At 57.2% G+C, this 55,961-nt stretch carries 63 protein-coding genes and 1 pseudogene (2 of these 64 only partly in view); 52 read left to right on the top strand and 12 right to left on the bottom strand.

All coding sequences use genetic code 11. The annotated features are described in order from the left end of the window. The 6 genes from GTU76_RS15165 to GTU76_RS15190 form a co-directional block, all read left to right on the top strand. A protein-coding gene (locus GTU76_RS15165; RefSeq protein ID WP_180698954.1) for a hypothetical protein crosses the window boundary here: on the top strand, window positions 1–189 show its 3' portion. It extends 183 nt beyond the left edge of the window; only the last 189 of its 372 coding nucleotides appear in the window; the start codon falls outside the window, past its left edge; its stop codon occupies window positions 187–189. A 165-nt stretch (window positions 190–354) separates the two neighbouring features. Further along, complete coding sequence (locus GTU76_RS15170; protein ID WP_180698955.1) at window positions 355–693, top strand: MFS transporter; 339 nt, start codon at window positions 355–357, stop codon at window positions 691–693. Continuing rightward, window positions 690–1,055, top strand: a complete 366-nt coding sequence (locus GTU76_RS15175) for a hypothetical protein (RefSeq protein WP_180698956.1) — start codon at window positions 690–692, stop codon at window positions 1,053–1,055. Before GTU76_RS15170 ends, GTU76_RS15175 begins: the two co-directional genes overlap by 4 nt. Then, window positions 1,052–1,552, top strand: a complete 501-nt coding sequence (locus GTU76_RS15180; RefSeq protein WP_180698957.1) for a DUF2514 family protein — start codon at window positions 1,052–1,054, stop codon at window positions 1,550–1,552. The genes GTU76_RS15175 and GTU76_RS15180 overlap by 4 nt, the downstream gene beginning before the upstream one ends. Before the next feature lie 57 nt (window positions 1,553–1,609). Then, window positions 1,610–1,885 carry a hypothetical protein gene (locus GTU76_RS15185; protein ID WP_246376044.1) on the top strand — a complete coding sequence of 92 codons (276 nt, stop codon included), beginning with the start codon at window positions 1,610–1,612 and terminating at the stop codon, window positions 1,883–1,885. Beyond that, the gene (locus GTU76_RS15190) at window positions 1,882–2,136 is read left to right on the top strand and encodes a hypothetical protein (RefSeq protein WP_180698958.1); all 255 of its coding nucleotides are present in this window, start codon (window positions 1,882–1,884) and stop codon (window positions 2,134–2,136) included. Before GTU76_RS15185 ends, GTU76_RS15190 begins: the two co-directional genes overlap by 4 nt. A 35-nt stretch (window positions 2,137–2,171) precedes the next feature. Here the strand turns inward: GTU76_RS15190 and GTU76_RS15195 are convergent, their stop codons facing one another. Next, the gene (locus tag GTU76_RS15195) at window positions 2,172–2,555 is read right to left on the bottom strand and encodes a hypothetical protein (protein ID WP_180698959.1); all 384 of its coding nucleotides are present in this window, start codon (window positions 2,553–2,555) and stop codon (window positions 2,172–2,174) included. Window positions 2,556–2,651: 96 nt separating this feature from the next. Between GTU76_RS15195 and GTU76_RS15200 the strand changes: the two genes are divergently transcribed. The 19 genes from GTU76_RS15200 (at window position 2,652) to GTU76_RS15290 (ending at window position 18,625) form a co-directional block, all read left to right on the top strand. Further along, window positions 2,652–3,176 (top strand): hypothetical protein, encoded by a 525-nt coding sequence (locus GTU76_RS15200; RefSeq protein ID WP_180698960.1) that lies wholly within the window; start codon window positions 2,652–2,654, stop codon window positions 3,174–3,176. Window position 3,177: 1 nt separating this feature from the next. Beyond that, window positions 3,178–4,665: a terminase large subunit gene (locus tag GTU76_RS15205; protein WP_180698961.1), complete on the top strand. Its 1,488-nt coding sequence runs from the start codon at window positions 3,178–3,180 to the stop codon at window positions 4,663–4,665. Continuing rightward, window positions 4,665–6,128 (top strand): DUF4055 domain-containing protein, encoded by a 1,464-nt coding sequence (locus tag GTU76_RS15210; protein ID WP_180698962.1) that lies wholly within the window; start codon window positions 4,665–4,667, stop codon window positions 6,126–6,128. Before GTU76_RS15205 ends, GTU76_RS15210 begins: the two co-directional genes overlap by 1 nt. Beyond that, window positions 6,103–7,197: a minor capsid protein gene (locus tag GTU76_RS15215; RefSeq protein ID WP_180698963.1), complete on the top strand. Its 1,095-nt coding sequence runs from the start codon at window positions 6,103–6,105 to the stop codon at window positions 7,195–7,197. The genes GTU76_RS15210 and GTU76_RS15215 overlap by 26 nt, the downstream gene beginning before the upstream one ends. Window positions 7,198–7,224: 27 nt before the next feature. After that, window positions 7,225–7,545, top strand: a complete 321-nt coding sequence (locus tag GTU76_RS15220; protein ID WP_180698964.1) for a hypothetical protein — start codon at window positions 7,225–7,227, stop codon at window positions 7,543–7,545. Window positions 7,546–7,631: 86 nt separating this feature from the next. Further along, the gene (locus GTU76_RS15225) at window positions 7,632–8,339 is read left to right on the top strand and encodes a hypothetical protein (protein ID WP_180698965.1); all 708 of its coding nucleotides are present in this window, start codon (window positions 7,632–7,634) and stop codon (window positions 8,337–8,339) included. An 11-nt stretch (window positions 8,340–8,350) separates the two neighbouring features. Beyond that, on the top strand, window positions 8,351–9,319 hold the full coding sequence (locus GTU76_RS15230; protein ID WP_008431834.1) for a major capsid protein: 969 nt from the start codon (window positions 8,351–8,353) through the stop codon (window positions 9,317–9,319). A gap of 50 nt (window positions 9,320–9,369) precedes the next feature. Next, window positions 9,370–9,954, top strand: coding sequence for a hypothetical protein (locus GTU76_RS15235; protein WP_180698966.1), 585 nt, complete (start codon window positions 9,370–9,372; stop codon window positions 9,952–9,954). Window positions 9,955–10,011: 57 nt separating this feature from the next. Further along, window positions 10,012–10,515 (top strand): DnaT-like ssDNA-binding protein, encoded by a 504-nt coding sequence (locus tag GTU76_RS15240; RefSeq protein WP_180698967.1) that lies wholly within the window; start codon window positions 10,012–10,014, stop codon window positions 10,513–10,515. Window positions 10,516–10,885: 370 nt separating this feature from the next. Further along, window positions 10,886–11,254 (top strand): hypothetical protein, encoded by a 369-nt coding sequence (locus tag GTU76_RS15245; RefSeq protein ID WP_180698968.1) that lies wholly within the window; start codon window positions 10,886–10,888, stop codon window positions 11,252–11,254. After that, window positions 11,251–11,847: a hypothetical protein gene (locus GTU76_RS15250; RefSeq protein WP_180698969.1), complete on the top strand. Its 597-nt coding sequence runs from the start codon at window positions 11,251–11,253 to the stop codon at window positions 11,845–11,847. The genes GTU76_RS15245 and GTU76_RS15250 overlap by 4 nt, the downstream gene beginning before the upstream one ends. Beyond that, the gene (locus GTU76_RS15255; protein ID WP_180698970.1) at window positions 11,844–12,272 is read left to right on the top strand and encodes a phage tail terminator-like protein; all 429 of its coding nucleotides are present in this window, start codon (window positions 11,844–11,846) and stop codon (window positions 12,270–12,272) included. Before GTU76_RS15250 ends, GTU76_RS15255 begins: the two co-directional genes overlap by 4 nt. Before the next feature lie 39 nt (window positions 12,273–12,311). Next, a complete protein-coding gene (locus GTU76_RS15260) occupies window positions 12,312–12,971 on the top strand; it encodes a phage tail protein (protein WP_180698971.1) in 660 nt (219 codons plus the stop codon). A 9-nt stretch (window positions 12,972–12,980) separates the two neighbouring features. Beyond that, a complete protein-coding gene (locus GTU76_RS15265) occupies window positions 12,981–13,361 on the top strand; it encodes a phage tail assembly chaperone (RefSeq protein WP_064116694.1) in 381 nt (126 codons plus the stop codon). A 53-nt stretch (window positions 13,362–13,414) separates the two neighbouring features. Beyond that, window positions 13,415–13,684 (top strand): DUF1799 domain-containing protein, encoded by a 270-nt coding sequence (locus GTU76_RS15270; protein WP_180699024.1) that lies wholly within the window; start codon window positions 13,415–13,417, stop codon window positions 13,682–13,684. A gap of 27 nt (window positions 13,685–13,711) precedes the next feature. Next, complete coding sequence (locus tag GTU76_RS15275; RefSeq protein WP_180698972.1) at window positions 13,712–16,762, top strand: phage tail tape measure protein; 3,051 nt, start codon at window positions 13,712–13,714, stop codon at window positions 16,760–16,762. Beyond that, window positions 16,762–17,100: a phage tail protein gene (locus tag GTU76_RS15280; RefSeq protein WP_095111675.1), complete on the top strand. Its 339-nt coding sequence runs from the start codon at window positions 16,762–16,764 to the stop codon at window positions 17,098–17,100. Before GTU76_RS15275 ends, GTU76_RS15280 begins: the two co-directional genes overlap by 1 nt. A gap of 9 nt (window positions 17,101–17,109) precedes the next feature. Next, the gene (locus tag GTU76_RS15285) at window positions 17,110–17,859 is read left to right on the top strand and encodes a phage minor tail protein L (RefSeq protein WP_180698973.1); all 750 of its coding nucleotides are present in this window, start codon (window positions 17,110–17,112) and stop codon (window positions 17,857–17,859) included. A gap of 1 nt (window position 17,860) precedes the next feature. Beyond that, window positions 17,861–18,625 (top strand): C40 family peptidase, encoded by a 765-nt coding sequence (locus GTU76_RS15290; protein ID WP_180698974.1) that lies wholly within the window; start codon window positions 17,861–17,863, stop codon window positions 18,623–18,625. Window positions 18,626–18,765: 140 nt separating this feature from the next. On the opposite strand, the gene GTU76_RS15295 is transcribed toward GTU76_RS15290, so the two are convergent. Further along, window positions 18,766–19,041, bottom strand: coding sequence for a hypothetical protein (locus GTU76_RS15295; protein ID WP_128614526.1), 276 nt, complete (start codon window positions 19,039–19,041; stop codon window positions 18,766–18,768). Window positions 19,042–19,459: 418 nt separating this feature from the next. Further along, a complete protein-coding gene (locus tag GTU76_RS15300) occupies window positions 19,460–20,074 on the bottom strand; it encodes a hypothetical protein (protein WP_180698975.1) in 615 nt (204 codons plus the stop codon). Window positions 20,075–20,256: 182 nt separating this feature from the next. Between GTU76_RS15300 and GTU76_RS15305 the strand changes: the two genes are divergently transcribed. The 9 genes from GTU76_RS15305 (at window position 20,257) to GTU76_RS15345 (ending at window position 28,460) form a co-directional block, all read left to right on the top strand. After that, on the top strand, window positions 20,257–20,583 hold the full coding sequence (locus GTU76_RS15305; protein WP_180698976.1) for a hypothetical protein: 327 nt from the start codon (window positions 20,257–20,259) through the stop codon (window positions 20,581–20,583). 2 nt (window positions 20,584–20,585) lie between these two features. After that, window positions 20,586–21,008, top strand: coding sequence for a hypothetical protein (locus tag GTU76_RS15310; RefSeq protein WP_180698977.1), 423 nt, complete (start codon window positions 20,586–20,588; stop codon window positions 21,006–21,008). 42 nt (window positions 21,009–21,050) lie between these two features. Further along, window positions 21,051–21,659, top strand: coding sequence for a tail assembly protein (locus GTU76_RS15315; protein WP_180698978.1), 609 nt, complete (start codon window positions 21,051–21,053; stop codon window positions 21,657–21,659). 202 nt (window positions 21,660–21,861) lie between these two features. Further along, on the top strand, window positions 21,862–25,425 hold the full coding sequence (locus GTU76_RS15320; protein WP_180699025.1) for a TipJ family phage tail tip protein: 3,564 nt from the start codon (window positions 21,862–21,864) through the stop codon (window positions 25,423–25,425). 51 nt (window positions 25,426–25,476) lie between these two features. Continuing rightward, window positions 25,477–25,785, top strand: coding sequence for a hypothetical protein (locus GTU76_RS15325; RefSeq protein WP_246376045.1), 309 nt, complete (start codon window positions 25,477–25,479; stop codon window positions 25,783–25,785). A gap of 242 nt (window positions 25,786–26,027) precedes the next feature. After that, window positions 26,028–26,444, top strand: coding sequence for a hypothetical protein (locus tag GTU76_RS30030; RefSeq protein WP_246376046.1), 417 nt, complete (start codon window positions 26,028–26,030; stop codon window positions 26,442–26,444). A gap of 25 nt (window positions 26,445–26,469) precedes the next feature. Then, window positions 26,470–27,657, top strand: coding sequence for a hypothetical protein (locus tag GTU76_RS30035; RefSeq protein ID WP_246376047.1), 1,188 nt, complete (start codon window positions 26,470–26,472; stop codon window positions 27,655–27,657). Beyond that, window positions 27,658–27,996 carry a tail fiber assembly protein gene (locus tag GTU76_RS15340; protein ID WP_180698981.1) on the top strand — a complete coding sequence of 113 codons (339 nt, stop codon included), beginning with the start codon at window positions 27,658–27,660 and terminating at the stop codon, window positions 27,994–27,996. 41 nt (window positions 27,997–28,037) lie between these two features. Next, on the top strand, window positions 28,038–28,460 hold the full coding sequence (locus tag GTU76_RS15345; RefSeq protein ID WP_180698982.1) for a cell wall hydrolase: 423 nt from the start codon (window positions 28,038–28,040) through the stop codon (window positions 28,458–28,460). Here GTU76_RS15345 and GTU76_RS15350 read toward each other — a convergent pair. Then, window positions 28,444–29,163 (bottom strand): hypothetical protein, encoded by a 720-nt coding sequence (locus tag GTU76_RS15350; protein ID WP_180698983.1) that lies wholly within the window; start codon window positions 29,161–29,163, stop codon window positions 28,444–28,446. The two genes, GTU76_RS15345 and GTU76_RS15350, sit on opposite strands and share 17 nt — an antisense overlap. 498 nt (window positions 29,164–29,661) lie before the next feature. Between GTU76_RS15350 and GTU76_RS15355 the strand changes: the two genes are divergently transcribed. From GTU76_RS15355 to GTU76_RS15365, 3 genes are all read left to right on the top strand, one after another. Then, window positions 29,662–29,946 (top strand): hypothetical protein, encoded by a 285-nt coding sequence (locus tag GTU76_RS15355; protein ID WP_246376048.1) that lies wholly within the window; start codon window positions 29,662–29,664, stop codon window positions 29,944–29,946. Between the two features lie 75 nt (window positions 29,947–30,021). After that, complete coding sequence (locus GTU76_RS15360; RefSeq protein ID WP_180698984.1) at window positions 30,022–30,417, top strand: hypothetical protein; 396 nt, start codon at window positions 30,022–30,024, stop codon at window positions 30,415–30,417. 99 nt (window positions 30,418–30,516) lie between these two features. After that, complete coding sequence (locus tag GTU76_RS15365) at window positions 30,517–31,200, top strand: hypothetical protein (RefSeq protein WP_180698985.1); 684 nt, start codon at window positions 30,517–30,519, stop codon at window positions 31,198–31,200. A gap of 178 nt (window positions 31,201–31,378) precedes the next feature. On the opposite strand, the gene GTU76_RS15370 is transcribed toward GTU76_RS15365, so the two are convergent. Further along, window positions 31,379–32,314, bottom strand: a complete 936-nt coding sequence (locus tag GTU76_RS15370; protein WP_180698986.1) for a 5'-nucleotidase — start codon at window positions 32,312–32,314, stop codon at window positions 31,379–31,381. Window positions 32,315–32,553: 239 nt separating this feature from the next. On the opposite strand from GTU76_RS15370, the gene GTU76_RS15375 reads away from it, so the two are divergent. The 3 genes from GTU76_RS15375 to GTU76_RS29900 all read left to right on the top strand — a co-directional run bounded on the left by GTU76_RS15375 (window position 32,554) and on the right by GTU76_RS29900 (window position 37,418). Next, a complete protein-coding gene (locus GTU76_RS15375) occupies window positions 32,554–35,946 on the top strand; it encodes a TM0106 family RecB-like putative nuclease (protein ID WP_180698987.1) in 3,393 nt (1,130 codons plus the stop codon). Window positions 35,947–36,407: 461 nt separating this feature from the next. Further along, on the top strand, window positions 36,408–37,178 hold the full coding sequence (locus tag GTU76_RS15380) for a hypothetical protein (protein WP_219342156.1): 771 nt from the start codon (window positions 36,408–36,410) through the stop codon (window positions 37,176–37,178). A gap of 90 nt (window positions 37,179–37,268) precedes the next feature. Further along, on the top strand, window positions 37,269–37,418 hold the full coding sequence (locus GTU76_RS29900) for a hypothetical protein (protein WP_219342157.1): 150 nt from the start codon (window positions 37,269–37,271) through the stop codon (window positions 37,416–37,418). Between the two features lie 100 nt (window positions 37,419–37,518). Here GTU76_RS29900 and GTU76_RS15385 read toward each other — a convergent pair whose 3' ends face one another. Continuing rightward, window positions 37,519–37,671: a UvrD-helicase domain-containing protein gene (locus GTU76_RS15385; RefSeq protein ID WP_180698988.1), complete on the bottom strand. Its 153-nt coding sequence runs from the start codon at window positions 37,669–37,671 to the stop codon at window positions 37,519–37,521. Between the two features lie 444 nt (window positions 37,672–38,115). On the opposite strand from GTU76_RS15385, the gene GTU76_RS15390 reads away from it, so the two are divergent. Beyond that, window positions 38,116–41,880, top strand: coding sequence for a hypothetical protein (locus GTU76_RS15390; RefSeq protein ID WP_180698989.1), 3,765 nt, complete (start codon window positions 38,116–38,118; stop codon window positions 41,878–41,880). A 538-nt stretch (window positions 41,881–42,418) separates the two neighbouring features. After that, window positions 42,419–44,293, top strand: coding sequence for a DUF4209 domain-containing protein (locus tag GTU76_RS15395; protein WP_180698990.1), 1,875 nt, complete (start codon window positions 42,419–42,421; stop codon window positions 44,291–44,293). 150 nt (window positions 44,294–44,443) lie between these two features. Here GTU76_RS15395 and GTU76_RS15400 read toward each other — a convergent pair. Further along, window positions 44,444–44,689: pseudogene (locus tag GTU76_RS15400) on the bottom strand (site-specific integrase); the annotation flags it as partial. Window positions 44,690–45,040: 351 nt separating this feature from the next. Continuing rightward, on the bottom strand, window positions 45,041–45,226 hold the full coding sequence (locus GTU76_RS15405; RefSeq protein WP_134174238.1) for a hypothetical protein: 186 nt from the start codon (window positions 45,224–45,226) through the stop codon (window positions 45,041–45,043). 258 nt (window positions 45,227–45,484) lie between these two features. On the opposite strand from GTU76_RS15405, the gene GTU76_RS15410 reads away from it, so the two are divergent. Both GTU76_RS15410 and GTU76_RS15415 read left to right on the top strand, forming a co-directional pair. After that, the gene (locus GTU76_RS15410; RefSeq protein WP_254846346.1) at window positions 45,485–45,625 is read left to right on the top strand and encodes a YceK/YidQ family lipoprotein; all 141 of its coding nucleotides are present in this window, start codon (window positions 45,485–45,487) and stop codon (window positions 45,623–45,625) included. A 98-nt stretch (window positions 45,626–45,723) separates the two neighbouring features. Further along, a complete protein-coding gene (locus GTU76_RS15415; RefSeq protein ID WP_016984952.1) occupies window positions 45,724–45,963 on the top strand; it encodes a YceK/YidQ family lipoprotein in 240 nt (79 codons plus the stop codon). Between the two features lie 98 nt (window positions 45,964–46,061). Here the strand turns inward: GTU76_RS15415 and ybiA are convergent, their stop codons facing one another. The 3 genes from ybiA to gspH form a co-directional block, all read right to left on the bottom strand. After that, the gene (ybiA, locus tag GTU76_RS15420; protein ID WP_016984953.1) at window positions 46,062–46,619 is read right to left on the bottom strand and encodes a riboflavin biosynthesis intermediates N-glycosidase; all 558 of its coding nucleotides are present in this window, start codon (window positions 46,617–46,619) and stop codon (window positions 46,062–46,064) included. A 77-nt stretch (window positions 46,620–46,696) separates the two neighbouring features. Then, entirely contained in the window at window positions 46,697–47,308 is a 612-nt protein-coding gene (locus GTU76_RS15425) for a PulJ/GspJ family protein (protein ID WP_180698992.1), read from the bottom strand. After that, complete coding sequence (gene gspH / locus GTU76_RS15430; protein ID WP_180698993.1) at window positions 47,305–47,766, bottom strand: type II secretion system minor pseudopilin GspH; 462 nt, start codon at window positions 47,764–47,766, stop codon at window positions 47,305–47,307. The genes GTU76_RS15425 and gspH overlap by 4 nt, the downstream gene beginning before the upstream one ends. A 114-nt stretch (window positions 47,767–47,880) precedes the next feature. Here gspH and GTU76_RS15435 point away from each other — a divergent pair, with 114 nt between their 5' ends. After that, window positions 47,881–48,312 (top strand): type II secretion system protein N, encoded by a 432-nt coding sequence (locus GTU76_RS15435; RefSeq protein WP_016984956.1) that lies wholly within the window; start codon window positions 47,881–47,883, stop codon window positions 48,310–48,312. A 6-nt stretch (window positions 48,313–48,318) separates the two neighbouring features. On the opposite strand, the gene gspI is transcribed toward GTU76_RS15435, so the two are convergent. Continuing rightward, window positions 48,319–48,705, bottom strand: coding sequence for a type II secretion system minor pseudopilin GspI (gspI, locus tag GTU76_RS15440; RefSeq protein ID WP_016984957.1), 387 nt, complete (start codon window positions 48,703–48,705; stop codon window positions 48,319–48,321). A 146-nt stretch (window positions 48,706–48,851) separates the two neighbouring features. Here gspI and gspG point away from each other — a divergent pair, with 146 nt between their 5' ends. The 7 genes from gspG to gspF form a co-directional block, all read left to right on the top strand. Next, entirely contained in the window at window positions 48,852–49,301 is a 450-nt protein-coding gene (gspG, locus tag GTU76_RS15445; RefSeq protein ID WP_016984958.1) for a type II secretion system major pseudopilin GspG, read from the top strand. Window positions 49,302–49,309: 8 nt separating this feature from the next. Continuing rightward, the gene (gene gspK / locus GTU76_RS15450; protein WP_180698994.1) at window positions 49,310–50,296 is read left to right on the top strand and encodes a type II secretion system minor pseudopilin GspK; all 987 of its coding nucleotides are present in this window, start codon (window positions 49,310–49,312) and stop codon (window positions 50,294–50,296) included. Next, the gene (gspL, locus tag GTU76_RS15455) at window positions 50,293–51,471 is read left to right on the top strand and encodes a type II secretion system protein GspL (RefSeq protein WP_180698995.1); all 1,179 of its coding nucleotides are present in this window, start codon (window positions 50,293–50,295) and stop codon (window positions 51,469–51,471) included. The genes gspK and gspL overlap by 4 nt, the downstream gene beginning before the upstream one ends. Further along, window positions 51,464–52,006: a type II secretion system protein GspM gene (gene gspM, locus GTU76_RS15460; protein ID WP_180698996.1), complete on the top strand. Its 543-nt coding sequence runs from the start codon at window positions 51,464–51,466 to the stop codon at window positions 52,004–52,006. The genes gspL and gspM overlap by 8 nt, the downstream gene beginning before the upstream one ends. Continuing rightward, window positions 52,003–54,375: a type II secretion system secretin GspD gene (gspD, locus tag GTU76_RS15465; RefSeq protein ID WP_180698997.1), complete on the top strand. Its 2,373-nt coding sequence runs from the start codon at window positions 52,003–52,005 to the stop codon at window positions 54,373–54,375. The genes gspM and gspD overlap by 4 nt, the downstream gene beginning before the upstream one ends. A 151-nt stretch (window positions 54,376–54,526) precedes the next feature. Continuing rightward, window positions 54,527–55,933 (top strand): type II secretion system ATPase GspE, encoded by a 1,407-nt coding sequence (gspE, locus tag GTU76_RS15470; protein ID WP_180698998.1) that lies wholly within the window; start codon window positions 54,527–54,529, stop codon window positions 55,931–55,933. Further along, window positions 55,933–55,961: the 5' end (the start) of a type II secretion system inner membrane protein GspF gene (gene gspF, locus GTU76_RS15475; RefSeq protein WP_016985711.1), read on the top strand. The gene runs 1,183 nt beyond the window's last position; only the first 29 of its 1,212 coding nucleotides appear in the window; the start codon lies at window positions 55,933–55,935; the stop codon falls past the right edge of the window. Before gspE ends, gspF begins: the two co-directional genes overlap by 1 nt.

Raw genomic sequence — 55,961 nt, forward strand, 5'->3', positions numbered from 1 at the left:
GCTGATCTAATTCGCCCCGCTGGTGTGCGAGGTGGCGCAATTGCGATTTTAGGCGCTATGGAGCGCACCGCCTTCGGAGAGGAGCTGTATCAGGCGCTTTGCCGTAGGGATGTCCTCGCCAAATTTGAGCATGGTGATGTGCCAATTGATATCAAGTCGATTCAGGAAGCCCTGTTGCAAGTCGCTTGAGTTTTAGAAGTCCCGACCGTTGAGTCGGGATTTTTGCTTTAAACACTTCTTTGAGCCTCGGCATTTGCCGGGGCTTTTTCGTTTTCGGCTCCCCACACCCATTGCCCCGAGCTGGGAGTGCAGCGGACGCCGATCTATTCAACATGCACCCACGGAGTCGAGCGCATGGAGTTATTGCAGCGCCTGCTCGACAAGTTCGACAGGCTTGAATTGCTGATTGCAGGACTGATCGGCGCTGTCGTCGCAAGTTGGTGGCACAAAGACGATCTTGCCGACTGGCGCGCCTGGCTGTTTTTTCTGGTTACTGGTCTGGCTTGTGCCGTGTATCTCACCGGAATGGTGACGGCATATCTCGGCGTAACAGAGCCAAATATCGTCATCGGCGTCGGCTTCCTTCTCGGCACCTTCGGCGGCTCACTACTGGCAGCCATCAACCGAGCCATCAAAGCCGCTGACCTCTGGGCGCTTATTCGCCAGCGGTTCGGGGGAGGCAATCCACCATGAATCTTGAACTGATCAACTCCATCGCCTGCGGCTTGATTGCCTTCTGGGCGAGCTGGTGTGTTCTTAGCGGACGAGTGCGGGACGGTGTCATTGGAAAGCTGATCTATTCGGCGATCGCCATCAGCGGTTTTGTCGTGATGAGCCGAGAGCAGAACATCTTCATGATGGGGCCGACCACCGCCGGGATTACGTTGCACGTATCGCTTGCGCTCGCAGGTCTGCGACACATCTTCATGGTCATCTGGTGGCTGAGGGTGAAAGCTTGGCTGTGCCGCACCATGAACTGCGAACACTGCATGGGCTGCGACCGCCCGATCGTGACAGGTAAATCTGGAGAGGCTCCAGATAGGAAGCACCCTTGAGCGGACTCATTCGGCTGATACCAATCTGGCTGTGGGTTGTTCTCGCCGCTGCGGGCTCAATCTGTTATCTCGCGATCCGTCTGGATAGCGTGAAGGACGATCGAGCAGCCATCACCGCCGAGCGCGACACTGCAACCGCCCGTGTGGATTCGCTCGCCAACACTCTCCGTCTTCAGCGCGAGATCACCAATGACATCAATCGAGTCTCCGACGATGCGAAAGCCAAGACTCAGCATGTATCGGCTGCCGTTGCTGTTGCTGATAACCGGGCTCGCAGCCTGCAGCAACAAATCACCGAACTCCTCGCCAAGCGAAAGTCTTGTGCTGCCGAGGTTGCCAGCGGAAGCCAGGCAAGAGCCGACCTTACCGTTCTGCTCGCCGACCTGCGTAGAAGCGCTGACGAAGAAGCGGGAAGGCTGGCAGAAGCGCTTGATCGAAGCCGAATAGCCGGATTTGTGTGTGAGGCCGCATACGCCGCCGCACAGAAGAGCAGGTAGGTCGCGACACGTTTCGCGAGTCTGCAAATTGTGTCGCGACACTAAAAGGAGAGAGCCATGAGTAACGGATATACCAGCCCAACCTGCCGCGGCGACATGAAACTCGGCACAGGCTGCGGGCACTGTGTGCGATGCGCAGTTTTCAAGCCGGCCGAGATTCACCATCTTGCGGACCAGCGCCCGCACCTGATGGTGGTATCCAGTGACGGGCCTCACGTCATCCCGCGCGCGCTGATCCAGTCAGTGATCGACGGTCAGCAGCCTTCCACCATCCTCACCGAGCCGGTAGTGCAGCGCATCATTGAAGAATGGCTGCAGAAGGTAAGCGCATGACCGCCAAGCTCATCGACTTCAAGCGGGAAGGATGGCGAGACGCTGCGAAGACACTGCGCAAGATCGCTGACGACCTTGATGCTGGCGTGCATCCGGAATGCACCGTAGGCGCGCTGACCCTTATAGGACCGAAAGGCGAAGTGACGGTGTTCGGGCTAGGGCCCAAGTGCGACGACCTGCAATGCCTGGGTGCGATGCGTCTGGGTGAGCAGAAGCTGATTGATGTGCTGCTCGACGGCGGGGAAGGGTAGGTGTGCCGCAGGTAAATGCGGCACACATTACATGCTCATCCGACGAGCCGGAACGCCTTTGCGAGGGCCTGATTCAGTTCGGAGCGCTCCCAGATTCCGGGCATAAACTGGGTTGAGTGCATCGTGATTGTGCCTATATCAATTTCAAACTGACTCCCGGGTGTCTCTGCAATGATCTTTGAGTAGCGCTCCCTGCCTCTAATGACATCATGGCTGGCCGGAAGCTGTACTTTTGATCCAGTCTCAGTGATGGCAAAAACGGCTATCTCGTGCTTCTTTAGGACGGTCCCGCATTTGGCTGCCAGCTCTCTTGCTAGCGGTAGGTCGCGGTTGTTAGGGGCTGTCATCCCTTCTTCCATTGAGAGGCTCGCTGCAGACAAAACCTGCGCTATGAGCCAAAGGGCGCCGTTGTTATCCATTACCTTTTCTCCTGTGATTGATTATGGCGTTTGCCGGGCTAGGTCTCGCTACGCCGGCGCGCAGATGATACTTGCACCAAAAGGGAATACACACTCATGACAACCAAGCAATCCGACTGGGAGGCGATCGAACGAGCCTACCGGGCTGGTCTGCTTTCCCTGCGTGCCATCGGTGACAAGTTCGACACCAACGAAGGCACGATACGCAGCAGAGCAAAGAAGCATGGCTGGTTGCGTGACCTCACTGAGCAGGTACGCACCGCAACGAAAGAAAAGCTTTCACGCAAAGCTTCACGCAGTGACGTCACGCAGCGTGATGTGCGTGAAGATGCGCAAATCGTCGAGGAGGCTGCAACAGAGGCGGCTTCCGTTGTGCTGGCTCACCGCGTGGATCTTGCGCAGTGGCGCTCCATCTCGAACAAGCTACGTGATGCGCTGCAAGACATCGAGGTGACCGAAGACAACATCGGCGACTTCTCCCGATCGCTCAACGCAGGCGTCGATGCTCAGCTCAAGGTCATCAAGGGCGAACGCCAGGCCTACAACCTCGACACGGAAGAGGGTGACAAGACAGTCGACACTCTGGCCGCAATGATGGATGAACTATCGAAGGACGCCTGACATGAAGCCCGAGCACATGAAGCTGCTCCGGGATAAGCGTTGGCGGTTGAACAATCTTTACTTCATCACCGACAAGCAGGGCAAGAAAGTCCGCTTCCGGATGACGGACGAGCAGATTGAATACTTCGATGGGATGCATACCCGCAACATCATCCTGAAGGCTCGGCAGCTCGGCTTCACGACTGAGTGCTGCATCATCCAGCTGGACGCCGCACTGTTCGAGTCGGCGAAGTGCGCGCTGATCGCCCACACCCTGAACGACGCCAAGCGCCTGTTCCGGGAGAAGGTCAAATATGCCTACGACAACCTGCCTAAAGAGATACGCGCCGCCAATCCTGCTTCTAACGATGCTGCTGGTGAGCTTGTGTTCAGCAAAGGCGGATCGCTCTACGTGTCCACGTCCTTCCGGGGCGGGACTCTACGGTATCTGCACGTATCCGAGTTCGGGAAGATCTGCGCCAAGTTTCCCCACAAGGCCAGAGAGATCGTCACCGGCGCCTTCGAGGCTGTCGCCACCGATTGCTTCGTCACGATTGAATCGACGGCAGAGGGCCGGGCGGGCTACTTCTTCGACTACTCACAGAGCGCCGAGAAGCAACTGCTGTCCGGTACGCCGCTCGGCAAGCTGGACTGGAAGTTTTTCTTCTTCAGCTGGTGGAAGAACAAGGCCTACTGGCTCGATCCGACTGAGGCGGTCATCCCGCAGCGCCTGACCGACTACTTCAACGAGTTGTTCGCGAAACACGGCATCGACACGAACCCGGGCCAGCGCGCCTGGTACGCCGCCAAGGAAAAGACCCTCGGCGACGACATGAAGCGGGAATACCCGTCGATCCCGGCCGAAGCCTTCCAGCAGTCGATTGAAGGCGCCTACTACGCCCAGCAGTTCACCAAGCTTTACGCCGCTCAGCGCATCGGCACGCTGCCAGACAACAGCCACCTGCCGGTGATGACCTTCTGGGACATCGGCGTCGGCGACTCCACGGCCATCTGGTTCGTGCGTCAGGTCGGCGAGCAATACCACATCATCGATTACTACGAGAACTCCGGCGAAGGCCTGCGGCATTACATGAAGGTGCTTAAGGACAAGGGCTACACCTACTCCGAGCACTGGGGGCCGCACGACATCGACAACCGCGAGTTTGGCAGCGATGCCAAAACCCGCCGCGAGCTGGCCCGCGAGGGCTACGAGATCGACGGGCAGAAGTACAGCATGACGTTCCAGGTCGTTCCCAAGCTCGGTATCAACGACGGCATTGAGCAGGCTCGCGAGATCCTTCCCAAGTGCGCCTTCGACGAATCCAAGTGCGAGGAGGGCATTGCGTGCCTTGAGAACTATCGCAAGGAGTGGGACGACAAGCGCGGCTGCTGGAAAGACAAACCGCTGCACGACTGGACGTCTCACGGCTCCGACGCCTTCCGGTACTTCGCTGTCTCCAAGAGCGCAAGGAAGCCGGTCAAATCAATCAAAATGGGATTCGCACGCTAATGGCAGACGTCACCTACACCCGCCCGGAATACGACGCGGCACAGTCCCGTTGGCGGCTGGTGCGCGACGTGTGCAAGGGTTCAGAGACTGTAAAGGCTCGCGGCGATGTGTATTTGCCGAAGCCCAACCATCACGACACCAGCCGGGAAAACGTCGAGCGGTACAAGTCCTACAAGCAGCGGGCCGTGTTTTACAACGCTACGGGGCGTACGAAACACAGCTTGGTCGGCGCGGTGTTCCGCACTTGGCCAACCCTCACTGTCCCCGGCGCGCTCGATTACGTGTCTGCGGATATCGACGGGCAGGGCGTAAGCGTTTACCAGCAATCACAATCGGTCATTGGGCACCTGCTCGAAGTTGGTCGACACGGATTGCTGGTGGATTACGTCGCTGTGCAGGCGGGCACGGTGAGCAAAGCGGACGAGCAGGCCGGACGCGCTCGAGCGAGTGTTGCAAGCTACCCAGCTGAGTCGATCAGGAACTGGAAAACCCGCAAAGTTGGCGGTCAGCACCTGCTGAGCTTGGTGGTGCTGCAGGAATCCGTGGATGTCGATACCGATGATGGCTTCGGTAGCGAAAAGATTACCCAATACCGAGTGCTTCGCCTGGATGAAACCGGCGTATACACGCAGGAGGTGTGGGAAGAGGGTTCAAGCCAAACGGCTATGATTACCCCCCCTTTCACTCCACTGAACGGCGCCGGCCAGCCTTGGCGGATCATCCCGTTTCACTTTCTCGGCAGCGAGAACAACGACACCAGCATCGACGACGCGCCGCTATACGACATGGCTGTGCTGAACATCGGCCATTACTGCAACAGTGCGGACTATGAGGATTCGGTATGGTTTTCCGGCCAGCCGCAGTTCTGGATCTCGGGGCTGGACGAAGCCTGGCGCGATCACCTTGAGGAGAACGGCATTTATGTCGGCTCCAGGGCGCCGCTTACATTGCCGGCCAATGGGTCGTGCGGCTTTGCTCAGCCTGAGCCGAACACGCTTGTGAAAGAGGCGATGGACGCCAAGAAACAGGACATGGTGTCCCTCGGTGCCCGGCTGATTGAGCGTGGAAGTGCGGTGAAGACGGCAACCCAGGCCGACAACGACAGCGCAGCAGAACACAGCGTTCTCTCGCTGGTGGTCAGCAACGTCAGCGAGGCTTACAGCCAGTGCCTGACATGGATGGCTGAGTTCGTGAATGCCACCGGTGAGGTGGTCTACAAACTCAATCAGGACTTCAGCCAGATCACTCTGGACGCGACGATCCTGGCAGCACTGTTCAACGCAGTGCAAGGCGGCAAGCTACCTGAAGGCGACTTCTGGCAGTACCTGCGTGATCGAGGCGTGATCAACCCAGAGAAAACGGATGATGAAATTCGGGGTGAACTCGAAGCGCAAAGCACCGGGCCGGATCTGGATGACGACGACGAGGCAAACCTAAATGGCGGCAAACCAAGCGATCCTTGATGCCACGATTCGGCACGCCGTCTTCCTTGAGCAACTGAAGTCGGGGGAGGTGGCGAAGTTCGCGCCATTCCTCAAGGAGATCGACCGCTCGATCCGTGAACGGCTGACCCGGGCGGATCTGACGGATTACACCGTCGCCCGCCTGGAGCGGCTGCTGAGCGAAGTCGATAGCCTGCTGCTGGGCATCTTCGATCGGTACAGCGAAAAGCTGAGCCTCGACCTGGTCGATATCGCCAACTACGAGGCCGAATTTGAAGCAACCAGCCTGACCCGGGCGGCACCGGTCGGAGTCTCGTTCGATGCGGCGGTGCCTGGTGCGGCGGCAATCAGGGCAGCAATCCTGACAAATCCACTCAGCGTGCGCGGCGCGGACGGCGGCAAGCTGCTCAAGTCGTTCATTGATGGCTTCACCGCTACCGAGCGGCAACGCCTCACTGGCGCGATTCGGCAGGGCTTCTTCGAAGGCCAAACCAACTTCCAGATCATCAAGAATATTCGTGGGACCAAGGCGCTCAAGTACAACGACGGCATCCTGGCCACGACCAATCGAAATGCCGGTGCGATCGTGCGGACGGCAGTGCAGCACGTCGCCACCCAGGCGCGCATGGAGACGCTGAAAGCGAACTCTGATGTCGTGCCGTCGGTGGAGTGGGTCAGCACACTGGATTCGAAGACGACCAGCCAGTGCCGGACGCTCGACAAGCGCCGTTTCAAGCTGACCGAAGGGCCGCGGCCGCCGATCCACATCAATTGCCGTTCGACGGTGGTAGCGGTGACTCGCTTCAGCGCGCTGTTCGCCGAGGGAGCCACTCGGGCATCCGTCGGCGATAGCGGCGCGCAACAGGTTAGAGCAGACCTCAGCTACTACGACTGGCTTAAGCAACAACCAGCAGCGTTTCAGGACAAGGCTATCGGCCCGGTTCGGGCGAAGTTGTTTCGCGAAGGTGGTTTGAGCGTAGAGCGTTTTGCCGAACTGCAGCTTGATCGAAACTTTGCACCGCTGTCGCTTGTGCAGATGAAGGCGCTTGAGCCTCTAGCATTCGAACGTGCGGGTTTGATAGGGTCATAAGATCTACCGTTCACTATGAAGTCAATCATGATTTACAGCCTGAAAGTCTCCGAAAAATATGACGTTGGACTCTGTATTTACTATTTCGAGTGCGCAATTGACGCAAATAATTGTCCGGCAGCTTTAAATCAATTGGCAATGCTTAGCGGGATTGTTCAGAAAGCAATTGCCGCCGGAAGACTGGATAATGAGTCCAAGGAAATTATTTTATTTGTTGCCGCATTTCCTGATCTTCTTGACAAAGCCAAAAAGCTTGGGGAAGGGCTGGATGACTTGGTTATAAAGGCTGACGGACAGAAACCGTATGGGGCTCGTATTGCTGAAGTTATACGAATGACATACATCTAATAACAGATGAAAAAGACAGACCCGCTTCGGCGGGTTTTTTTATGCCCGCAGGCAGGGCCTGCACCTAAGTCTCTGGGAGACAACCAATGCTGAAATTCCAACTGGATACCCTAGAAGGGGTAGATGAAGCCGTGCGCGCTCTTTACACCGAGAAGGACGGCAAGTTCGTACTCGGCATTGAAGGTCTGCCGCAGCAAGAAGATGTGTCGGGCCTGAAGGCCAAAAACGCAGAACTGCTGGCTGAAAAGAAAGAGATTGAACGGAAGGCACGCGAGGCCGAAGACACCGCACGCCAAGAGCGCGAAGAGGCCGCTCGCAAGTCCGGCAACGTCGAAGAGCTCGAACGGTCCTGGACTGAAAAATTCAACCGCCGCGAAGCTGAGCTAAACGGCATGCTGGAACAGGAGCGTGGAACGCTGAGCGGGCAGATCCGGGATCTGACTGTTGGCCGTACCGCTACTGATATCGCGTCTGCACTGGCAGTGCAAGGCAGCGCAAAAGCCCTGTTGCCGCACATCGAACGCCGTCTGAGCGTTGAGCAGCGCGACGGGAAGCCTGTTGTGGTCGTCCTCGACGCACAGGGCAAGCTCTCAGCGGCAACGCTGGATGAGCTGAAAGCAGAAATCGCGAATGACGCGGCGTTCGCGCCGCTGATCGCGGGCAGTAAGGCATCGGGCGGCGGGGCCGGCGGTGCAGGTGGTGGGGGCGGGGCCCCGAAAGGAAAAATCGGCGGTACCAAAGAGGAACGCACGGCTGCAATCGCAAGCCGGTTCCCAGATCTCCCTCAATCGTAAGGAAATAACTCATGTCCCTGTCGCAAATGCAGGTTTTCAACGAATACATCATGCCGGCGACTCTCGAGACGCTGGATCAATATCTCGCCGCGTTCAACGCTGCGAGCCGGGGCGCTATTGTGCTGTCCCCGGACGGCTTCACTGGTGACTTCCTCCAAGAGTCGTTTTTCCAGACTCTTGCTGCTGCCCAGCGCCGCGTAGACCGCTACAGCGCTAACGCCGCCGTTGCTGCCACCGACCTGACCGAGCTGAAGAACACTTCGGTGAAGGTCGCCGGCGGCTTCGGCCCGATTCGATATGAGCCATCGCAGATGACCTGGCTGGAGCGCCCAACCGCGCAAGGTATTGAAGTCGCGAGCCGCGCGTTCGCTGAAATCCTGCTGAAGGACCAGTTGAACACTGCGATCGCGGCACTGGTTGCAGCGATCACCGCCCAAGCCGCCGCAGTCAACGATGTGTCGGCGACCGCAGGCATCACCTACGCCGGCCTGAACAACGCTCATGCGAAGTTCGGTGACGCGAGTCAGAACTTGGTCACCCAGGTGATGCAGGGCACCAGCTACCACAAGTTGGTCGGCCAGAACCTGGCGAACCAGCAGCAGCTGTTCCAGGCGGGCAACGTTCGCGTGGTGGACATCCTCGGCAAGATCTCCGTTGTGACGGATGCCCCTGCGCTGATGCAGGCCGGCACCCCGAACAAGGAAATCATCCTCTCCTTGGTGCAAGGCGCTGCGCTGGTCCACGACGGCCGCGACATCATCAGCAACGTCCAGACCACCAACGGCAAGGAGCGCATCGAAACCACGCTCCAAACCGATTACACCTTCGGCTTGGGTCTGAAGGGTTACACCTGGGACACCACCACCGGCGGCAAGTCTCCGACCGACGCCGAGCTGGCGACCGGTACCAACTGGGACAAGACTGCTACCAGCATCAAGCACACCGCCGGTGTGGCTCTGATCGGTGATGCCTCCAAGTAACCCCTGAATGTTGAGCCGGGCGGTGTGCCCGGCTTGACGAGGTAATGATCATGAGCAACAAAAACATCTGGTACTTGCCCGGTCCATTCCATCAGTACCAGGAAGATGTGAAGGCGCTGGCCAAGCAAAACGGCCTGCGCATTGTTGACGCGAACGCCACTGAAAGCCGTGACGACGAGGCTGAGGATGTGCCAGAAGTGACGGTGCGACAGGTTGATTCGGCATCGGTGCTATTGATCGCCGATAGCGGTGATTTTGACGGCGCTGCGTTGCAAGAGCTGATTGGCAAGCTGAATGCGGAGCGCGACGGCATCGTGTTGCTGATCGAAGCCGCCGAAGGTCTGACTGAACTGGAACACCCTGGCGCCGGCGAGCTGCCTATCCGCCTGTTCCATGCACTCAAGGCCATTCACGAAGGTGTCGTCACCATCGAGGGCGAACGCGATGGTCTGGCGGGCGAGGTTGATTTGCTCCGCGCTGAAGTCGAACGCCTCAAGGCGACAGCGGAGCCGGTCGACAATGCTGAAAAGATCGCGAACCTCAAAGCGCAACTCGACGCTGCCAACGTGACGTATCGGGCAAATGCTTCGGTAGAATCGCTGGAAAAGGCAGTAGCTGATCTGCAGCAGGCGTAACAGTCCGGGTGCCCGGTGACGTGGCATCCGATCCAAAACATCACAGCGAGCTGATTCATGACTCTCATCATTGAGGACGGTACCAGTAAGCCTGACGCCGAAAGCTACGCATCCGCCGAGGACTTGGCCATGTACGCCGTGAAGTTCGGCGTGGTCATCCCAGCAAATGTGCCAGCACAGGAAGCGCTGCTGCGCCGGGCCGCGCTGGCAATGGATGGCATGACGTGGAAAGGGCGAAAGTCCAAAAGCGAACAGGCCCTGTCCTGGCCACGCCGCGGCGTTGAGTTGGACTACGAGATCAAGCCTGACAACTACCTGCCGGCGCGAATCCAGTACGGCCAGATGGCACTGGCTGCCGAGATCCACACCGACGACGTTGATCCGATCGAGAAGCGCAAAGGCGCGGTAACGCTTGAGCGTGTCGAGGGCGCGGTCACTCGCGAGTACGCGACGATCCCGAACACCAGTGGCCGACTGTTGCCGGCGGCGCCGGATCGACCGAGTGCAACACAGTTTGCTGACTACCTAAAGAAGCGCGGTCTGTTCGCTGTTCGCGCTTGACAATTTTCCTCGTAATTACAAAATGAGCCCGGCATCCAGAGCTCTTCTGGTAATAACGAGGGAGACGTTTAATGTTGAGACACCAGGAAGCAGTTGAATTTCTCGTCAGTTTACTGACAAAGCCGCATACAGATTTTCGGCAAAGAGAAGTTGCAATCGAAGGAAGGATTGTTGAAGACCATTTGGATGATTTTGAAAAGTGGTTCAAGACTCCTGATCTTGAGTACTCCGGGCTCGGGTATAGGACCGTGAACACTGGCGAAGCTCATCGAGAGAGAACGGTTCAATTTTTTATGTTTGCCCTAGGTCGTGAGTCGGAGCGTCTCAAGCTAGCCGCGAAATAGAGCATTATTTTAATTTTGGAGCCCTCATGGCCTTTTACGACGAAATGGCCGTGATGGCTCTGGAGATGATCACAGAGTTCGGCCAGCCCGTGACCATTAGCAAGGCGGAGCCGGGCGAGTATGACCCCGATATCGGCGGCGCAGCGCCTGACACACCCATCGAGCAAACCGCCCTGGGCATCCTGCTCGACTTCACCGGTATCGAATTCCAGAACAACAGCCTCATCAAGCAGGGCGACAAGAAACTGAAGATCGCCGCGCAGGGGCTGGAGTGGGTTCCGGATCTGCTGAACAAGGTGATCATTCAGGGGCGCACCTGGTCAATTGTGCCGCCGTTGAAAGAAGTGAATCCCGCCGGGACAGCGATCCTTTACGAGCTCCAGGTGAGGGCATGAGCCGCGCAGGCGCTGGTCAATCCGGCAGCTTCGCTCTGAGCCTTGCCGAGTTTGCCGCGCAGACAAGCGAAGCCATCGACGCCAGTGTGCGCGAGATCATCATCGAGGTCGGCAGCAGCCTGATCCGCATGTCTCCAGTGGGCAACCCGGAGATCTGGGCGCAGAACGCTGTCGCAGCCCAGTACAATAAGGCTGTAGACGACCACAATAGCGCTTTGCGCAGTGACCCGGCCAACCTCACGAAGGGCGGCAGACTGAAGAAGGGCCGCAAGCTCAACGACGGCATGGACATCAAGGCGCCCGAAGGCTACGTCGGCGGCCGGTTCCGCGCGAACTGGCATATTTCCCTCGGTGTGGTCGAAAGCGTCACCTTCGACGAGGTTGACCCGAGCGGCGCCGAGACTACCGCCGCGCTGGTTGCCGCGATGAGCGACTTCACTGCCGGCCAGATGGCATACATCATCAACAACTTGCCCTATGCGATCCCGCTTGAGTTCGGCCATTCCACCCAGGCACCCGGCGGCATGGTTCGGGTAACCGTGGCTCGCTTCCAGCAGATCGTGCAGGAGGCCATCAGGAATAATCAGGTATGAGTCACGCACGCGCCCGTCAGGCCATCGAAACGAAGCTGGCCGCATGGTCGGCTGCGCGTCCAGTACGAGTGGTCTACTCAAATCAGCCTTTCACGCCAAATCCATCTGAAACCTATCTGCGGGCCTTCCAGCTACCAGCCAGCACCACTTGCCGTTATCTCGGCGGGGACGCCTACGAGTACGCCGGCGTCTATCAGATCAGCATTGTTTGTCCGTCTGCCCAGGCCATGGCCACCGCAGAGACGCTTGTTGAAGAGCTGACACGACTCTTTCGCGTAGACACGCCACTGGCCCGCAACGGGTTCGATGGCCTCATCACGGAACCAGTAGATCAGGGGCCAACCATCACAGAGTCGGCGACCTATACGGTCCCGACCAGCTTCACCTATGCAGGTGTCGCAGACCAACCGCCCGCTGGGGCATAACCTACCGCCGTCAGGCGGGCACTCAAGAGGAAACACACCATGGCCGCACGCTTCCCGCTGCCGAACGGCGCTGTGCTGGAGATCGCCAGCGTTATGGGATCCGCCGTCTCTTTTACTGCTTTGACCAATGCGAAACCGCCGGTCGCTGCTTCTGTAGGGCATGACATCGAAAATGGCGACGTTTTGCTGATCAACTCCGGCTGGGCGCTGATCAATGACCGCGCAGTAAAAGCGTCCGGCGTTACCGCTGATGCATTTGCGCTGGCCGGTCTCAATACCACCAACACCGATAAATTCACTGTAGGTGCGGGTTCCGGCTCAGTGATCTCGGTGTCCGGATGGACGCAAATCTCGAAAGTTACGTCCTTCACATCCTCCGGCGGTGAGCAGCAATACCAAACTGTCGGCTACCTGGAGGATGACGACGACAAGCAGTTTCCAACCAACCGCAACCCGACCACGATCACTATCGTGGTGGAGGATCAGCCGACCGCTCAATACGTCGAGATTGTCGAAGGCTTCGATGACACCAAAGAGCTGGCCGTCGTGCGGATGAAGTTGCGTAACGGCGATCAGATCCTCTACCCGGGTTATGTGAGCATCACTCCTGATCCGACGATGGAGCGAAACAACGTCATGACGCGCACTATCAGCATCGGGCTTTCGGCTCGCTCGCTCCGTTACCTGGCCGGCGCATAAGGACTTCCCATGGCAAAGATCAGAATCGCTCAGAACCCTACGTTCAGGGCACTTGTGCACATCCCTGTCGTTGGGTGTGAGCCCGAGGCAATCGAGTTCACCTTCAAGTATCGCGATCGCCCGGCACTCGCCGCGCTGTTCGACGAATGGAACCTGAAGGCGAAGGAAATGCGCGAGGGATTCGGGGAGGGCACCACATTATCGGATGTCGTTGCTGCCGAAACCGAGTATCAGGTGCAGCAGATCAAGGATCTGGTAGCGGGCTGGGGCTTCGATGACAAGTTCGACGACAAGAGCATCCTCGCCCTTGTGAAGTCATGCCAGGGTACTGCCGAAGCGGTAGTGAATGCCTATCAGAGCGCATTCAATCAGGCCCGCTTGGGAAACTGAGGGCGGCCGCCGCGGCGTTGTACGAAAGCGGACCATCTGCTGAGCAGTTGGCAATCCTCGGGCTGACGGCTGCTGATTTGTCTGGTGACGATGTAGAGGTCTGGCCATGCAACTGGCCGGCCTTTCTCTTGTTCAACCGAATGTCCACACAGTGGCGGGTCGGCACCGGTGGCCCGATCGGTCTCGATTACAACTGCATTCGCGATGTCGCCGGCTTCCTCGAAATAAAGAAAAAGAAACTCGCTGAAATCTTTCCTGACCTGCAGGTGCTGGAAGGCGAAGCCCTGCGCGTCATGGCGGAGGAAAGGGAAAACAGCCCGTAACCACGGGCACTTATTCAAGGTGAGTCGATGAACATTGCAGAACTCGGCGTCAAGATCGACTCGGCCGATGCGATCGAGGCCAAAACGAGCCTGGATGAAATGGCGAAGGCCGGCGGCCGGGCCGAGCAGTCTGCCGTTTCGCTAATGAACGAAATGCAGGCGCTGGAGAAGTCGCTTTCCACCAGCGCCAAGACCACGCAGGACCTTGCCAAACAACGTGATGCGCTGGCGAAGCTGACCAAAACAGGCGCCTATGGCGAGGCGGAGGCCGCGAAGATCTCGGCGCAGCTCGACAAGCAGCAGGTAGCGCTGGCCAAGTCGACCATGGATGAGCAGAAGGCACTGAACAGCCTGTTGGGCGCCATTGACCCGGCCCGCGCCGCGCTGGCAAAGCTGGATACTCAGGTCGAGCAACTGGGCAAACATCTGGATGCCGGTCGGATCAGCCAGGACGAGTACAACACCGCCCTGAGCAAGATCGATAAGGACTACGACAAACTCAACAGAACCACCACCGGTTTCGACAAACTGCGACTTGGCACGCGCCAGGCACAGGAAAACGTCGTGCAACTGGGGAATGCGCTGTCTTCGGGAGACTGGGGTAGCGGCGTTCGCGCAGTCGCACAACTGGGCGCTGGTGCGGGCGAGGGGGCAGCAGGCTTGCTTGCGATCCTTGGCCCGCTTGCGCTGGCCACCGCCGCAGTGGGTGGGCTGGCATACGCTTTCTACAAGGGCAGCGAAGAGCAGGACAGCTACAACAAATCGCTAATCCTCACCGGCAATTACGCCGGTGTGAGCGCCGGGCAATTGGGCGATATGGCCCGTCAGGTGAGCGCAACCGTTGGCACCACTGGCCAAGCAGCAGCCGTGCTGGCTCTGCTGGCCGACAACGGAAAGATCGCCGGCGAGAGCTTCACCGGCATCACCCAAGCCGCCGTGTCGATGAAGGAAGCGACAGGCAAGGCCGTCAGCGAGACGGTGGCCGAGTTCGCCAAGATCGCCGACGACCCGGTCAAGGCGTCTGCGGCGCTGAATGAGCAGTACCACTATCTGACCGCTTCAGTTTACTCGCAGATCACTGCACTTGAGAAGCAGGGCGACCATGCAGGCGCCGTGAAGCTGGCCACCGAGTCATTCGCTGATGCAATCAACGAGCGCACGCCGCGAATCCTCGAGAATCTGAGTTTCTGGGAGAAGGGCTACAACGCCGTTGCTCGGGCTGCTGATGGATTGAAGAATATCGGGCGCAGCGATATCGGCGCCGATATCGAGCAAGCCCAGCGCGACTTGGCAGGTGCGCAGGCAGGCAATGTCGGCCTGTTCCAGAACAAGCAGGAGATGATTGATCTCTACCAGAATCGTCTCAACATGCTGGAGGATCAGAAAGCAGCAGAAGCCGATATCGCTAAGTGGCAGGGCGAGCAGGCGAAAGCTCAGGGCGATGCCGTCTCCTCAATGGCGAAGGTCGACGCTCTCACCAAGTCAGCGTGGACGAATGAGCAGAAGCGCACTGACGCGATCAAGGAATACAAGCGTCAGCTCGAAGACATCCGAACGGTCGCGCCGAACGATCCTCGCCTGAATCAGGCGGTGATTGATAAGAACATTGCGAACATCAACGACCAGTTCAAGGATCCGAAAGCAGCTGGCTCGCAGGTCGATCTGACCGGCTTCAATAACGCCAAGAACAACTTGACAGCCATCAGCGAAGAGTACAAAAACGCCCAGAAGGAACTGGACGCCGCGCAGAAGGCAGGACTCGTTTCTCAAGCTGACTACGCCTTGAAACGCGAAGCGCTGATCGGCAACGAGCGCGACGAGGCAACCGCAGCCTACGAGGCAGAGATTGCTGCACTGGAAGCCGCGAAGGCGAAGAAGACCACCTCTGCCGCGCAAAGCATCCAACTGGATCAGAAGATCGCCGACGCCCGCGCGGGCATGGTCAAAGCGCAGAAGGATGCGGACAGCCAGCTCGATGTCCTGGCCACGAACGAAACTGGCCGCCTCGCTCGACAAGAGCGTGCCATAACGACCTACGTTCAGGCCTTGGCTCAGCAGCAGCGTGCGCTGGAGCTGGCAGGGCAGCGCGCGGTTCTTGGCGTCGGGCAGGGCGATCGCCAGAACGCACTCAACAGTGAGTTGAACAGCCAGCAGGATCGGTTCGCACAGCAGTCGCTGGAACTGGCAAATCAGAAGTCCGACCCGTCGCGGAATATGTCGGAGGAGGAGTTCGCCCGTAAGTCGCAGGCTCTCGCCGATGCGAACCAGGCCGCAACCGATCAGATCCGGCAGAACTACGCGGATGTTGAGGCGGCGCAGGGTGATTGGACCAAGGGCGCGACATCGGCCTGGGCCAACTATCTGGACTCGGCGAGCAACATTGCCGGCCAGACGAAAACCCTGTTCGGCAATGCCTTCAGCTCGATGGAAGACGCGGTCGTCAACTTCGCCATGACGGGGAAGCTGTCGTTTGCTGACTTCACTAAATCGATTCTGGCGGACATGGCGCGGATCGCGACCCGTCAGGCCAGTTCTGCGTTGCTGAGCAGCCTCGTCGGTGCTGCCACCAGTTACTTCACTGGCGGAGGCGGCGGTAACGGGCTGGCGGCTGGATCTGCTGGTGCGACGTCTTCGAATCTCGGCGCGTCCTCGGCAGGGTACTCCAGCACCTACTTCCCGCAGGCGCTCGGCGGTGCCTGGTCGTCGGGTGTGCAGATGTTCGCCAACGGTGGCGCCTTCACCAACAACATCGTCAGCACGCCGACCGCCTTCGGGATGGCCGGTGGCGGGGCGGGCGTGATGGGCGAGGCGGGGCCGGAGGCGATCATGCCGCTGACCAGAACCGCAAGTGGAAAGCTGGGCGTTATCGCGGCCGGTGGCGGCTCCGGAACCTCGATCAGCATCAGCGCACCGGTGACAGTGATGACGCAAGATAGGAGCTCCGAAGGCATGCAGATTGACCAGCAAGCCCTGTCGAAAAACCTTCAGTCGCAAATGCAGGCCGTGGCCGAAAAAGCTGTGGCTGATTCTTGGCGCGCGGGCGGCACCAGCTTCCGAAATGCAAACGGGAGGGCCTAATGGCCATCGAGAAATTCACTTGGCCAACCGGGCGCGGGGAAACACCCGATATCAACTATCGGGTGCGCTCCTCGAAGTTCGGCAATGGCTACGCCCAAAACGTCGGCGACGGACCGAACAACAAAGAGGACTCCTATCCAATCACCTGCGTCGGGCACAAGGCCAAGGTGCAGCAGATCATGGCGTTCCTCGATAGGCACGCCGGGGCAAAAGCGTTTCTCTGGACAACGCCGCTCGGCGAACTCGGACTGTTCACCTGCAAAAATCCCGCTCCCACACCAATGGGCGGTGAGGTCTTCAAACTCACTGCCACGTTCGAGCGGGCATTCAAACCATAAGGGGCAATCATGCCGCTGATCAGTGACATCCAGGTGCTTGAACCTGGCAGCGAAGTGCTGCTCTTTGAATTGGACGGCACGGACTACGGTGCGGACGTTCTGCGCTTCCACGGGCACGCGATTCCGCACTCGGCGGCCGAACTGATCGCCGCCGGCGACAATGCCGATCAATTACCCGCGAAGGCCATCTACTGGCAGGGCAACGAATACAGCGCCTGGCCAATGCAGATCGATGGTATCGAGGCGAACGGGGACGGCACAGCGGTTCGGCCAACTCTGTCTGTGGGCAACGTCAACGGGCGTATCACAGCGCTTTGTTTGGCGTTCGAGGATCTACTCGAGTTCAAGCTGACGATGCGCCACACCTTGGGCACCTACCTCGACGCGGCGAACTTCCCGGCCGGCAATCCGACGGCCGACCCAACCCAAGAGACGATCGAGGTCTGGTACATCGACCAGAAGACGAACGAGGACGGGGAAAACGTCAGCTGGGAGCTTGCCAGCCCGGGCGACGTCGGCAACGAGTCGATTGGGCGGCAGGCCACGACGCTGTGCCACTGGTGCCTAACTGGCGGCTACCGCGGACCGAACTGCGGCTACACCGGCCCCTACGTGACCAAGGATGGCGTCGTCACAGATAACCCCGAACTGGACGAATGCGACGCCACCCTGGGCAAGGGCTGCATCCCGCGGTTCGGCGAGGGCAACCCGCTGCCGTTCGGTGGCTTCCCGGCCGTTTCCCTGATCGCACGGAGCTGACATGCGAAAGCACATCTTGAATGCGATCCAGGCGCACGCGGCGGCCGAGTACCCGAAAGAGTGCTGCGGTCTGCTGCTGGCGATCGGACGCAAGCAACAATACTTCCCCTGCATCAATGTCTCGACGGAGCCGAATGAAGAGTTCCGAATCGATCCAGAGGAATATGCGGCGGCGGAAGACGTCGGGGAAGTGATCGGCGTGGTGCATTCGCATCCGGACGCCACCAGCCGGCCGTCACCGCGCGACCTCGCCATGTGCGAAGCCACGGCCATGCCTTGGCACATCCTGAGTTGGCCCGAGGGCGATCTGCGAACCATCGTGCCGAACGGTGAGGTGCCGCTACTGAGGCGCCCGTTTGTGCACGGTGCCTGGGACTGCTGGCAGGTCTGCGCCGACTGGTACAAGCGCGAGTGGGGGCTGGAGTTCGAAGCTTTCAAGCGCGCCGATGGCTGGTGGGAAAGCAAGGATAACGCCAGCCTGTACGAAGCGAACTACGAGTCCGCCGGGTTCTACCGCGTCGACCAGCCGCAGCGCGGCGACATGATCGTGATGGAAGTGGGGCGCACGGTTTACCCAAACCACGCCGGGATTTTCCTCGGCGCCGATCCCGCCTTGCCAGGTGAGGATGCCGCGACATTCGGGCCGGGGCCTTTCCTGCTGCACCACCTGTACGGAAGGCCGTCTGAGGTCATTGTCTTCGGCGGGCCTTGGCTCGACCGCACACGCCTGATTTTCAGGCACAAAGATGCACAGCCATCCAAATAATACGCCGTTGGAGATTGAGATGTTATCTAGAAAAACTGATGTACTGCCAAGCGCGAAGCTGGTAATGGCCGGGGTGGGCTTAGGCATTTACTTGAAGAAGGTGGACAAAATCACTCCACCTCCCGGAATTTCAAGTAAACCTAAATAGACTTAGGCTGCTCAAAAACTGCCTTGATCCGCTCCAGATTTGGCTTAGTTATCCCATTCGCGTTATATGAATGAGCCATCTCCAGCGCATGTCCAAGAGCCTCATCAAGCCCCGCATTGCCCTGTGCTTTTTTTAGTTGCATCACCAATCCGTGGAGAATGCTGCTGATCGTGAGGATATCGTCGCCGTGCGAGTTGATAGCTTCAATTAGTTTATTCTGATCTACCACATTGACCTCCAGGTCATAAACGCGCCGAAATTGGCGCAATCCCAGTCCTTGGGCTTGCAGGCAAAGGACTGGGGAATCCATTGCGTGAGGGCAAGAGGCTACTATCGGAGATCGCCGGGGCGTTACTGGGGATTCGTACAGGCGAGAAAAAGCCCGGCTGGGCCGGGCTAATCCTGGAGTGCGAAACTCTGCGGATCAAGAATTTCAAGCAGCATCTGGTCATGCTCCGCGCGTGATGCTCTGTAGAACATGCACCTATCCAGCAGAATACTTTTCATGCTTCTTGCAGAAGCGAGATGCCTTGGCTCCACGGAGATCGTCGCGGTTTTGCCACTCCGGGTGTCAGTGACTTCGAGGTGGTAGCGCCCAATCAAACCGTCTTCTCGCTGGGTATGTCCAAGGTGTTTGAAGGTGAGGTTAGGTTCTGGTACGGCAACCTCGATCTGACGACAAGTAGTCACGGCTTCTCCGCATCGGTCAAAAGTTTCGTTAAGAAAGGAAATTCAATGCAGCAGACTTGATCGATTTGTTCGCGCACATGTTGATGCGTAGCGCTGTCATGTGTAGCTATCGTAAGGTAATAGTTTTGGCCTTCATGCTGAGCGAAGACAATCCATTCTCCGCTTAAAGCTTGCCTTTCTGCGAGCCTTTGCCAGTTCCCGCTAACAATGTCTTCAACCAGTGCAGGCACGTGGTGTGGTTCGATGAATCGTTCTTCGCCAGCATCCTCTGCGTCCCGAATCATCTGCTTGAATAGGGGGCTTTTAAACCAAGTTAGCCCCTTCTGAATGTTCTGCGCCATGGAGGCGAGACCATCCTGCATATAGTGCTTGTGCCACAGACCTTTCAGCGGAGGGTGACGATTTTGAATAGGTGGTTTCAGCCGGCTGGGTCTACCAGCTTCAAGTTCCTCGATCTCTCTGATGATTTTCGCCGGATTCTGATGGCCAGATAACGCACCACCGAGTAATTGCAGGGCGAGAAGGGTACTGTAACGACCCGGTGCCGCTCTATTTAGACCAATCATTCGGACGAATTTTTGAAGATCTACATCCGGGGTTTGCTCTGGCATATGGCGTCTTCAATCATAAGAATGGGACTTCGAACAAAGTAGCATATGCCACGCTGCTGGTTTTAGAACAATCGACGTACTGCTACATTGCCCTCATTTCCACAGGAGTGACCTGCATGAAATTGATCGTAGGAGCGCTGGCTGAGCTGAGTGCAGCCCCCGATTTGTCATCGGGGTCGTAAATGGAGCTGTCTCGCTTAAACGAGCTCTTTTTCGAGCACAATTGCGTGGCTTCCATGCAGCTCGAAATGGTGGATTTTAAATACAGCCTCACGCTGACTATGAGTTCCTCGGAACATCCAGAAACCGAGGGTGTGACGGCTGTTTTTCATGACGTCAGCGCACTGAACCTAAGCGGCTTCGGAGGCGGACCAACCCAATTCATGGACCTCGTCGTGACTCGCATCGATGACGGTCTGGATAGAATCCGGTACGAGCTGAGGGATATTGAGGACGAAAAAATTTCGTTCTACTTCTTCACCTTCAGCGTGCGAGACCATAAGGAGTAAATATGCGGATTGTGATAGGGGCGTTGGCGGTAGCGCTGTTGGCGGGGTGTGCGACTTCGCCGACGCCTTCCAATGAAGCCAAGCAGGCGCCGGCCAGTCAGCTGTCGGCCTACCAGGCCAAGCCATCAGGGCCATATGGGACACTGCAAGTGATCCGCGACTCTGGGCAGACCGGAAGCCTTTGTTCAATGGCCGTTTTTATCGATGGCAAACAGGCCGCCAAGCTCGACCCAGGCCAAAAGGCGTCGTTCTTTCTGCCGCCTGATTCGGTTTCAGTTGGCGCCGCTTACACCGGCTCTGGCATCTGCTCCATGGGTGCAGCCCGAGTGGAGCGGGAAGCGATCGTGAAAGACGGCGCTATCAAGAAATACCGAGTTTTCACCGGGGGCGATGGGCAGATCGACATACTGCCCACGACTCTCTGAACAGACCGCCTCCGGGCGGTTTTTTATTGCCTGGAGAATGGCATGTGCTCAGCAATTACCCACACGCCAATGACGAAAGTCATGTTGTCCGGCTCGCTTGCGAAGAAGTTTTTTCGAAGCAAGCCATTCCTCCTCGACGGCGGATCGGCCGTGGAGGTGTTCCGTGCGCTCAATGCGACCATTGATGGGTTCGCCGAGGAAATTAAACGACTGGAGCGCCTTGGACTGAAGTTTGCGATCTTCCGCAATCGCGCAAACATCGGAATGGACGGATTCGATCTCGGCGGTACACGGGAAATCCGCATTGTTCCAGTGATTGGTGGCAGCAAGCGTGCCGGCGGGTTACAGACCATTATCGGCACAGTGATGATCGCCGCAGCCTATGTACTGTCATTCACTCCGTTTGCAGCCGCATCGCCGTTTTTGTATGCGGCCGGCGCGTCTATGGCGATCGGCGGCGTGATCCAAATGCTCAGCCCGCAGGCCTCAGGCTTGAAGCAAAGCGCATCCCCAGAAAACTCCCCGTCCTACGCCTTCGGCAGTGCCAAGAACACCACGGCCAGCGGCAACCCGGTACCGATCTGCATCGGCGAACGTCGGTGGGGCGGGATGATCATCTCGGCGTCGATCTTGGCTGAAGATAAGACGTAGCAGCAAAACCCCTCACCTAAACAAGGAGGGATTGGCCCTCCAAGGTGAAGGAGGGCTTTTGATGGGAAAATCGTTTCCACTGATTCGCGCAATTACTTGGAATTTAATCCGCTTTGCTATCTGCGCGATGAAGCTTTACGCGAGCCTCAGCGCTTGTGACCAAACCGCCCTTGAAGCGGTTTTTTTATGCCTGGAGGAAAGCATGGGTGTAGCGCAACAGATCGAGATTTACGGCGAGAAGGGCGGCAGCAGCAAGCCGAAGTCGCCGACCGAAGCCAGCGACAGCCTGCGCTCGACCAACTTGGCAAAGCTGCTAATCGCTGTGGGCGAGGGCGAATTCGACGGCGTCCCAACTGATTACGACATCTTCTTGGACAACACGCCGATCCGCGATGCCAGCGGCAACTACAACTTCCCGAATGTGAAGTGGGATTGGCGGCCTGGCTCGGTGGATCAGACCTACATCCCGGGCATTCCGTCCGTGGAAAACGAGACGTCGCTGAATATCGAGCTACGCAACGATTCGCCGTGGGTGCGATCAATCACCAACACTCAGCTTTCCGCCGTGCGCATGCGTTTGGCTTGGCCTGCGCTGCAACGGTCTGATGACCAGGGGAACGTCGGCGGTTACCGCATCGAATACGCGATCGACGTCGCTACCGACGGCGGCGCTTATCAGCAGATGCTGGTGGATGCGGTCGACGGCAAGACCACGACACGCTACGAGCGCTCGCGCCGTATCGATTTGCCGGATGCAACCACTGGCTGGCAAATCCGCGTGCGCCGCCTGACGCCGAACCAGAACACCAACAAGATCGCCGACACCATGCTGGTGGCCGGTTACACCGAAGTCATCGACGCCAAGCTGCGCTACCCGAATACTGCGCTGCTCTACATCGAATTCGACGCCGAGCAGCTCACCAACATCCCGGCCGTCACTGTGAAGTGCAAGGCCCGGCGCTGGATGGTGCCGAGCAACTACGACCCGATCCTGCGCGCCTACACCGGGACGTGGGACGGCTCGATGAAATCGGCATGGACCAACAACCCGGCGTGGATCACATACGGCATTTGCACCGAAGACCGGTTCGGCCTGGGCAAGCGCATCAAGCCGTTCATGGTCGACAAGTGGGAGCTGTACCGCATTGCCCAGTACTGCGACCAGTTGGTGCCGAACGGTCTGGGCGGACAAGAACCGCGCTTCCTCTGTGACATGAACCTGCAGGGCAAGGCTGACGCCTGGTCGCTGCTGCGCGATATCTCAGCGATTTATCGGGGCATGACGTACTGGGCGCAGGGTCAGTTGGTGATGCAGGCGGACATGCCGCGCGCGCAGGACTTCGACTACGTCTTCACCCGAGCAAACGTCATCGATGGCAAATTTTCGTATGGCAGCGCCTCGGCGAAGACTCGTTACACCCGAGCGCTGGTGAGCTACGACAACCCGGCGAACAACTACGACACCGACGTCATTCCATTCGCCGACCTAGATCTGCAACGCCGTTACGGCGACCGGCCGACCGAACTGAGCGCCATTGGCTGCACCCGCGCCTCCGAGGCTCAGCGCCGTGGTAAGTGGGCGATCCTCAGCAATAATCAAGATCGCACCGTATCGTTTAAGACCGGCATGGAAGGCGTGATTCCGCTGCCTGGCCATATCATCCCGGTTGCCGATTCGCTGCTCGCTGGTCGTGAAGTCGGCGGCCGGATCTCGGCAGTGGCGGGGCGGGTGATCACTCTCGACCGCGACACCCAAGCCAAGGCCGGTGATCGGCTGATCATCAACCTGCCGGGTGGCCGTGCAGAAGGTCGCACCGTGCAAAGCGTCAACGGCCGTGCCGTGACAGTCACGGTTGCCTACAGCGAACCGCCGGTGGTGCAGTTGCAATGGGCGCTCGATGCCGATGATTTGGCGATCCCGCTTTACCGTGTGCTGCGCACGAAGCGCACCACCGAGGGCGATTACGAAATCAGCGCGCTCCAGTTCGAACCGAGCAAGTTCGCCTTCATCGACACCGGCGCACGCCTGGAAGAACGTCCAATCAGCGTGATCCCGATCACCGTTGTTCCGGCGCCGGCGAGCGTTTCGCTGTCGTCGACTTCATCGGTTGTGCAGGGTCTGGCCGTGGCCACGATGACTATCAGCTGGCCGGCCGTGGATGGCGCGGTCGGCTATGACGTGGAATGGCGAAAAGACAGCGGCAACTGGATCAAGCTGCAGCGCACCGGCATGACCAACGTGGACGTGGTTGGCATCTACGCCGGCGCGTACGTGGCCCGCGTCCGCGCGGTGAGTGCCTTCGACATTACGTCGCCGTGGCGCAACTCGATCCTGACCAACCTCAGCGGTAAGCAGGGGTTGCCACCGGCGCTGGCGTTCTTGACCGCAACACCGTTGCTGTTCGGCATCTATCTCAAGTGGGGGTTCCCTGCAGGCGCCGAGGACAGCCAGCGCACGGAGATCTGGTATGGCCCGACAACTGAACTGGGCACCGCGACGAAGCTGACAGACCTAGCCTATCCGCAGAGTGATTTCTCCATGCTCGGCCTGCGCGCCGGTGTGACCTTCTATTTCTGGGGGCGCATCGTCGACAAAATCGGAAACATCGGGCCTTGGTATCCGATCGGCCTTGGCGTACAGGGGCAGTCGAGCTCAGAGGCCAGTCCAATTCTCGAACTGATTAAAGGGCAGATCACTGAAACAGAACTCGGGCAGGACCTGTTAGACGAGATCAACAAGATCCCGGGCTTGCAGGAGCAGATCGATGCGCTCGACGGCCTGAAAGGCTACGACCCGGAAGAACCCTACGCCGAATACGACCTGGTGGTGCAGGGCAAGCGGATCTATCAAGCCACTGGCCCGGTACCTATCCAAACCCCGCCGCCGAACTCGCTCTACTGGCTCGACGTTGGGCAGACCGTTGAGACAGCGAACGGACTTGCCCAGCAGGTGGCTACCAACACTGCCGAGATTACCGAACTCGACGGTGTGGTCACTGCGCAAGCAACGGCCTTTCAGGCGTTGCGGGCATCTTTCCGTGATGACGACGGCGAGGGTGAGCTGGCGGATGCGCTTAAAGGCTGGACGAGCACCGCTGCCATCGCTACCGAGGAGAAGGTCAGGGCGTCTGAAAATGAGGCAATGGCCAGAAGGGTTACTACCTTCGACGCAAGGATTGGAGAGAACGCAGCCAATATTACCGAACTTGAAGAAGTGGTGGTCACGAACGAGTCGGTAACGGCGACGAAGATTGACCAGTTGAACGTCTCTGTCGGCGACAACTCTGCGGCTATTCAACAGACCTCTTCGGCCTACGCGGACACAGCCGGCAAGTTGAGCACGATGTGGTCTGTGAAAATGCAGGTCACGGCGAATGGACAGTACGTCGCGGCGGGTATCGGCCTTGGCATCGAGAACACCGGAGCCGGTCTGCAAAGCCAGTTCCTTGTGAGTGCCGACAGGTTCGCCATTGTCAACACTATCGCCGGCGGGGCCATCGCAGTGCCGTTCGCTGTGCAGGGTGGGCAGGTCTTTATGAATTCTGCGTTCATCCAGGACGGCACAATCACCAACGCGAAGATCGGTAGCTACATCAGTTCCACCAACTACATCGCCGGCCAGCAAGGCTGGATCCTCAATAAAGACGGAACTCTGGAAATCAACGGCATCGTCCCTGGACAAGGGCGGCTGGTCATCAACTCACTGAACGTCTCGGTCTACGACGCCAACAATGTGTTGCGCGTCCGTCTCGGCTATTTGGGGTAATCAATGGCGCTATTTGGACTGCGTGTCTTTAACGAGAGCGGTCAGCTCGCTATGGACACCAACAGCTTCACCTATCAGGTGCTCTGGCAGGGCGTCATCGATTTCAGCGGGGCTGTGCCCAGCTATACGCTGAATATCCCCGGCTTCAATCCCGCCAATTGCGTGTTCATGATCATCCCGACGAGGGCACAGGACGTGCAGCCATCCGAGACGGACGGCAGCGCTAACCAAAAATCCTATCCATTCGTCACCACTGCGGCAGGCCAAGTTGTTGTACTCAAGAAAAACCCATCAGCGAGCGCTTCCACAATCGGGTCAACGGTAGTGGCTAAGGCTTACGCGATTAGGTATGCGACATGATTTACGGTTTTCAGAGCATCAATGACAACGCTTTCGTGCAAATCGACTCGGAGGCTCCACGGCTTTGTATGTTGACGCGAGGATCGTATTCAGGGACGGGCAACGCCACGGCGACATTTCCTCGCGCAGTAACTAGCCAAGATCCGCCGCTTGTTTTCATTCGGCCGGATCAGACGGGAGTAATTCAGGTTCCGTATTCAGTCTGGTTCACCGGAGGGCCTGGAAATTGGACGGGGTTTTCGATGAACGCCTCAAAGGTCAACGAGTCGTTGAGCGGTCAGTATTTCGTTGCGGCATGGGCGTCGATGGGTACCGCCTCTTATGGCCTTCGCTTATGGGATCAGAACGGTGCGCTTTGCTACGACAGCGGTGCGCCGGCGGTCATCGTGACATTCGCGGCGGGAGACTGGACCTATTTGGGGACCGAGCAGTTAAGCGTTGGGCGCCGGTATCTATGGGGAATCAATAAAGCGCTTGGGGCAGGGGAATACGTATCTATAAACCCCTTCACTATGGCCTGTCATAACGAAGGCACCGGCGGTAGTTGTGCGATCGGCGTGGATTACGCCAACGGCCGAATCATGATGTACAGCCTCGCTTTCACTGCATGGACAAATCAGGGCCACCGCCCATTCCTCTGCGCCAAATTGCTGGCCTGACTCTTTCATTTTCTGGAGATACGCAATGCCCTGGTACAAAACCGGGACGGTTTCTGTCGTCCAAAATACCAACGCTGTAATCGGAACGAGCACTGCTTTCATTGCCAATGCCCGGGTCGGTGATGCTTTCCGTGGCCCTGACGGTGGCTGGTACGAAGTCACCAACATCGCCAGTGATACCGCGCTGTCGATCTCGCCAAACTATCAGGGTTCGACCAACGCATCTGGCGCCTACGCTCTCGCCCCTATGCAAGGCTATGTGAAGGATTCGGCTGATTCGCTCCGCGCGCTGGTCAATCAGTTTGGTGGCGTGCTGGCGGTGCTGGGGCAAACGCCCACCCTGCCCGGAGTGCGGGCGTCTCTCAATCTCACCAACACCGACGGCCTACCGGAGGGACTTACCAACAAATATGCAACCTCTGAAAATGTTCGCGCGGCCACGCTCAATGGTTTAGACCTTTCGGTTAAGACGCCAGTTGTCGCGACCGATACGTTACTTGTGGCAATCGGGAAGCTTCAGGCAGGCAAGGCTGCCATCGGCACCGGGGTATCCGCCGGATACATAGAGGGGCTTATTCCTCAATGGAACTCGTCCACATCTCTGGCGATTTCGCCCGGCACGGCCTATATCCCAGGCACCGGCAAGCCTCTTGCCGTGCCAACTGCTCTGACCCTTTCAGGGCTGTCACTGACTTCCAACACCTGGTATTACCTGTACCTTTATGAAAATGCGGGAGCTCCAGCATTGGAGTTGGTGACAACTCCTCCCGCGGCGCCTTACTCGGGCACGGCAAGAACAAAAACGGGCGATACCTCCCGTAGATTCGTGTTTGCTGTGAAATCGAACGCTGGTGTTGGCATGCAGAGTTTCCAGATCGATTCGATGGGGATTGCTCGTTACCGAGCGCTTCTATCTGCGGCACCATTCCGGGTCGTCGCCGGCGCCAACCAGACCGCACCGACGACCGTATCTCTTCGTGACATGGTTCCTCTAACTACTCAAACCGCCGCGATCATCGCAGTACAAGGTGGAACCCCGGTTTTGTTCTTGGGGCTCCCGGGAGATGCAGCCGCAGTTTTCAACCGGGTCTCAGCCGGCTCGCAAGTGCCGATGACGGTTCTTCTAGACAGCGGTGGACAGTTTTCTTTCTGGAACTCAACCACCGGTGGGGCTGCCACTTTCGATGTTGCTGGCTATGGGATGGATAGATAAATGGGATACGCGATCACTGAGACAGGCTGGCGCGCTGTCGGACCCGAGCATGAACTGGCGCCTGATGAAACCTACGTTGAAACACTGCCAGACTGGCTAGTTGAGGCAGCCAAGAAAGCTGATGCGGTTCGCTCATCTCAGAGCACTGCCAACCAGCTTCGGCAGTTTGCCGACGAAAAGATCAGTCCGCTGCAAGCCGCCGTCGATATCGACGAAGTCAGCGAAGGAGACCGGGTCATCTGGAAATCTTGGAAGCGATATTTGATTGCGCTGAGCAAAACACCAGAACGCCCCGGCTGGCCTGAACAGCCCGATTGGCCGACCCCACCTGAATCCTGATACCCGCCATCGAGCGGGTATTTTTTTGCCTGGAGAAAAATATGACCATCACAGAAAGAGACCGCGACATCCTCGCCCGAACGCTATGGGGTGAGGCTCGCGGTGAAGGCACTGCGGGGCAAATCGCCGTCGCCTGGACGATCCGAAACCGCGTATTCGATGGAAGGGATAAGTCGTGGTGGGGGGAAGGGTATGCAGGCGTGTGCCAGGCCAAGTACCAGTTCAGCTGCTGGAACAAGACAGACCCGAATTATCAGTTCCTGATCGGTGTGAAGCAGATACCGTTCCGCGAGCTGGCGCAGTGCCGGATTGCCGCCGACCAGGTGATCGACGGCAAGGTGCCTGATCCCACCGGCGGTGCCACGCATTACTACGCGACCAGCATCAAGGCGCCGGCTTGGTCGACGAAGGCAAAGCAGACTCTAAAGCTGGGCGGTCACGTCTTCTTCAGGGATGTGCCGTGAGCTTCTGAACAAACCCTTTCCCAGCGCAGGCAGGGCAATCCTCCCGCGTATCAAAGCGATCAAGGCAGTCAGGGCATATGCAGAAGGCCGCTGACTCAATGTGCGGTCGCACCCTTTCAAAGGTCCGCAGATCCCGTTCCTCGTGCGCGACTTGCGCTGCATCTATAAGCGCTCGGTAAGCATCGGCATCGGATAGCGGTCGGTGCGTTACGCCGGCGATCATTCGTTCGGTCTCGATCAGCTGATATCGGCGACCATTCATTTCCAGCACTAGGCCTGAAATCCGCCCAATCTTCCGAGAAAGCCCCAGAGTCAGCCGCACACCACCCGCGTCAGAGTAGACCTTCCCGTCATAGGCGAAGGAAGCGCCGCGCGGCTCATCACTTTTGAAGTTGAAGATTGACCGGCTGATAGTACCCAGCAGATTCCCGTTATCGATCTGAACGACGTCATAGGTCGAGGCACCGCGGTAGTGTCCGGTAGAGTCCTGCAGCTCCTCGACGGCGTGCCAGTACGCGGCGTCTGCCATCTCGTTCATGTCGAACTGCTCAAGCAGGTCTATCAGGCCTTCATTGAGGAGGGTTGCTGCCATCTCGTAAAGGGTTTCCCGATGACCCTCTGGGTTCTGTATCCGAAAGTCCTGGTCATCGATAGTTGTGCGCCATCGCTGGAGCCGGAGGGTTTTCGCTTCGTCGAAATTCATGCTGCTGGGTTCGCTGTACAAGTGCTGTATGCATGTACAGTAATTGAGAGTGGCAGGGTGAGCGAGGGTGAGGCGACGAGCTGTAGGGTTTTGGTTTTGTGTTCGGTCGGCAGGACGCCGTAGAGCAGGGACTTTCTGGTCGAAAGCCTGTAGGGACTTTTGCGGGGATTCGTGAAATACGGTTAGTCACGGTTAGGCATCGATTGCAGTGGGCGCCGTTCCAAAGGACTGTTCCGTATAGCTTTTTCGCACTCCTGCAAGCATGGGGTGCTAGGGGTCGAGTGTTCGAATCACTCCGTCCCGACCATATAATTCAAGGGGTTGCGAGATTTTATCTCGCGACCCCTTTTTATTTTATAGCGCTTTTCCCCCTACAAGACGACTGGCTCTTGCTGGAATCTTCTATCAGAGCGGCTTGATCCAGCCCTTGCCTGATCGCGCTAATTGGATTGAAATAGCGCGATGGCTTAATAGTGGCTTTTTCTACATTGCTCATTAATGATCGACGGCATTTTGGCCTCGATGCAGGGAGGCAAATCGATGCTAGCTCTTTTGAGGTATCCGACGCAGGTTGGCACCTTCTACATTGCCCAGTCGACTGACGGGCGATTTCACCCAGTGTTTGATGATGAGAGCCTGGGCAGCTATCGAAGCATTACCCATGCGATCAATGATCTGACAAGTGATGCAACTAGCTCGGTGCTGCACCCCAAAACATTTGAGTTGATGGATGCTTCTGTTCTCGGATTACCAGATGATCCTGGCGAGTGGATCCGCGTTTAGGTTTCATACGTCCCATGTCGTCGCTTCTCGGGTGCCTGCGGGCAACGTTCCTTATTTAATTTCTTAGAGCGTCGTATGGTGAGTATGAAAAAAATAGGTTTGTATGCTGGGATTTTAGGCGCTTTGGCGTCAGTAGTTGCGCTGGTATTACCAGGAACCGCCGTGTCGCAGAGCAGCAGCGGGGCAAATAGTCCGGTCATTTCTGGGAACGGCAATACCGTTAACTACCAGTCGCATACTGGGTTCCCTAGCGCTGAAACAATCAGGGCACAACGCCCTAATATCAGTGAGCGGCAGTACCAAGCGATACAACCGGGAATGACGTATGACGAGGTACTAGAAATCGTGAAAATACCCGGTAAAGAAGCCGCTAGTTCGGGGAGGGTTCAGGTCTACACTTGGGGTACTGAAGTGTATGTCTACATGACGGTGACACTGGTGGATGGCAAGGTCCAATCAAAGTCTCATTGATACCGACTCCTTTACTCCGGCGCCTTATGGTGTAGTCGACGAGTAATTTTTACCTTTTAGCAAAAATTTGCCGGCGCAGGGCAGCGCTAAGGAAGCATTTTGTCCGTCATAAATATTAAAGAGTTTCCTGCCTTTTTTCGTGCCTACAACTGGTCGAACCTGAACCACAAGGCGCGAGGGTATCCGGGCGACATATATCCCGCCTTCCCATGGATAAAATCGTTAGAAGACCGTGGCAGTTGGCTTATTAAACAGACGATAATGACTGAAGCTCCTACGGACTATGTCCGTGAGCTTCTCGCCTGGGGCGCCGGAAAGAACGATCCCCGAATGAGATTTGAGGTCGGTCTGGGCAACGTTTCACTACTGAGTATCTTCGAGCCAGTAGTTGCCAATATAGGTAGTCCCAAGGCCGCGATCACTGCGGCGCTTCAGATCCCCGGGTGCGGGTTGACCTACGCATCGAAGCTGCTGCGGTTCTTGCGGCCGGATATGCACGCTAGCCTTGATGCGCGTATACGCGAAGCAATGCTTCAAGCGGGATTGCTTAAAAAAATTTACGACAGTAATGAAGGTTCGATGGTCCGAGGCTACGTTGCATTCCAGGCCTTCTGCGCTGACCTGGTTACGCAACTCGATGCGGCGAAGATCGCCCGGCCTGGATGTAATCTTCTGGCGGCGCCAACAGAGACAGGCTGGCGAGTGGCAGACGTAGAAATGGCGTTGTTCACCTGGGCCGACCGCTCGAACCCAGGATCAGGCGCTGAGGAGCGAGATAACTAACCCTCAGTGAAAGAGGTGTGGCCCGTACCTTGGCCGCAATCAGCGTTATAAGCCTTTAAAAACCGTTACTTGATCAAAACAATCGCCCGCGCGGCACCAGCAGCCGGGAGAAAGAAAATCCTCCTTGTGCTAGCCAGCAGTCTAAGGGCAAGACCAATGGATCAACGAGCAACGTGTTTTAAACCTCGTTGGTGACTCCAAACGGAATATGTACAGATGGCACTACTGTGCTGGCTGAACGTAGATGGCCCGATTGGTCATCGAAAAAAATATGCGGTCTTAGCACACCCAATACCTTCCTCTTTTCGATACCACCCAGAAAAAACGCGTCATTGGCCATTACGCCCCAGCTTTTTAGCGTATTTAAAGCCCGTTCATGTGAAGGCGCATTGCGCGCTGTGACGATAGAAACACGGAATCGATTTTCGTAACTGGGATCGGCTCTTTTGCGTTGCTCTTCTGCAGCCTGAATCTTCCCCATCCGCACGAGAAACTCCTGCAAAGGGCCAGGATTGTGTGGTTGCATCACGTTTTTAACCTCATGGGCATGAAAGTTCGTAAGACCTTGGCGTTGCATCACCGCTTCGGACTCGTCCCCCGCCAATACCCCATCGAAGTCGAATGCAATACGCAGTGAGTTGTCCTGTTCGTCGTCGACGATCGTGGAGTCCAGCACCTGACCTGCAGGGTAGCGAGCCTTGATCGCGGCATCTACGTCCTCTTTGTTGGCAGATAGAAACAAGGCTATGTTCAATGCGGGAATGAATTCATAGGGCGAACGCCCCTGCATGAAAATAGCGCGAGTGATGCCCAGGCCGTAATGCTCGATGGTTTTCATCACGCGCAGTCCTGTGTCGGGATCATTTCTGGATAGTAGAACCACCTCCACCAATGGATCATTTTCGGGATCTGTGCTCAGGTCATTAAGTGATAGCAAGCGCCTGACGAATGAGAACGCAATACCTTTTGGCAAAGGAGTTGTCAGGTTTTCTTCCTGAAATTTTCGATAGTGTTGCTCACCTTGACTTCTGAAAACTGCGTCCGACTCGGACAGGTCGAATACGGCGCTAGATGCAACGCCGATGACTAGACGATTTTCTAGATCGTAGGGCATGAAATGTCCCTCTGAGTGATTGAGTACACGCGACCTTCCCTGTAGGTGTGATCCGGATGAAGCTTTAAGGTAGCGCACGACGGGGTATGTTTGAGTGCCTGTTTTTCTGTCCACAGTGAATCTCCCACTATTGACTACACTCGACGGGCGGGTATCGCTTTGGCTAATCCTAAACGTCACTTGAGCTGGCATTTGGACGACAGAGCATCTGAATGGACTTTTGATGAGGTCGGAATCAAATGCAAAGGCAAGGCGATTCGATTTTTCTTAGTGCTTCTGACTTGGTTGATCACCTTAACTGCCGGCACTTAACGAGCCTTGACTTAGCTGTGGCAAATGGCGAGCTAGAACGCCCTGCTATCTGGGACCCATTGCTGCAGATTCTTTGGGAGCGTGGCGCACGACATGAACAAGGCTTTGTCGAGCACCTACGATCCCAGGGTCTATACGTGACAATCATTGACGGTATCGGAGTTGATGACGAATCGGTTGAGCGCACAAGGAGCGCCATGCTCGCTGGGGATGAGATCATAGTACAAGGCGCGTTTCGCGCGAATGGTTGGGTGGGTCGCACGGATGTCCTCAAGCGAGTAGAGGCCGAGAGCAATCTTGGAGCATGGTCTTATGAGGTGATCGATACCAAGCTTGCTCGTGAGACGAAAGGTGGAACTGTCTTGCAGCTTTGCTTGTACGCCGATCTAGTCGGCACCATCCAAGGGGGTTGCCCGACACATAGCTATGTAGTTGCCCCATGGTCCGGGTATGAGCCACAGATGTATCGAATGGACGATTACGCAGCGTACTTCCGACGAGTCAAAAGCAGTCTTGTAGCTGCTATCGAGCACGCGGGGGAGGTGATCTATCCTGAACCGAAGGAGCATTGCGACATCTGTCGTTGGCAGAGTCGTTGCGACCGGAAACGTCGAGAGGATGACCATCTCTCGCTTGTGGCCGGGATTACCAAAGTCCATATCGATGAGTTAAGACGGCACGGCATAGAAACTATGACGGATCTAGCAGCGATGCCGGTTCCGCTTCCATGGAGACCCTCGCGCGGGGCGGTACATTCGTACGAGCGGGTACGAGAGCAGGCGCGCATTCAGGTCGAGGGACGCGAAGCAGGGAGCGTGCTTCACGAACTTTTACCTGTTACGGAGGGATTCGGTTTAGCGAGCTTACCCGAACCTTCAGTCGGGGATATCTTCTTCGATCTGGAGGGCGACCCATTTGCTGGGGAAGGCGGCCTTGAGTACTTGTTTGGTTATACTTTTATTGATGATAACAATGGCATCGCTTATACGGCTGACTGGGCGCTATCTCGTGAGGAGGAAAAACTGAATTTCGAGCGTTTCATCGATTTCGTCGTCGCTCGACAGGAGCAATACCCGGATCTGCACATTTACCATTTCGCACCCTATGAGCCGGCTGCTCTAAAACGGTTGATGGGGCGTCATGCAAGTCGTGAAGAAGAGATTGATGCTCTTCTGCGCTCTAAACGTTTTGTTGACCTTTACAGCGTGATACGAAATGGTCTGCGAGCGAGCGTGGAAAGTTACTCGATCAAAAAGCTTGAGCCCTTATACGATTTCAGCCGAGACACAGAACTTTCAGAAGCAAACAAGGCGCTTGCTAAGGTTCAAGCATGTCTTGAGCTGGGAGATTTAGCGTTCATCAATGATGTTGATCGTTCTGTTGTGACTGGATACAACCGAGATGATTGCGTATCTACATGGCGACTTCGGGACTGGCTAGAAATACAGCGCACCAACTTGATCAACGTTGGCAATATCATTCCTCGACCGGAAGTCCCTGGGAGCGTGCCAAGCGAGGCACTTGGTGAATGGCAAGAGAAGATCATTGGGCTTTTCGAGCGGTTGACGGACGGGGTTACTACTGATGCGGCGGAGCGCACGGCCGAGGAGCATGCTCGATGGATTCTCGCGCATTCGCTCGACTGGCACCGCAGAGAACAGAAGGCGCTTTGGTGGGAGTATTTCCGCCTTTCCGACCTTATGGCAGAAGATTTGCTCGACGAGCGAGCTGGACTTTCAGGTCTAACATTTGTGGGCGTGAATGGGGGAACCGCTAAGGCACCCATTCATCGCTACAGCTTCCCTCCTCAAGAAACGGAGATGCGCGGCAGTGAGGATTTGCACACTTTAGGAGGCAGGAAGCTAGGCAGCGTCGACGCAATTTCTCTGGATGAACGTTGGGTCGATATTAAGAAAAGAGGGGACAGTGCAAATATTCATCCTGAGGCAGTTTTTTCCCACACAGTTATTAATACGACTGTCCTCGCCAATGCACTTGTTCGCATCGGCGAACATGTCGTTGCTCATGGGATGGAGGGAGGCGGACCCTTTCAGGCCGCTCGTGATCTTCTGATGCGTCTGCCCCCTCGTATAGGAGATCAACCGATCCAGCATGAAGGTGAGCCTGCCCTAGATGCCGCACTCCGTGTTGCGGCACATATCGAAAGTGGACTGCTTCCAATTCAAGGGCCGCCAGGTGCCGGCAAGACGCACACAGGCTCACGTATGATCTGTTCTCTCGTGCAAGCCGGGAAGACTGTTGGAGTAACTGCCAATAGCCACAAGGTCATCCGCAACCTTCTCGATGGAGTTGTGAAGGCTTCTGAAGAAATGGGAATTGATGTTTGCTGCTTTCAAAAACCTTCGGAGATGGAACCAGATCAGCAGCGATTGCGATTTGTAAAAAGTAATGCTGATTTGCTAAACGCCATCGGCAGCAGAGCTAATGTGGCAGGAGGGACTGCTTGGCTGTGGGCGTCGCCTGATGCAGCGCACTCCGTAGATGTGCTGTTTATTGATGAAGCGGCGCAAATGGCGCTTGCAAATGTAATTGCTGTATCACAAGCGGCGAATAGCGTTGTGTTGCTAGGCGATCCGCAACAACTCGATCAGCCGATGCAGGGTAGTCATCCAGAAGGCACTGATGTTTCAGCTCTGCATCATATTCTTGGTGAAGAGCAGACGATTGCGTCTGACCGAGGACTTTTTCTTGCGGAGACATGGCGTCTTCATCCGGACATCTGCTCCTATACGTCCGAACTATTCTACGAGGGGCGTCTTCATCCTCGCCCAGGATTGGAGGCTCAAGCAATTCGCTCACCCGGACGCCTCAATGGTTCAGGCCTTCGCTATGTTGCAGTCGTTTCTGAAGGCAATCAGAGTTCATCGCCGGAAGAGGCTGATTGCGTTCGAACGCTCGTGGAGGAAATCCTTGCGACAGGCACTACCTGGATCGACAGGCATGGTGTTGAGCGACTGATATCGCTTCAAGATATATTAATCATTGCTCCCTATAATGCGCAGGTGTTCGAGCTGCAGGACCGCATTTCGGGCGCTCGGATCGGAACTGTCGACAAATTCCAAGGACAGGAAGCGCCGATCGTCATTTACTCGATGACAACATCAAGCTACGTCGATGCACCGCGTGGAATGGAGTTTCTCTACAGCCTAAACCGACTGAATGTCGCTACATCACGTGCAAAATGTGTTTGTGTACTCGTTGCATCGCCTACTTTGTTTGAGGCTCAATGCCGAACACCCCGCCAGATGCAACTCGCCAATGCTTTCTGCCGTTACGATGAACTTGCGACGAAAATATAGAAAAAGGAGTTAGTAATCCTGACGGCCGCTGCGTTTTCTGCTGCATCACCATGGCTCGTGATGATATGTACTCGCCAGGAGCGACATCGCGCACGCGGAGCTTGGGCTTCATTAAGTCGCAGGCTCGAAGCTTGCTGTCGATGGCCAGATCGAAGAGAGCCAGATATCTGCGTCGATGCCTGCCCCTGCGGTCCAGGACGAGGCGGCGAAATCAGACTTTGTCATGAGCGTTTATCCGAAAGGCGACAGTGAGGCACTATCCCCGCCGGTGCAGGGCGGATAAATACGCCGGCCGGAATACAGTTGTTAGACGCAATCATCGATCAACGGATGCGTTTGAACGATGCCATGCAAGGGTAGCCTGTCACCTATAAAATTTAGGGCTTCAAAAACAGTAATGCGATGAGGTTCGTGTTCCAATGCAGCAACTTAATATCGCTGTGCCTTATGACGAACGATGCATGCTCACACCAAGTGGTTGCGCTGTGGTGTGGCCGTTTCTGAATGCAAAGAAAGGCGATGGCCCCTATGAGCTATTTCTGGACACCAATGCCCTGAGTAAAGTGGATTGGGCGCGCCAGCTGCCGCAGCACGTCCGAGACCAGTCCATTCTGAATCCGTTGCCGGCGCTGATGGAACAGTGGTTTTCCAATCCAGAGTTTCGCGCTGACCCAATTACCCGAATAGACGCGATGACCCAAACCTTGTGCGATTTTGGCTTTAACTTTCGAGCGAATTTCGCCGAGCAACAAGTGGCCCTTTTACGCAGGAATGAAGCGGCACTGAAGACGCAGTTCAGCCTCATTTTTCCCTATGTGGTGATCATGAAATCATTGCTGTCGAGGAAGATGCCGGTGGATACGGCGCTGGCGGAGCTTGATCGAATTGGCCAGGCTGATATTCCGCGCTTCACTTCCAGCCTTATGTTGACTGCCTTAGGGGTTGTGCTGAAAAGTAAGCAGGCGCTCAAACTCGACGGGGATACGAAGCCTGCATACTCGTATCTGGATTCCTTCCTGGCTTTCCAGTCGGGACAAAAGGTTGAGGGCAGCCACATCACAGTGCCGTACCTGCGCAACCGGGCGGGGGATTTGAATCTATGGTTGATACTGCCGACGCTACGCCAGCAGGGTTATTCATTTATTGGCACACCTGCAGTGGTCACGGGCGATAAAGCACTGCACCGATTGATCCTGCGCGTACTGCCACCGCTGCTGCATGTCAGTCAGTAAACGTGCTTTTCCATCTTTCCGGAGGGATTGGATGAGGCCCAATGCACGAAAATTCTCCAGACTGTACAGACCGTTGGGATAAGAGGCGAGATGACCACGGAGCAGCGCCGGCAGCGAGTGGCGGCGTTGTTCGAGTTGGCCAAGGATTTTTGTGCCAACGCTGAAGAGCGTGCGGCCGTAGACGAAAGTTGGCAGGAATGGTGCCTGCCGGGGCTTGGGTTGGATATCCGATTGGACTGAACTGCCAGCGCCGGTCCTGATTGCTCAGGACCGGCATTAGTTTGGTGAATTACGCGTCGGCCGATATCACGGCAGTGCCACCGACGACTTCATCAGAGAGTCACGACTCGATCAACTCCCGCACCCGCGCCATCAAGGTGCCGAGTTGTGGAAGTGACTTGAGGATGGCCTGCATCAACGCGCTGTCACTGCCGCGAAAGCCATAAATGGCCTGTTTGATATCGCCCACCCCGTAGTCACGCCCTGTCGACATGATGCTCTCGACGTCCTTTTATCCATCGGTGTTGCGTTTATCAGTATAAGGCGTGGTCCGCGCACACTGTGGTTCTACTAAATCGATATTAGAGGGGGAGCCTGCCCATCAGAGCAATGGATAGGCCAATCCTACGCTGTACCTAGCGCAAGCTGCGGAAGGCTACGCGCAGTTCCATGGAGGTGCCGCTTATGGCCGTTTTCTGCGGGTCGCGATTACAGGCAACAATCGGCCAGCAACGGCCAGTCTGCCCGATAAATAAACACCCTCCACTTTCCACCTTTTCCGTTGGAGACATGCCTACAGAGGCAAGGTACGAGGCGCTTTACGTACCAATGCGGTGTGCCTAGCAGTCCTGTTCTGGCGTGGGTTAGAGTGTGTCTACTCCAAGGAGCTGCGTAGTCTCGGCAATCACCGCTACATCATGTAAAGGGAGAAAAAACGTTGAAGTGGATCAGTGCGCTTGAACTAGGGCAGTGGGCCGACACCCTCCAAGGCAGGGATAAGATGCCCGAGCTGGTGGCGGACTTGATCTGGGCCACAGCCACTAGGGTGCGCCGGCTTCGATTTTTATACGGTGACATGGGGCAGGTTCGAGGCTTCGATGGCTATCTCGACGTTGATGCAACATCCCCGTTCGTGCCAGACGGAAAGTCAGTTTGGGAGTTCGGCACCAACGGAGCCGGCAAAACTAAGGCCGAAGATGACTACAGCAAGCGCACCAAGGAAGTCACTGCTGAAGATCGTGCTGAGCACACTTTGGTCATCGTCTCGCCCAGAACGTGGAACACGCCCAAGGTAAAAATTGAAGACTGGCTTGATGAAAAGAACGAACTGGGTGAGTGGAAGCGTGTCGTCTACCTCGATGGTCCGCTGCTAGAGGATTGGCTTGCGCAGAGCCCAGCAGTTGCCTCGCGTTGGGCGCGGCATGCATTCAAACGCGCGCCCCAACACGGCGTGCTCAGCACCGATGAGTTCTGGGAGTCTTTTTCCCGCCGCTTTGAGCCTGCGCTGGTTGAAGACGTTCTGCTCGCCGGCCGCGAATCCCAAGCCGAAGACTTGCTGCGAAATTTGACCCAGGGGAGTGGGCGACTGGCATTCGCCGCCGATACTACCGATGAGGTTATTGCCTTCGCGGTCGCTGCGATACGCAAGGCGCCCGAGACAGTGCGCAAGCCGCTGGAAGCACGGACCTTGATCGTTGAGACTGAGGAGGCTGCTCGGCATCTGGTTAATACGAGCACCCTTATCTACTTGCCCCGACTCGCCGCACGCAGCTGCGTAGGATTACTGAAGACTTCGGGGCCAACAGTGATAAGCGCCGGGGCTGAGGACAAGAAGATCGATCATGTCGACTTGGTACGACCGACCAACGCTCAGCTTGGCAAAGCATTCACCTACATGGGTATGTCTGAAAGCGAAGGATATGAGACTGCCCGCACCTGTGGTCGGAGCCTGGCGGTATTGGCTCGACAGAAGCCAAGTGGTACCGCTGAGTTGCCGAGGTGGGTCGGCGATGCTGACGCTTTGATACCGGCCATGTTGGCGGGAGCATGGATCTGCAACGTAGAACATGATCAACAAATCCTCAGTTCGCTCAGCCAGAAACCTTATGATGAAACCGAGGACGACCTGCTCAAATTCCTCATCATGCAGGATTCGCCCATCGAGCGGATAGAAAGTTTGTGGGCGACGAAAGCCCCCGTCGATGCGTTTCTGCACCTCGCTCCTCGCGTTGGGCGCAGGCACCTGGAGCAGTTCAAAGCGGCTCTGATCGCTGTCTTCCAGACGGCTGTGGCGTCTCATAAACCACCCACAGCAGACCAACCTTTCGTGCTGCGCAGCAAGCGTGACCAGGAAACCTCGCACAGTGAACAGCTTAGAAACGGATTGATGACGACACTGCTACATATGGCCGTACTTCATAAGCATGCGGGTTTCACCGTTGCGGGTGGTGATCCGCAAGTTTTCGTAGACGACTTGGTGAGATCGATTCCTGGCCTGTCGAGCGACTCCACATTGATGGCAAGTCTGAGCCAGAATCTTTCGTTGCTTGCGGAGGCGTCCCCCAGGTCTTTTCTAGAAGCCCTTGAGCGTCAGCTTGAGGGCGCCTCGCCGAGCATTTTGTCCATTTTCGACGAGCACCCCGGAATGCTCACTCCCGTAACATACCATTGCGGGTTGTTGTGGGCGCTAGAAGTGATCGCCTGGGATGCCAGCTACTTCGAGCGGGCCGTGCTATGCCTTGCCAAGCTTGCGGCGATCGACCCGGGCGGCAAGTTAAGCAACCGGCCCATCAACAGCCTGCGCGCTATATTCCTCTCCTGGGTGCCATGCACTTCTGTGAATACAAAGCGTCGGTTGGCCGCTCTGCAATCCACCGTGAAGGCCGTCCCGAGCATTGCTTGGCCGCTCCTCGCCTGCTTGCTTCCCAGTTCAGGAGATACGAGCTCGCCAACCGAAAAGCCAAAATTTAGGGATTACGAACAGGATCACGGTGAAACCCTGACATATGGTTTGGTCTGGGAGAGCGAGGCAAAAATCATCGCGCTGGCGGTCGACGCAGCAGGCTCGACGCCAGAGCGCTGGATCACGTTGATTAACGCACTGGATCATTTCCAGGAGGATACTTTCGAGGCTACCGTCGAACGGCTCAGTGAGGTGCTCAGCGTCGTTGACGCTGATGACCGAACGCAAATCTGGAAAGCCTTGAACGTGCAGGTCAAGCATCACCAGAAGTATTCGAGCGCGGATTGGGCGATGTCGAAGGAGCGGGCTGAACGCTTGGTGCCGCTAATCAACCAGTACGCGCCCGAAACGCTGGTAGAAAACCATACCTGGTTATTCGATGATTGGACGCCACCTGTGGAAGGCATGGACGACGAAGGCGCCGATTTTTCCCTGCTCATTGAAAATGCCCGTTTGCAGGCCATGAAGGCAGTGTACGAGGCGCTCGGCGTTCAGGGCGTCCTGCAACTGGCGGGCCGCGCTAAGATTCCGCACTTCGTGATTTACTCCGCGTTGCGCCTTGAACTTTCCTACGAGGAACGCCTTACGTTGTTCATAGGCCTGCTCGCGAGTAGCGTGCAGGAGCTAGAGCTCGCAGCTGGAGGAGTCATGGCAGACGGGATCGCACGCTTCGAGGAGAGATGGAAAGAGGAGGCGCGTTCTGCGCTTCTAGGCAGTGGCCTGACTGTTGACCGTGTAGCGAGTGTGATCGAGCGTATCCCTGAAAATAAGCAGACATGGCTGTACGTCGAGACCTTCGGAAATGAAGTGGCGCGAGCCTATTGGACCTTAAAATCGCCATATCCCCTCGAAGTTAGCGCCGATGAGCTGCTCTATGCAGTGGGCAAATACCGAGAAGTCGGACGTCCTGTCGCCGCCTTGAGCGCCGTATCCCGTCGACTTGGTGAGATTCCGACACAGGACGTCTTGTCACTGTTGATGGATGGAGTTGCAGAGCAAAACGCCAAGCCTGGCGCTCATCTGGCCACCAGTTTCTTCGACATTGAAAAGGTCATCAGGGCGTTGGCCGAGCGATCGGACACGACGGTGGAGCAAATGGCGAGCCTAGAGTTTGCCTACCTCCCTCTGCTGCGCGATGAGCCCAAAGCCTTACATCGAATGCTGCTTGAGCAGCCGAGCTTTTTCATGGAGCTGGTGTGTCTGGTATTCAGAGCCAAGGGGGCAGAGGCGGTGGAAGCCTCTGAATCGCAGAAGGGGCGCGCCACTAATGCATACCAATTGCTGAAAAGCTTGAAGTCCTTGCCAGGACAGACGGATCAAGAGGTCAATCTGGATACATTGCTGGCGTGGTGCCTCGAGCTCCGGCGCCTTGCAGCAGAAAATAATCGGCAGGACATTACTGATCAGTTGATCGGCCAAGTATTGGCCCATGCCCCAATGAGTCTTAAGGATGGCGCCTGGCCTCACGAAGCCGTTCGGCATGTCATAGAGACACTCGCTTCTTCGCAGGTAGAGCTCGGGATTCGCATCGAAAGGGTCAACATGCGAGGCGTGTTCTGCAAATCACTCGGAGAGGGTGGCGACCAGGAGCGGGCTTTCGCTCAACAAGCACAGGAATGGGCGCAGGCGTCATTGGATTTCGTACGTACCCACGCAATGCTCGAGCTTATCGCTCGGAAGTGGCTGGAAGATGCTGAACGTGCAGACACGGAGGCAAAGCAGGACGCGATGCGTCATTGATCCCGACGCTAGGATCGAAAAGGGGGCAGTTATTTGTTCCTCTCTCAGGACATTGCTTGCTGAGCAGTAGATCACCTAACGGAGAATGTGAAGTACTAAGCATGTCTCGCTGCTCATCGGGCAACAAAAGTTCGCGGGTCGGTCAAGTGGCTGGTTGTGGCCGCACTCGTAAGCCTACAGGTTTGTTCTGACCCGCTTATGGTGAATGTCGTCGTTTTGGAATGCTCTTTAGCAAAGGTGGCCGGTTACTGCCTCTCGTGAGGATTAGACATCCACTCAAGCCTGACCTTCGCCAAAGGCAGCAATCGGCCAGGAGTAGACGCTGGAAATATCGAAGATACGCCCAAGTGTTCATCGTTTGCGTCGACAGATTCAACTTACCCCGCATCGCCAGGGACGCTGCCGGGTTACAAGCCCTAGGTGTTACTTTTAAGCATGAGCCATCGGCGGAAACTTGGTCATTGTCCATATTCCTGCTTCTATTTGGGGAGGTTTACCCGTTCGAGCTTCTCGATGGGGCGCGAGAGAAGGGAAATTTATGAGTTTGGATGAAAGCGCCGAGCCCCAGGCAGGTGATGCAGAGATCTTGGTGACGGTTGAGAACTTCGAGTCTATTGATCTCGATGCTGCGCTCGACGGGGTGGATACGGTCGAAGGGTACACAATATTTTCGCCCCTATTTCAGGCTGCAACTGATGCTGACGCCCGAGGAGAGCACGGCACTGGCTACGCATACCGACTGCTCGCGACCCTCGCCGGCTTCTGCTTCAGAGTACAAGACCCAGCGACTATTTTCGGCCCTATGGTTCAGAATTCCGTGGTGCGGACCACCACTGCGAGCGATGTTTCAACTGAGCAGAATCAAGTGTTGGCTAAGGTCGCCCATTCACTTTCACATCCGGCGTTACGAGCTAGGGTGGCAGACGTGGTCTGGTACAACGATCGAAAGCAGTGGCGAATGGCCGAAGTCGCCGTAGAAGCTTATTGCGAGGTCATTGAAAAACGTTTGTCGGGCGTATACCGGAACAGCTACCTGGAAGAAGATTGGGTGGATCAGCATCTACTCGACTTCATCGAGCGTGCACTGCATATTCTTGCGGGTACCGGTAAACGATCTCGAATCCCCGCGAGAGTCAAAGCATGTGTCCATGAGCTTTATAGTCGTGCTAAAGGACATTCGCATTTTGTATCTTTCATTCGAATCGCTCGCTTGGCGCAGAGCTACGATTTAACGACCTGGGAAACCATTGCAGAGGATGCGGAGCGTCTGGCGTCATCTCTTGACGATGACGCATACCCAATGGCAGTTAAAGGCCTTTGGGATTTAGCGGCGGACGCACAAGGGAAACGGAATAATTTGGAGGCGCAACGTCGTTGTAAAGATGCGTCCATTGAGCAAACCCTTCGAATGCGTGATCAGGTCCATTCGCCGATGGCTAAAGCCTCATGGACTTTGGACGTTATCGGTGAGTTGCGGGCAATAGGTGGGCACCGAGATCGGATCAAGGCTCTTCGGCTCGAGCTGGTGGAGCTACAAGATCAAGCGCTAGATGAACTTGCGTGTTTCATCGTCCCGATGGATCTCAGTGAGGAGCGAAAGGGGACGGTTGAGCTTTTCGAAGGGCTGACGCTACCGGACATTTTTTACCAGTTAGCGGCTTGGTGGCGACCGGTGCCGATCGCGGATCTGCGAGCGACCGCTCTGCGGAGCAGGGATGAGTTCCTTTTCAGTTCTATGTCGAACAGTTACATCGATAGAAAAGGTAGAGTTTCTGCTTCCTCTCCTAGTGATGGGCATGCCAGCGAAGAGCCGGACGAAGAGTGGTTTAAAGCTCAATGGCTGCGTGAGTTGGACCTACGACGGCATATCGCCGTCGCGTCTGCGATTGAACCGGCGTTACGAACTACAACACAGCGTTTTCCGATCGAGGAGCGACATTTTCCCCCAATAGTTGCCGCCAGCCCCTTCGTACCTCAAGGACATGCAGAGGTTTTCGCTCTTGGATTTGCACGCTTGTTCCAAGGTGACTATTGCTCCGCGGCGTTTCTACTAATCCCACAGCTCGAAAATTCTATCCGCTACGTCATGACAAATGCCGGAAAAGAATCTTCCAAGATCAAACCCGATCTGTTGGAGGAAGACAGGTCGTTGAGTGGTTTACTGCAGAATATGCGCCCTGAGATGGATGAAGTATTTGGGGCAGATCTGGTGAATGAGATCGAGCTGCTCTTCCACCACAAGGGGGGGCCCAATTTGCGCCATCAGCTGGCGCACGGAAAACTCACGATCGGAGACTGCTATCACCATTCAGCCATCTATGGTTGTTGGTTGATCTATTGGCTGACTTGCAAGCCGCTATTGCGGAACTGGAAGCAACATATCGCGCCTCTAATTGAAGCTGCCGCTCACTGATCTGAAACGTCAGTTCGCCCGTTGAGGCCCATTCAAACTTGGGGCTTCGCAGGGACATGAAATTAGGCTCCTATGGAGCACCTGGGCGGCGTTTTGGAGTAAGCGGTGATGGGGGCGGGCGTTTGTCTAATCGCTCCACGAGTCGCACGGCTGCTCAGCAATGAGCGCCCGGGGCTGGTTGTGGGCCTTGCGGATGTCCGTCTGGGATTTGCGCGGCCAGGTTCCGCAGGCGTAATCTTTGTTTTGATTGCCCCAGCGATAACGATAGAAAAAGCTGACTGACACGCCGTCCTTACGGACTGAGATTCGACCGGCGAGATTGACATCCTGCCGGAGGATCCGGCCGGCATGATTGACGGTCAGCGACTCAAGTTCTTTGATGGTGATTTTGGCCATGAAATGGACTCCCCTTACTTTTACCCCCACAAAAACGTCGGCTCTTGATGGACGTTACTGGACTCTCGTAGAGCAGAACACCGCTGGAGCTCAAGTAAATACGAGCTCAGAAAAATCCAGAGTGAAATTTCGGAATCTTTCAAGAAGTATGAAAAAGAAGATGGGGTGCTAGGGGTCGAGTGTTCGAATCACTCCGTCCCGACCATAACTCCTGAGTGAAATCAGACACAAAAGCCGATCAGATGGATCGGCTTTTTTGTACCCGCGCGAAACTACACGGTAGTTTCTTAATAAGATCTGGATCCGCTCCGGCCAAGCGATCTTTGCTGAATCCTTCAAATTCAATTCCGACTATGCGTAGTAAAGGTTCAGCGCAATCAGCTCAAACACAGCCACAAATACGCAGAACGCAACGAATCTTCGGGTAAACACCCGGCGAGGCTTTTCATAGCCTTGATAGTTACTGAATGCGCTGCAAAGGTTGCCCAGAAAATCAATAAAGTCCATCAGATCTGCATCCTCGCCTGCGTGCTTCATGCATCTTGCCAATTCCAATCTGGTTGAGATTTCTCATTGTCCTTACGATCGACCTCGGTAGTCGGCGTAGGACTCTACTTCACCCTCAGAGGAGTATCAGTGCGTTGCTCGGTGAGTAAGCCATGGAGAGGGTGACTAACTTTTCGCGATAGCGTCTACACCCCGGACATCAGAAGGTTATAAGGACATTACGTGCTACGGAAGCTCATTTTGCTATTCGTCTCGTCACAACTCACCGGCTGCGCATGGCTCGGGGCTGTGACCTATGGACGTTATGATTGCTACGACGGGCTTGAGGCTGAGTATCAGCTTGCGCAGTTTATCGGTCCTTTCGCACTTATCGACTTACCTTTTACCTTCGTGGCGGATACCGTTTCACTACCTTTTTGTTGGTACTGATGGCGAGGAATACCGTGTGTAGGTGGCCCTTTGTAGAGGGAACGTCCTCTGCAACCCCGTTTACGCAGCTCAGCATCAACAACTAATAAGGATATTAAGTGTTTCAAAAACTGATGTTACTGGTGTTGATTGCCAGCTCAAGCGGCTGTGCAGCAACGGCCATGCGGATGGATTATGACAAGCACCGATGTCCCTACATCGGTGTTCGGCTCGACTGGTGGTTGGTCGGTACATCCAAAGGCAAGTTGATTCCCTTTTTACTGATCGACGCGCCATTTTCATTGGTGGTCGATACCGTATTCTTCCCCTTCGAATATCAATACACCTGCAATTTCTGACTTGCGGGTAGTGCAACCCAAAGCAATGTAAAACTCCCTTAGAAAAGCCTTGGCACACGCCAAGGCTTTTTCGTTGCTGATGCGACCGCCGATAAAACTCAGGACGATCCAACCCTGCCGTCCCGCACCTGCATCAGTGCAAACCCCAAAAGATTCAGGCCTTTCCACAGATTCGGATCGTTCACATCTGCGTGATCTTGCGCGAGCCCAATTCCCCAAATGGCGTCAACCGGGCTCGCTTCGACAATGACCCGAGATCCAGTGCGCATCAGGTATTCGTTCAGTTCCGGGTTTTGGGAGAACTTGGCTTGGTTTGCCCGGACGACGATGTCGTATCGGTGTTGCAGCCAGCGTTGGTCGTTGAACCCGCGCACCTTGCGGCCGAGGGCTTTGGCGGCGTTCGGGGTCGGGGCCTGCAACACTTGTGCACGAATTTCCTGATCGTCGAACAAGGCTGCCTTCTCGGCCATCATGAAGTGTTCGGCTGTCGGGTAGCGTTGCCCCTCGACAACGAATTCGGCTTCGTACCACTGGCTGAAGCACGAAGCCGTGACGGCGTCTTTGCTTCGCTGGTGTCCCCAGAAAAAAGTGAAATCCAGAGGCTCTCCAGCGTTGAAGCGAGCGCGTAGATCTTCGAGAGGTTTAGAGTCGTGCAATGAGATTTCCTCGGTAACTGACTTTCGACGTTACAGTTGCTGTGCGTGTCAGGGCAATACGCAATATCGTCCAGACACTAATCCAGTGGGCCCAATACCTGGCGGTAGTGTTCTTCGCCTTGAGGCGTCTGCCGGGTCAGGCGGATTTCCAGGCCTTGGGGATTTTCTTTGCGGTTGCCGCTGAGTTGGCGCCACCCCATCTCCGGTTCCCAGACGCGCACTCGCAGGTCGCTGATTCTGTCGAGCACCACCACTGCCTGTTTCGGCGCAGGCAGCGGGTAGCGATCACGTGGCGTGGCGGCGGCGCGGTACAGGGTTTGATCTTTCAACCACCAGCGCACGCGCTGCAAGCCGTTCTGCGAGGTGGCTGCACTGCGGATCACGTCAAGACGAAAGCGCTGGTCGTCGGCGCTGCGCACGCTGATTGCCGCTGGCTGCTCGGATCGTTCGTCATCGTTGTTGTTCAACAGTGGTTCGCGCAGTTCGATGCTGGCGCGCAAGGCGATATCTCGTTCCAGTTGATGCAGCGTGCGCAGCAGTGCTTCGGTGTGTTCGGTGCTCGCCTGCAGGTGCGTGTCGGCGCGGGTCGCGCTGTCCAGACCGCGCCAGGCAATCAGGCTGACGATCGCCATGAGCAGGATCGCGACCATCACCTCGATCAGGGTAAAACCCTCTTGCCGGTTATTCATGGCTGGTTGGCCAAGGTCAACTTCCCCGTGGCTGAGCGTTGCACGGTGAGCGTGTTCTGGCCGTCCGAGAGTTGCAGTTGCATGGGGGAATCGAACCACTCGGCGTTCAGTATCAGCGGCTGCCTGGGTGTCACTCGCACCTTCAGCGATGGCGTTTCCCAGTGACGAGGGCGCAGTTGCGGATCGGCGAGGAAGTGATCGAAGCCGGGGCCTTGTTCATTGCGACGGCTGAAACGAAAGCCGTTTTTGTCCGCCAGCCAAGTGATCGGGCGGCCGTCGGCCAGGGCTTCGGCATGGGCGATTTGCAGCAACTGCATCAAGCGATTGGCGTCCTTGCGCAGCAGTTGCGCCGGGTCAGGCTTGATACTCAGGCTGACGGCAGCGCTGGCAATGCCGATGATGATCAACACCACCATCAATTCGATGAGGGTGAAGCCTGTTTGTCTGTCCTTGGTCATACCGCAACGTTCCTTCGTTGTGAATCCATCCTGGCGGATTCGAACCATCAATCCCGATAGAAAAGCGAATGTTGTCCTGTAGACTGCGACGCAGGACAACAGGGAGGTTGGGTCTTGGCATTTACTTTTCGCTTATCCGCAACGCAGCTTGTGCAATCGGCGGCGCTGATCGCTGCACTGGCAGGGGGACTGTTCTGGTCTGCGCTGTTGCTGACGCCGGCACAATCCCACGTTCCGGCGGTGGACCCCCAAGTGCTGCCGACGCGCGCCGACACAGCGGCTTTGCAGTGGTTTTCCAACCAGCCGGCACCGTTGGATATCAAAGTTTCCGGAGTGCTGGCAGGGGCGCACGCCGCGGTGGCAATTCTGAGTCTCAACGACGGTCCGCCGCGCAGTTTTCTGGTGGGTGATCGCTTGACCCAGGGTGTGCGCGTGATCGCCATTGAACAGGATGCGGTGGTCATTGAGCGTGGCGCAGAACAGAGCCGATTAAAAGTCAGCACGCTGCCAGACTCCCCGTCGCTGCCTCGGTTGACTCGACCCTGAGCGGTGTCATTGGCGCTTTTCCTGCGGTCGGCCGAGCAAGGTTTCGAGTCGCGCCAGGGGCGGTGCCTGACGTTCGCGATCGGAAACCAGCAGCGTCACGCGCAGCAGTCGTCCATCGGTGTTCGGGGTCACGCGTTGATCACAGCGCAGTTGCAGGCGACCTTGATCGCACTCGAAGGTTTTCATTCCCGGGGCAAAATCTTCCTCCAGACGCAATTCGGCGAGCCGGGTTTGTGCCGCCAGCAAAGCGATCGAGCGATCGCGCAACAGGCCATTGCTCTGGGTCATCAGACCCGCAACGCGAACGGCCGCAGACATGGCCACGGCGATGATTGCCAAGGCCACCAGAACCTCGATGAGGGTGAAACCTCGCTCCTTGCGCAACGCTTCCATGCTTGTCTCTGCGGTTGAAACCGGCCCGCAGAATAACACCCGTCCTTTGGCGAATGTGCAGAAAAACAGTGCGTTAATGATTGTTGTACGATGACTGGCTTTTGTTACACTGCGCGCCGAATGTAATCATGCCAAGGAAGGTTGAAATGGATTTCGCGCGCGTAAAATCTCAGTCCGCAGGGCGTCGAGGCCAGCAGGGTTTCACCCTGATCGAGATCATGGTGGTGGTAGTCATCCTCGGCATTCTGGCGGCGATGGTCGTGCCCAAGGTGCTCGACCGACCTGATCAGGCCCGAGCCACTGCGGCGAAACAAGACATCGCCGGCCTGATGCAGGCGCTCAAACTCTACCGCCTCGACCACGGCACTTATCCGACGCTGAATCAGGGGCTCAAGGTGTTGGTGGAGCGTCCGGCGGATGCGAAAAACAGCAACTGGCGCTCTTATCTGGAACGCTTGCCCAACGACCCGTGGGGTCGTCCTTACAACTATCTGAATCCTGGCGCGAACGGTGAGATCGACATCTTCTCGCTCGGCGCAGACGGCCAACCCGACGGCGACGGCGTCAATGCCGATATTGGTTCTTGGCAGCTCTGAGAGCGGCCATGAAATCATCGTCGCCACAGGCGCAGAAACAGCGCGGCATGGCCATTATCAGCGCCTTGCTTATTGCCGCTGTGGTCGCGGTGATCGCCGCTGGCATGCTCACCCGGCAGAGCGTCTTTACCCGTTCTCTTGAAGCAGAACAGTCCCGAGTGCAGGGCGCTGCCGCGCTGTTGGCGGGGCTGGAGCTCAGTCGGCAACTGCTCAGGGACACGCGTCAACAGGACGTGCTGACCCGGCTCGATCAACCTTGGGCGCAGCCTGTCAAAAGCCATTTGTTGAATGCGCCGGGGGGCGGTTTCGAGGGGCGTATCGAGGATCAGCAGGGCAAGTTCAATTTGCGCAATTTACTCAGCAATGAGCGCGTCGATGGCGGACAGTTGCGCAGCTTCGAACGCCTCTGCGAAATGATCGGAATCGATGCTGCCCTCAGCCGGCGCATCAGCCAGCGAGTCATCGCCTCCTACCCGAGAATGCCCGACCTGCAAGCCGCCGGGCAGGGTATGGCGCAGACGGGTTTCGACGGCGTCCGTGCGACGTCGCCGAGTGCGCGTCGAAGGCCTTTGCCGGCCACTCAGCCGATGTTACGCAGCCTTGATGATTTACGTGGCCTCGAAGGCATGAACGAGCAACTGCTTGGGCGCTTGAATCAGTATGTCAGCCTGATTCCGGCCAAGACCTGGGTCAACGGTAATACTGCCAGCGCCGAGGTGTTGGTGGCGGTGGTACCGGGTTTATCGCTAGCGCAGGCCCAGGCCGTGGTGGGAGAGCGCGATCGTGGCCAGTGGTTCATCAATCGTGGGGACTTCGTTAACCGTCTGCACTTGCCGCATCTGACCGTCGACGGACTGAACGTCGGCATTAGCAGCGATTGGTTTTTGCTGCGCGGACACGCGCGTCGTGACCAGCGCCGCGTCAGCCTGGTTGCGCTGCTGCATCGACCCGCCGACGACATGCCAAAAGTGGTCTGGTCGAGGCTCGGCGTATGACTCGCCTGCGAGTCGCCTTGCCGCCACTGGCGGGTTTGACCTCAGACTCTGAGGTTGAATTTGCGCGCCTGGATCGGCACGACCAGGTCAGTCAGACCGGTGTCAGTACGCTGTTGCTGATTGAACAGGAGTGGCCGTTACAGCCCGTCGAGTTTTTTCTGCATCCGGCGGACAGCGTACTGACCAGTTTGCAGTTGCCACCGCTGACGCCGGTGAAGATCGATGCGGCGGTGAAGTGTGCCGCGCAGGCGCTGATTCTGGGTGGCACTGAACAGATTTACGTTGCACACAGTGCACGTGAGGTCTCAGGACAAGTGTCGCTGGCGTGGCTCGCGCAGGCATCTCTGGATCGTTTCGGGCAGTTATTGACTCAGCACCGATTGAAGCTGCGAGGCCTTTACCCGGCGCCTTATGCGTTGCCGGTGCCAGCGCAGGGGCAGGTCAGCGCGTGTGTATTGGACGGGCAATTGCTGCTGCGCTTCAGCCGTGCGCAGGCTTCGGTAGAACCGTTGGCGCAGGAGCGTCTGGATGAACTCGTCACCAGTGGTCGCGGCTTGCAGTGGATCGGCGCGGATGCTCCTGCAACAGTCTTCGAACCACGACCTGCGGAGCAGCGCTGGTGTGGCGTTGCGCCGGGATGGGGGTTGCATGCAGGCATCGGCAAGGCTGCCGGACACACAATCGGTTGGGGCAGGGCAGCCTTCTGTTGTGCCTTGGCGATTGCGATCTGGGTGTCCGGGCTGAACCTTTATGCAGCCCGTGAAGTGACCCAGGGCGAGCAGCTCAAGGCGCAAATGAGCCAGCGGGTGAAGCAGGCTTTTCCAGAGTTACCGGTGATTCTCAATCCGTTGCAGCAGGCTCGCCAGCAACTGGCGGCTCGACACAATGGGGTGGCGGCCGACGCGAATCACGGGTTCGCCTACCTGGTGCAACATGCCGCGAGCGCGCTGCCGTTTATGGCGGGCAGCGTCCAGCGCATGACCTTTGAGCAGGGACGTTTGCAGTTGGAGTTGGCTGCCGATACAGCGCAGGCATCCGCCGATGGCGCATTACCGGGAGCGCTGACGCAGGCCGGGTTGGTCGCCAGACGCGAAGACAACGTGTGGATTTTCAGCCCGCAGGTTGAGCCGGCAGCAGTTGAGGACGATGCCGTCATGGACAGTGACGATGAATAATCTACTGGCGATCTATAGGGCTCGCTGGCTGCTGCTGCGTGCACAGATTCATCGGCATTGGGCGCCGCTGACCTTGCGCGAAAAACGCCTGGTCGCGGGCACCGCATTGATGTTGGGGGGCGTGCTGATCTGGCTGCTGTTCGTCCAGCCACCGCTGAAAAAGATTGAACATTGGCAGACCGAAACGCCGAAGTTGCGTGGCCAGACCGAAGCGCTGGATCTGTTGTTGCGCGAGGTGGCGACGGCGCCCATTGGGCAAAACTTCGAGCGGTCATTGCAGCAATCTCTCGATGGCAGCGGGCTGCTTGGTCGCTACCAATTGCAGGCAATTGGCACCGCTTGGCAGTTGACGTTCGAGGATGCGCCCGCTGATGCCGTCATCAGTTGGCTATTAATCCACCCCGTGCAGTTTTCACTTGAAGTGGTCGAGGCTCGTTTGCAGCGTGCAGACGCAGCCAAGGTCGACGATACGGCCGGCACTTTGTCAGGCACCGTTCGCATGGATCAGGCGCTGGGCGCTAAGGAAGCTTCATGAAGGGGTCAGGATCCAAACCGGCACGTCTGGCGTTGCCGATGCTGCTGATGGCGTTGAGCGCGTGCAGCAACACCAGCACACCACAGAATCAGCCGCCGTTGCTGGTCGACAGTGAACTCGGGCGGCCGCTGGCCAACACCCAGCGCAGCGGCGACGCGGTGCTCGACCGCGAGCGGGCACAGGCGCAAGCGCGACCTGTGCCGAAGCAATTGCACAACATCAGCAAAAGTGCGCGCAGTGGGGCGGCGGCTTCGGGCATCGCGTTGCCGAGCAATCCGTTGGGTGACCAACCGGTGACACTGAATTTTGTCGACGCCGATATTCAAGCGGTGGTGCGCGCGTTAGCGCGTTCGACCGGCCAACAGTTTTTGGTCGACCCTCGGGTCAAGGGCACGCTGACGCTGGTCTCGGAAGGTCAGGTGCCGGCGCGGCAGGCTTACGACATGTTGTTGGCGGCGCTGCGCATGCAGGGTTTCAGTGTGGTCGATGTGGGCGGTGTGGCGCAGGTGGTGCCGGAGGCGGATGCGAAACTGCTGGGTGGGCCGATCTACAGCGCCGATAAACCGGCGGGTAACGGCATGCTCACGCGCACGTTTCGCCTGCAATACGAGAACGCGGTGAACCTGATTCCGGTGCTGCGCCCGATCGTTTCGCCGAACAATCCGATCAACGCCTATCCGGGCAACAACACCATCGTTATCACCGATTACGCCGAGAACCTGACCCGCGTTGCGCAGTTGATCGCGAGCATTGATTCGCCGAGTGCGATCGACACGGATGTGGTGCAGATCCAGAACGGCATCGCTGCCGACATTGCGCCAATGGTGGCGGATTTGCTCGATGCTCCGGGCAATGATCCGACGCAGAAAATTGCGGTGATTGGAGATCCGCGTTCCAACACCATCATCATTCGCGCCGGCAGCCCGGAGCGCACGGAACTGGCGCGCAACCTGATCTACAAACTCGATAACGCGCAGAGCAATCCGAGCAATCTGCATGTGGTTTATCTGCGTAATGCGCAAGCGGCGAAACTGGCGCAGGCACTGCGTGGTTTGCTCACGGGCGAGAGCGACAGTGGCACCAGCGACAGTGCGCGTTCGGTGCTCAGTGCGATGGGCGCAAGTACCGGCGGCAGCGCTGGGCAGAATGGCCAAAGTGGCACGCAAAGCAGCGGCACTACATCGACCACCAACAGCAGCGGCAGCACGGGCGGCAGTTACGCGCAGGGCAGCAGTGGTAGCACAACCGGCAGCGGCGGTGCGCAGAGCAGCGAACAGAACGTCGCTTTCAGTGCCGGCGGTGTGACCATTCAGGCTGACGCGACCACCAACACCTTGCTGATTTCCGCGCCGGAGCCGTTGTATCGCAACTTGCGCGAAGTCATCGATCTGCTCGACCAGCGCCGCGCGCAAGTGGTGATCGAAAGCCTGATTGTCGAAGTCGGCGAGGACGATGCCAGCGAATTCGGCGTGCAATGGCAGACCGGTAATCTCGGCGGCAACGGCGTGATCGGTGGCGCTAATCTCGGTGGTTCGGGGATCAACGTCAACGGCAAGACCAGCATCGATGTACTGCCACAAGGTTTGAACCTGGGCTACGTCAACGGCACCGTCGATATCCCTGGCATCGGCAAGATTCTCGACCTGAAAGTGCTGGCCCGGGCGTTGAAGAGCAAGGGCGGCACCAACGTGCTGTCGACGCCGAACCTGCTGACGCTGGACAACGAAGCGGCGAGCATTTTTGTTGGGCAAACCATTCCGTTTGTCAGCGGCAGTTATGTCACGGGCGGTGGCGGCACCAGCAACAACCCGTTCCAGACCGTGACCCGTGAAGAGGTCGGTTTGAAGCTCAATGTGCGCCCGCAGATTTCCGAGGGTGGCACGGTCAAGCTCGATATCTATCAGGAGGTCAGCAGCATTGATGAGCGGGCTTCGGCCAGTGCCAATTCGGCGGGAATTGTCACCAACAAACGCGCGATCGACACCAGTATCTTGCTCGACGACGGGCAGATCATGGTGCTCGGCGGGTTGCTGCAGGACGGCTACAGCCAGAGCAATGACGCGGTGCCATGGCTGGGCAGTTTGCCGGGCATCGGCGCGCTGTTTCGTAACGAGCGCCGGGCGATCACCAAGACCAACCTGATGGTGTTCCTGCGCCCGTACATCATTCGCGACAGCGAAGCGGGGCGCAGCATCACTCTCAATCGCTATGACTTCATGCGCCGCGCTCAGGGTGGTTTGCAGCCGGAACGCAGCTGGGCGATGCCAGACATGCAGGCGCCGCAGTTGCCGACGGCAGCGCAGGGTGTGCCGGCGGTGTTACCGAGTTCCGGCCCACGCGCAACCATCAAAGCGGTGCCGATCCAATGACTCCGACATCGCCTCTTGATCTGGAAAACGGACCTGTAGGAGCTGCCGAAGGCTGCGATCTTTTGATCTTGCTCTTCGACGGACCCAAACGACCAAAGATCAAAAGATCGCAGCCTTCGGCAGCTCCTACAGGGATTGAGGAGGGCATGAGATGAGTGCACTTCCTTACGCCTGGGCCAAGGCGCAGCGGATTCTGTTGTGCGATGGCGTGCTGACCGTTTGCCCGTCAACGCCGGGCTGGTCGATCAGCGAGGCGCGGCGGCAGTTTGGCGCCACCACGATTCAGCGCGTGCGCGATGACGAACTCGATGGCTTGCTCGCCGCTGCCTATGCCGACACCGGCAGCGCGGCGGCGGTGGTTGGCGCGGCCGAGAATGAAGTCGATCTCGACCGCCTGATGCAGGACATGCCGGAAATCACCGATCTGCTCGACACCCAGGACGGCGCGCCGGTGATCCGCATGATCAACGCGCTGCTGACCCAAGCCGCGCGCGACGAGGCCAGTGACATCCACATCGAACCGTTCGAAACCCATTCGGTGGTGCGCTACCGCGTCGACGGCACCTTGCGTGACGTGGTCTCGCCGCGCAAGGCGTTGCACGGTGCGCTGGTGTCGCGGATCAAGATCATGGCCCAACTCGATATCGCCGAAAAACGCCTGCCGCAGGACGGTCGCATTGCCTTGCGGGTGGCCGGGCGGCCGATTGATATTCGTGTTTCAACGGTGCCGACCGGGCATGGTGAAAGAGTGGTGATGCGTCTGCTCGACAAACAGGCCGGGCGTCTGCATCTGGAAACCTTGGGCATGGACGCGCAGGTATTGGCCAAACTCGATCACCTGATCCGTCAGCCTCACGGCATCGTGCTGGTCACCGGCCCGACCGGCAGCGGCAAAACCACCAGCCTCTACGCCGCACTGGCGCGGCTCGATGCGAGCACCAGCAACATCCTCACCGTCGAAGACCCGGTGGAATACGACCTGCCGGGGATCAGCCAGATTCAGGTCAACGCCAAGATCGACATGACTTTTGCTTTGGCGCTGCGTGCAATCCTGCGGCAAGACCCGGACATCATCATGATCGGCGAAATCCGCGATCTCGAAACCGCACAAATCGCCGTGCAGGCCTCGCTCACCGGTCACCTGGTGCTCGCAACGTTGCACACCAACGACGCGGTGTCGGCGGTCAACCGCTTGATCGACATGGGCGTCGAACCGTTTCTGCTGGCCTCGTCGATGCTCGGCGTGCTCGCGCAACGCTTGGTGCGGCGCCTGTGCAATCAGTGCAAACAAGAAGACCCGGCAGCCCCCGGCACCTGGCGTCCGGTTGGCTGCCCAGCGTGCAATCAAACCGGCTACAGCGGCCGCACCGGCATCCATGAATTGTTCTGCATCGACGACGACATCCGTACCCTGATCCACCAAGGGGCAGGGGAGCAGGCCTTGCGCGCATCCGCCGCCAAAGCCGGGATGTTCAGTCTGCGCGAGGACGGCGAGCGCTGGATCCGCAGTGGCGCCACTGCGCCCGAAGAAATCCTTCGTGTGACACGGGACGCCTGATGAATCGCTATCGTTTTGAAGCCGCCGA

It is taken from the genome of Pseudomonas crudilactis, assembly GCF_013433315.1.
GTDB classification, from domain to species: Bacteria; Pseudomonadota; Gammaproteobacteria; order Pseudomonadales; family Pseudomonadaceae; genus Aquipseudomonas; species Aquipseudomonas crudilactis.

Coding starts and splice junctions, on each gene's coding strand:
- GTU76_RS15170 (WP_180698955.1), top strand. CDS start 355: ATGGAGTTATTGCAGCGCCTGCTCGACAAGTTCGACAGGCTTGAATTG.
- GTU76_RS15175 (WP_180698956.1), top strand. CDS start 690: ATGAATCTTGAACTGATCAACTCCATCGCCTGCGGCTTGATTGCCTTC.
- GTU76_RS15185 (WP_246376044.1), top strand. CDS start 1,610: ATGAGTAACGGATATACCAGCCCAACCTGCCGCGGCGACATGAAACTC.
- GTU76_RS15190 (WP_180698958.1), top strand. CDS start 1,882: ATGACCGCCAAGCTCATCGACTTCAAGCGGGAAGGATGGCGAGACGCT.
- GTU76_RS15195 (WP_180698959.1), bottom strand. CDS start 2,555: ATGGATAACAACGGCGCCCTTTGGCTCATAGCGCAGGTTTTGTCTGCA.
- GTU76_RS15200 (WP_180698960.1), top strand. CDS start 2,652: ATGACAACCAAGCAATCCGACTGGGAGGCGATCGAACGAGCCTACCGG.
- GTU76_RS15205 (WP_180698961.1), top strand. CDS start 3,178: ATGAAGCCCGAGCACATGAAGCTGCTCCGGGATAAGCGTTGGCGGTTG.
- GTU76_RS15210 (WP_180698962.1), top strand. CDS start 4,665: ATGGCAGACGTCACCTACACCCGCCCGGAATACGACGCGGCACAGTCC.
- GTU76_RS15215 (WP_180698963.1), top strand. CDS start 6,103: ATGGCGGCAAACCAAGCGATCCTTGATGCCACGATTCGGCACGCCGTC.
- GTU76_RS15220 (WP_180698964.1), top strand. CDS start 7,225: ATGATTTACAGCCTGAAAGTCTCCGAAAAATATGACGTTGGACTCTGT.
- GTU76_RS15225 (WP_180698965.1), top strand. CDS start 7,632: ATGCTGAAATTCCAACTGGATACCCTAGAAGGGGTAGATGAAGCCGTG.
- GTU76_RS15230 (WP_008431834.1), top strand. CDS start 8,351: ATGTCCCTGTCGCAAATGCAGGTTTTCAACGAATACATCATGCCGGCG.
- GTU76_RS15235 (WP_180698966.1), top strand. CDS start 9,370: ATGAGCAACAAAAACATCTGGTACTTGCCCGGTCCATTCCATCAGTAC.
- GTU76_RS15240 (WP_180698967.1), top strand. CDS start 10,012: ATGACTCTCATCATTGAGGACGGTACCAGTAAGCCTGACGCCGAAAGC.
- GTU76_RS15245 (WP_180698968.1), top strand. CDS start 10,886: ATGGCCTTTTACGACGAAATGGCCGTGATGGCTCTGGAGATGATCACA.
- GTU76_RS15250 (WP_180698969.1), top strand. CDS start 11,251: ATGAGCCGCGCAGGCGCTGGTCAATCCGGCAGCTTCGCTCTGAGCCTT.
- GTU76_RS15255 (WP_180698970.1), top strand. CDS start 11,844: ATGAGTCACGCACGCGCCCGTCAGGCCATCGAAACGAAGCTGGCCGCA.
- GTU76_RS15260 (WP_180698971.1), top strand. CDS start 12,312: ATGGCCGCACGCTTCCCGCTGCCGAACGGCGCTGTGCTGGAGATCGCC.
- GTU76_RS15265 (WP_064116694.1), top strand. CDS start 12,981: ATGGCAAAGATCAGAATCGCTCAGAACCCTACGTTCAGGGCACTTGTG.
- GTU76_RS15275 (WP_180698972.1), top strand. CDS start 13,712: ATGAACATTGCAGAACTCGGCGTCAAGATCGACTCGGCCGATGCGATC.
- GTU76_RS15280 (WP_095111675.1), top strand. CDS start 16,762: ATGGCCATCGAGAAATTCACTTGGCCAACCGGGCGCGGGGAAACACCC.
- GTU76_RS15285 (WP_180698973.1), top strand. CDS start 17,110: ATGCCGCTGATCAGTGACATCCAGGTGCTTGAACCTGGCAGCGAAGTG.
- GTU76_RS15290 (WP_180698974.1), top strand. CDS start 17,861: ATGCGAAAGCACATCTTGAATGCGATCCAGGCGCACGCGGCGGCCGAG.
- GTU76_RS15300 (WP_180698975.1), bottom strand. CDS start 20,074: ATGCCAGAGCAAACCCCGGATGTAGATCTTCAAAAATTCGTCCGAATG.
- GTU76_RS15305 (WP_180698976.1), top strand. CDS start 20,257: ATGGAGCTGTCTCGCTTAAACGAGCTCTTTTTCGAGCACAATTGCGTG.
- GTU76_RS15310 (WP_180698977.1), top strand. CDS start 20,586: ATGCGGATTGTGATAGGGGCGTTGGCGGTAGCGCTGTTGGCGGGGTGT.
- GTU76_RS15315 (WP_180698978.1), top strand. CDS start 21,051: ATGTGCTCAGCAATTACCCACACGCCAATGACGAAAGTCATGTTGTCC.
- GTU76_RS15320 (WP_180699025.1), top strand. CDS start 21,862: ATGGGTGTAGCGCAACAGATCGAGATTTACGGCGAGAAGGGCGGCAGC.
- GTU76_RS15325 (WP_246376045.1), top strand. CDS start 25,477: ATGGACACCAACAGCTTCACCTATCAGGTGCTCTGGCAGGGCGTCATC.
- GTU76_RS30030 (WP_246376046.1), top strand. CDS start 26,028: ATGAACGCCTCAAAGGTCAACGAGTCGTTGAGCGGTCAGTATTTCGTT.
- GTU76_RS30035 (WP_246376047.1), top strand. CDS start 26,470: ATGCCCTGGTACAAAACCGGGACGGTTTCTGTCGTCCAAAATACCAAC.
- GTU76_RS15340 (WP_180698981.1), top strand. CDS start 27,658: ATGGGATACGCGATCACTGAGACAGGCTGGCGCGCTGTCGGACCCGAG.
- GTU76_RS15345 (WP_180698982.1), top strand. CDS start 28,038: ATGACCATCACAGAAAGAGACCGCGACATCCTCGCCCGAACGCTATGG.
- GTU76_RS15350 (WP_180698983.1), bottom strand. CDS start 29,163: ATGAATTTCGACGAAGCGAAAACCCTCCGGCTCCAGCGATGGCGCACA.
- GTU76_RS15355 (WP_246376048.1), top strand. CDS start 29,662: ATGATCGACGGCATTTTGGCCTCGATGCAGGGAGGCAAATCGATGCTA.
- GTU76_RS15360 (WP_180698984.1), top strand. CDS start 30,022: ATGGTGAGTATGAAAAAAATAGGTTTGTATGCTGGGATTTTAGGCGCT.
- GTU76_RS15370 (WP_180698986.1), bottom strand. CDS start 32,314: ATGCCCTACGATCTAGAAAATCGTCTAGTCATCGGCGTTGCATCTAGC.
- GTU76_RS15375 (WP_180698987.1), top strand. CDS start 32,554: ATGCAAAGGCAAGGCGATTCGATTTTTCTTAGTGCTTCTGACTTGGTT.
- GTU76_RS15380 (WP_219342156.1), top strand. CDS start 36,408: ATGCTCACACCAAGTGGTTGCGCTGTGGTGTGGCCGTTTCTGAATGCA.
- GTU76_RS29900 (WP_219342157.1), top strand. CDS start 37,269: ATGACCACGGAGCAGCGCCGGCAGCGAGTGGCGGCGTTGTTCGAGTTG.
- GTU76_RS15385 (WP_180698988.1), bottom strand. CDS start 37,671: ATGTCGACAGGGCGTGACTACGGGGTGGGCGATATCAAACAGGCCATT.
- GTU76_RS15395 (WP_180698990.1), top strand. CDS start 42,419: ATGAGTTTGGATGAAAGCGCCGAGCCCCAGGCAGGTGATGCAGAGATC.
- GTU76_RS15405 (WP_134174238.1), bottom strand. CDS start 45,226: ATGAAGCACGCAGGCGAGGATGCAGATCTGATGGACTTTATTGATTTT.
- GTU76_RS15425 (WP_180698992.1), bottom strand. CDS start 47,308: ATGAATAACCGGCAAGAGGGTTTTACCCTGATCGAGGTGATGGTCGCG.
- gspH (WP_180698993.1), bottom strand. CDS start 47,766: ATGACCAAGGACAGACAAACAGGCTTCACCCTCATCGAATTGATGGTG.
- gspI (WP_016984957.1), bottom strand. CDS start 48,705: ATGGAAGCGTTGCGCAAGGAGCGAGGTTTCACCCTCATCGAGGTTCTG.
- gspG (WP_016984958.1), top strand. CDS start 48,852: ATGGATTTCGCGCGCGTAAAATCTCAGTCCGCAGGGCGTCGAGGCCAG.
- gspK (WP_180698994.1), top strand. CDS start 49,310: ATGAAATCATCGTCGCCACAGGCGCAGAAACAGCGCGGCATGGCCATT.
- gspL (WP_180698995.1), top strand. CDS start 50,293: ATGACTCGCCTGCGAGTCGCCTTGCCGCCACTGGCGGGTTTGACCTCA.
- gspM (WP_180698996.1), top strand. CDS start 51,464: ATGAATAATCTACTGGCGATCTATAGGGCTCGCTGGCTGCTGCTGCGT.
- gspD (WP_180698997.1), top strand. CDS start 52,003: ATGAAGGGGTCAGGATCCAAACCGGCACGTCTGGCGTTGCCGATGCTG.
- gspE (WP_180698998.1), top strand. CDS start 54,527: ATGAGTGCACTTCCTTACGCCTGGGCCAAGGCGCAGCGGATTCTGTTG.